Origin of the sequence: Streptomyces sp. NPDC101219, from assembly GCF_044767675.1 — a bacterium.
Taxonomy (GTDB): Bacteria; Actinomycetota; Actinomycetes; order Streptomycetales; family Streptomycetaceae; genus Streptomyces.
On sequence record NZ_JBIWOK010000008.1, the window covers coordinates 1 to 55293 of the forward strand.

The 55293-nt window shown below is 71.4% G+C and carries 55 protein-coding genes, 1 tRNA gene and 2 pseudogenes; 25 read left to right on the forward strand and 33 right to left on the reverse strand.

Annotation, left to right across the window (positions count from 1 at the left end; translation table 11 throughout):
* Window positions 1-368 precede the first annotated feature (368 nt).
* Both ACIRPP_RS17140 and ACIRPP_RS17145 read left to right on the forward strand, forming a co-directional pair.
* Window positions 369-1409 (forward strand): Yip1 family protein, encoded by a 1041-nt coding sequence (locus ACIRPP_RS17140; protein ID WP_164334038.1) that lies wholly within the window; start codon window positions 369-371, stop codon window positions 1407-1409.
* A gap of 242 nt (window positions 1410-1651) precedes the next feature.
* Window positions 1652-3085 (forward strand): recombinase family protein, encoded by a 1434-nt coding sequence (locus ACIRPP_RS17145; RefSeq protein WP_164345844.1) that lies wholly within the window; start codon window positions 1652-1654, stop codon window positions 3083-3085.
* Between the two features lie 139 nt (window positions 3086-3224).
* On the opposite strand, the gene repSA is transcribed toward ACIRPP_RS17145, so the two are convergent.
* The 10 genes from repSA to ACIRPP_RS17195 all read right to left on the reverse strand — a co-directional run bounded on the left by repSA (window position 3225) and on the right by ACIRPP_RS17195 (window position 8391).
* A complete protein-coding gene (gene repSA / locus ACIRPP_RS17150; RefSeq protein ID WP_403643088.1) occupies window positions 3225-4613 on the reverse strand; it encodes a replication initiator protein RepSA in 1389 nt (462 codons plus the stop codon).
* Window positions 4610-4789, reverse strand: a complete 180-nt coding sequence (locus ACIRPP_RS17155; RefSeq protein WP_164345821.1) for a hypothetical protein — start codon at window positions 4787-4789, stop codon at window positions 4610-4612. The genes repSA and ACIRPP_RS17155 overlap by 4 nt, the downstream gene beginning before the upstream one ends.
* Window positions 4786-4965 (reverse strand): hypothetical protein, encoded by a 180-nt coding sequence (locus ACIRPP_RS17160; RefSeq protein WP_403643091.1) that lies wholly within the window; start codon window positions 4963-4965, stop codon window positions 4786-4788. Before ACIRPP_RS17160 ends, ACIRPP_RS17155 begins: the two co-directional genes overlap by 4 nt.
* Window positions 4966-5057: 92 nt before the next feature.
* Window positions 5058-5294 (reverse strand): hypothetical protein, encoded by a 237-nt coding sequence (locus tag ACIRPP_RS17165; RefSeq protein WP_403643094.1) that lies wholly within the window; start codon window positions 5292-5294, stop codon window positions 5058-5060.
* Window position 5295: 1 nt separating this feature from the next.
* The gene (locus tag ACIRPP_RS17170; protein WP_403643097.1) at window positions 5296-5586 is read right to left on the reverse strand and encodes a hypothetical protein; all 291 of its coding nucleotides are present in this window, start codon (window positions 5584-5586) and stop codon (window positions 5296-5298) included.
* A 14-nt stretch (window positions 5587-5600) separates the two neighbouring features.
* The gene (locus ACIRPP_RS17175) at window positions 5601-5783 is read right to left on the reverse strand and encodes a mobile element transfer protein (RefSeq protein ID WP_164345854.1); all 183 of its coding nucleotides are present in this window, start codon (window positions 5781-5783) and stop codon (window positions 5601-5603) included.
* A 16-nt stretch (window positions 5784-5799) separates the two neighbouring features.
* A complete protein-coding gene (locus ACIRPP_RS17180; protein ID WP_403643100.1) occupies window positions 5800-6447 on the reverse strand; it encodes a DUF2637 domain-containing protein in 648 nt (215 codons plus the stop codon).
* Between the two features lie 79 nt (window positions 6448-6526).
* Window positions 6527-6703, reverse strand: a complete 177-nt coding sequence (locus tag ACIRPP_RS17185) for a hypothetical protein (protein WP_403643103.1) — start codon at window positions 6701-6703, stop codon at window positions 6527-6529.
* Between the two features lie 21 nt (window positions 6704-6724).
* Window positions 6725-8059: an FtsK/SpoIIIE domain-containing protein gene (locus ACIRPP_RS17190; protein WP_403643106.1), complete on the reverse strand. Its 1335-nt coding sequence runs from the start codon at window positions 8057-8059 to the stop codon at window positions 6725-6727.
* Between the two features lie 2 nt (window positions 8060-8061).
* Window positions 8062-8391: a hypothetical protein gene (locus ACIRPP_RS17195; RefSeq protein ID WP_164345860.1), complete on the reverse strand. Its 330-nt coding sequence runs from the start codon at window positions 8389-8391 to the stop codon at window positions 8062-8064.
* Between the two features lie 189 nt (window positions 8392-8580).
* Between ACIRPP_RS17195 and ACIRPP_RS17200 the strand changes: the two genes are divergently transcribed.
* The 3 genes from ACIRPP_RS17200 to ACIRPP_RS17210 all read left to right on the forward strand — a co-directional run bounded on the left by ACIRPP_RS17200 (window position 8581) and on the right by ACIRPP_RS17210 (window position 12405).
* Entirely contained in the window at window positions 8581-8901 is a 321-nt protein-coding gene (locus ACIRPP_RS17200) for a putative quinol monooxygenase (RefSeq protein WP_164345862.1), read from the forward strand.
* Entirely contained in the window at window positions 8898-10133 is a 1236-nt protein-coding gene (locus tag ACIRPP_RS17205; RefSeq protein ID WP_403643110.1) for a helix-turn-helix domain-containing protein, read from the forward strand. The genes ACIRPP_RS17200 and ACIRPP_RS17205 overlap by 4 nt, the downstream gene beginning before the upstream one ends.
* Before the next feature lie 1300 nt (window positions 10134-11433).
* On the forward strand, window positions 11434-12405 hold the full coding sequence (locus ACIRPP_RS17210) for a restriction endonuclease (protein ID WP_403643113.1): 972 nt from the start codon (window positions 11434-11436) through the stop codon (window positions 12403-12405).
* Between the two features lie 867 nt (window positions 12406-13272).
* Here the strand turns inward: ACIRPP_RS17210 and ACIRPP_RS17215 are convergent.
* Window positions 13273-13791 (reverse strand): phosphoribosyltransferase, encoded by a 519-nt coding sequence (locus ACIRPP_RS17215; RefSeq protein WP_403643115.1) that lies wholly within the window; start codon window positions 13789-13791, stop codon window positions 13273-13275.
* 23 nt (window positions 13792-13814) lie between these two features.
* On the reverse strand, window positions 13815-14390 hold the full coding sequence (gene dcd, locus ACIRPP_RS17220) for a dCTP deaminase (protein WP_164334039.1): 576 nt from the start codon (window positions 14388-14390) through the stop codon (window positions 13815-13817).
* 533 nt (window positions 14391-14923) lie between these two features.
* On the opposite strand from dcd, the gene ACIRPP_RS17225 reads away from it, so the two are divergent.
* The 3 genes from ACIRPP_RS17225 to ACIRPP_RS17235 all read left to right on the forward strand — a co-directional run bounded on the left by ACIRPP_RS17225 (window position 14924) and on the right by ACIRPP_RS17235 (window position 15882).
* Window positions 14924-14997 (forward strand) — tRNA-Gly (locus ACIRPP_RS17225).
* A 250-nt stretch (window positions 14998-15247) separates the two neighbouring features.
* Entirely contained in the window at window positions 15248-15463 is a 216-nt protein-coding gene (locus ACIRPP_RS17230) for a type II toxin-antitoxin system VapB family antitoxin (protein WP_403643118.1), read from the forward strand.
* Window positions 15460-15882, forward strand: a complete 423-nt coding sequence (locus ACIRPP_RS17235; protein WP_403643120.1) for a PIN domain nuclease — start codon at window positions 15460-15462, stop codon at window positions 15880-15882. The genes ACIRPP_RS17230 and ACIRPP_RS17235 overlap by 4 nt, the downstream gene beginning before the upstream one ends.
* Window positions 15883-16096: 214 nt before the next feature.
* Here ACIRPP_RS17235 and ACIRPP_RS17240 read toward each other — a convergent pair.
* Window positions 16097-16579: pseudogene (locus ACIRPP_RS17240) on the reverse strand (saccharopine dehydrogenase); the annotation flags it as partial.
* Between the two features lie 12 nt (window positions 16580-16591).
* Here ACIRPP_RS17240 and ACIRPP_RS17245 point away from each other — a divergent pair.
* Window positions 16592-17023: pseudogene (locus ACIRPP_RS17245) on the forward strand (helix-turn-helix domain-containing protein); the annotation flags it as partial.
* Window positions 17024-17129: 106 nt separating this feature from the next.
* On the opposite strand, the gene ACIRPP_RS17250 reads toward ACIRPP_RS17245, so the two are convergent.
* A complete protein-coding gene (locus tag ACIRPP_RS17250) occupies window positions 17130-17573 on the reverse strand; it encodes a PIN domain-containing protein (protein WP_403643124.1) in 444 nt (147 codons plus the stop codon).
* A complete protein-coding gene (locus ACIRPP_RS17255; RefSeq protein WP_403643127.1) occupies window positions 17570-17842 on the reverse strand; it encodes a CopG family transcriptional regulator in 273 nt (90 codons plus the stop codon). The genes ACIRPP_RS17250 and ACIRPP_RS17255 overlap by 4 nt, the downstream gene beginning before the upstream one ends.
* Before the next feature lie 266 nt (window positions 17843-18108).
* On the opposite strand from ACIRPP_RS17255, the gene ACIRPP_RS17260 reads away from it, so the two are divergent.
* Window positions 18109-18801, forward strand: coding sequence for a response regulator transcription factor (locus tag ACIRPP_RS17260; protein ID WP_403643129.1), 693 nt, complete (start codon window positions 18109-18111; stop codon window positions 18799-18801).
* Window positions 18798-20249 carry an ATP-binding protein gene (locus tag ACIRPP_RS17265; protein WP_403643131.1) on the forward strand — a complete coding sequence of 484 codons (1452 nt, stop codon included), beginning with the start codon at window positions 18798-18800 and terminating at the stop codon, window positions 20247-20249. Before ACIRPP_RS17260 ends, ACIRPP_RS17265 begins: the two co-directional genes overlap by 4 nt.
* Window positions 20250-20524: 275 nt before the next feature.
* Here the strand turns inward: ACIRPP_RS17265 and ACIRPP_RS17270 are convergent, their stop codons facing one another.
* Complete coding sequence (locus ACIRPP_RS17270) at window positions 20525-22702, reverse strand: MMPL family transporter (RefSeq protein ID WP_403643134.1); 2178 nt, start codon at window positions 22700-22702, stop codon at window positions 20525-20527.
* 1027 nt (window positions 22703-23729) lie between these two features.
* On the opposite strand from ACIRPP_RS17270, the gene ACIRPP_RS17275 reads away from it, so the two are divergent.
* Window positions 23730-24563: a PIG-L family deacetylase gene (locus ACIRPP_RS17275; protein WP_403643137.1), complete on the forward strand. Its 834-nt coding sequence runs from the start codon at window positions 23730-23732 to the stop codon at window positions 24561-24563.
* 167 nt (window positions 24564-24730) lie between these two features.
* Here ACIRPP_RS17275 and ACIRPP_RS17280 read toward each other — a convergent pair whose 3' ends face one another.
* Complete coding sequence (locus ACIRPP_RS17280) at window positions 24731-27421, reverse strand: SCO7613 C-terminal domain-containing membrane protein (RefSeq protein WP_403643140.1); 2691 nt, start codon at window positions 27419-27421, stop codon at window positions 24731-24733.
* A 314-nt stretch (window positions 27422-27735) separates the two neighbouring features.
* Here ACIRPP_RS17280 and ACIRPP_RS17285 point away from each other — a divergent pair, with 314 nt between their 5' ends.
* A complete protein-coding gene (locus ACIRPP_RS17285; RefSeq protein WP_403643937.1) occupies window positions 27736-27930 on the forward strand; it encodes a LuxR C-terminal-related transcriptional regulator in 195 nt (64 codons plus the stop codon).
* A gap of 94 nt (window positions 27931-28024) precedes the next feature.
* Here ACIRPP_RS17285 and ppk2 read toward each other — a convergent pair whose 3' ends face one another.
* Window positions 28025-28981: a polyphosphate kinase 2 gene (gene ppk2 / locus ACIRPP_RS17290; RefSeq protein ID WP_403643143.1), complete on the reverse strand. Its 957-nt coding sequence runs from the start codon at window positions 28979-28981 to the stop codon at window positions 28025-28027.
* Between the two features lie 35 nt (window positions 28982-29016).
* Complete coding sequence (locus ACIRPP_RS17295; RefSeq protein ID WP_403643146.1) at window positions 29017-29259, reverse strand: DUF6411 family protein; 243 nt, start codon at window positions 29257-29259, stop codon at window positions 29017-29019.
* A gap of 358 nt (window positions 29260-29617) precedes the next feature.
* On the opposite strand from ACIRPP_RS17295, the gene ACIRPP_RS17300 reads away from it, so the two are divergent.
* A complete protein-coding gene (locus tag ACIRPP_RS17300; RefSeq protein ID WP_403643148.1) occupies window positions 29618-29905 on the forward strand; it encodes a DUF4190 domain-containing protein in 288 nt (95 codons plus the stop codon).
* Between the two features lie 225 nt (window positions 29906-30130).
* Here the strand turns inward: ACIRPP_RS17300 and ACIRPP_RS17305 are convergent, their stop codons facing one another.
* Window positions 30131-32194 (reverse strand): TerD family protein, encoded by a 2064-nt coding sequence (locus ACIRPP_RS17305; RefSeq protein WP_403643151.1) that lies wholly within the window; start codon window positions 32192-32194, stop codon window positions 30131-30133.
* Between the two features lie 209 nt (window positions 32195-32403).
* Between ACIRPP_RS17305 and ACIRPP_RS17310 the strand changes: the two genes are divergently transcribed.
* Together ACIRPP_RS17310 and ACIRPP_RS17315 are read left to right on the forward strand one after the other, a co-directional pair.
* Complete coding sequence (locus tag ACIRPP_RS17310; protein WP_403643154.1) at window positions 32404-32898, forward strand: hypothetical protein; 495 nt, start codon at window positions 32404-32406, stop codon at window positions 32896-32898.
* A gap of 105 nt (window positions 32899-33003) precedes the next feature.
* Window positions 33004-33414 (forward strand): hypothetical protein, encoded by a 411-nt coding sequence (locus ACIRPP_RS17315; protein ID WP_403643157.1) that lies wholly within the window; start codon window positions 33004-33006, stop codon window positions 33412-33414.
* Window positions 33415-33452: 38 nt separating this feature from the next.
* On the opposite strand, the gene ACIRPP_RS17320 is transcribed toward ACIRPP_RS17315, so the two are convergent.
* Window positions 33453-34784 (reverse strand): DUF5933 domain-containing protein, encoded by a 1332-nt coding sequence (locus ACIRPP_RS17320; RefSeq protein WP_403643939.1) that lies wholly within the window; start codon window positions 34782-34784, stop codon window positions 33453-33455.
* Between the two features lie 913 nt (window positions 34785-35697).
* Here ACIRPP_RS17320 and ACIRPP_RS17325 point away from each other — a divergent pair.
* From ACIRPP_RS17325 to ACIRPP_RS17350, 6 genes are read left to right on the forward strand one after another with little or no spacing between them, the layout of a single operon-like run.
* Window positions 35698-36117, forward strand: coding sequence for a WXG100 family type VII secretion target (locus ACIRPP_RS17325; protein WP_403643160.1), 420 nt, complete (start codon window positions 35698-35700; stop codon window positions 36115-36117).
* Window positions 36118-36160: 43 nt separating this feature from the next.
* Window positions 36161-36475 carry a WXG100 family type VII secretion target gene (locus ACIRPP_RS17330; RefSeq protein ID WP_164332404.1) on the forward strand — a complete coding sequence of 105 codons (315 nt, stop codon included), beginning with the start codon at window positions 36161-36163 and terminating at the stop codon, window positions 36473-36475.
* Window positions 36475-38226: an RNase A-like domain-containing protein gene (locus ACIRPP_RS17335; RefSeq protein WP_403643163.1), complete on the forward strand. Its 1752-nt coding sequence runs from the start codon at window positions 36475-36477 to the stop codon at window positions 38224-38226. Before ACIRPP_RS17330 ends, ACIRPP_RS17335 begins: the two co-directional genes overlap by 1 nt.
* 35 nt (window positions 38227-38261) lie before the next feature.
* Window positions 38262-38831, forward strand: a complete 570-nt coding sequence (locus ACIRPP_RS17340) for a hypothetical protein (RefSeq protein WP_403643165.1) — start codon at window positions 38262-38264, stop codon at window positions 38829-38831.
* A 33-nt stretch (window positions 38832-38864) separates the two neighbouring features.
* Complete coding sequence (locus tag ACIRPP_RS17345) at window positions 38865-39164, forward strand: RNase A-like domain-containing protein (RefSeq protein ID WP_403643168.1); 300 nt, start codon at window positions 38865-38867, stop codon at window positions 39162-39164.
* Window positions 39165-39180: 16 nt separating this feature from the next.
* Entirely contained in the window at window positions 39181-39846 is a 666-nt protein-coding gene (locus tag ACIRPP_RS17350) for a contact-dependent growth inhibition system immunity protein (RefSeq protein WP_403643172.1), read from the forward strand.
* A gap of 26 nt (window positions 39847-39872) precedes the next feature.
* Here ACIRPP_RS17350 and ACIRPP_RS17355 read toward each other — a convergent pair whose 3' ends face one another.
* From ACIRPP_RS17355 to ACIRPP_RS17390, 8 genes are all read right to left on the reverse strand, one after another.
* Window positions 39873-40976, reverse strand: coding sequence for a hypothetical protein (locus ACIRPP_RS17355; RefSeq protein WP_403643174.1), 1104 nt, complete (start codon window positions 40974-40976; stop codon window positions 39873-39875).
* Between the two features lie 213 nt (window positions 40977-41189).
* Entirely contained in the window at window positions 41190-41774 is a 585-nt protein-coding gene (locus ACIRPP_RS17360; RefSeq protein ID WP_403643177.1) for a TerD family protein, read from the reverse strand.
* A 131-nt stretch (window positions 41775-41905) separates the two neighbouring features.
* A complete protein-coding gene (locus ACIRPP_RS17365) occupies window positions 41906-42751 on the reverse strand; it encodes an ABC transporter permease subunit (RefSeq protein ID WP_403643180.1) in 846 nt (281 codons plus the stop codon).
* Window positions 42748-43791 carry an ATP-binding cassette domain-containing protein gene (locus tag ACIRPP_RS17370; protein ID WP_403643183.1) on the reverse strand — a complete coding sequence of 348 codons (1044 nt, stop codon included), beginning with the start codon at window positions 43789-43791 and terminating at the stop codon, window positions 42748-42750. Before ACIRPP_RS17370 ends, ACIRPP_RS17365 begins: the two co-directional genes overlap by 4 nt.
* A 130-nt stretch (window positions 43792-43921) precedes the next feature.
* Window positions 43922-44587, reverse strand: coding sequence for a response regulator (locus tag ACIRPP_RS17375; RefSeq protein WP_403643185.1), 666 nt, complete (start codon window positions 44585-44587; stop codon window positions 43922-43924).
* A complete protein-coding gene (locus tag ACIRPP_RS17380; RefSeq protein ID WP_403643188.1) occupies window positions 44584-45966 on the reverse strand; it encodes a sensor histidine kinase in 1383 nt (460 codons plus the stop codon). The genes ACIRPP_RS17375 and ACIRPP_RS17380 overlap by 4 nt, the downstream gene beginning before the upstream one ends.
* 210 nt (window positions 45967-46176) lie before the next feature.
* A complete protein-coding gene (locus ACIRPP_RS17385) occupies window positions 46177-47394 on the reverse strand; it encodes an NAD(P)/FAD-dependent oxidoreductase (RefSeq protein ID WP_403643191.1) in 1218 nt (405 codons plus the stop codon).
* A gap of 103 nt (window positions 47395-47497) precedes the next feature.
* Window positions 47498-48445 carry an RNA polymerase sigma-70 factor gene (locus tag ACIRPP_RS17390; protein WP_403643194.1) on the reverse strand — a complete coding sequence of 316 codons (948 nt, stop codon included), beginning with the start codon at window positions 48443-48445 and terminating at the stop codon, window positions 47498-47500.
* A 188-nt stretch (window positions 48446-48633) separates the two neighbouring features.
* Between ACIRPP_RS17390 and ACIRPP_RS17395 the strand changes: the two genes are divergently transcribed.
* The gene (locus tag ACIRPP_RS17395; protein ID WP_403643197.1) at window positions 48634-48993 is read left to right on the forward strand and encodes a hypothetical protein; all 360 of its coding nucleotides are present in this window, start codon (window positions 48634-48636) and stop codon (window positions 48991-48993) included.
* Window positions 48994-49092: 99 nt separating this feature from the next.
* Here the strand turns inward: ACIRPP_RS17395 and ACIRPP_RS17400 are convergent, their stop codons facing one another.
* Window positions 49093-50241 (reverse strand): sugar ABC transporter substrate-binding protein, encoded by a 1149-nt coding sequence (locus tag ACIRPP_RS17400; protein ID WP_403643200.1) that lies wholly within the window; start codon window positions 50239-50241, stop codon window positions 49093-49095.
* A 330-nt stretch (window positions 50242-50571) separates the two neighbouring features.
* Between ACIRPP_RS17400 and ACIRPP_RS17405 the strand changes: the two genes are divergently transcribed.
* Both ACIRPP_RS17405 and ACIRPP_RS17410 read left to right on the forward strand, forming a co-directional pair.
* Complete coding sequence (locus ACIRPP_RS17405; protein ID WP_403643203.1) at window positions 50572-51633, forward strand: hypothetical protein; 1062 nt, start codon at window positions 50572-50574, stop codon at window positions 51631-51633.
* Window positions 51634-51755: 122 nt separating this feature from the next.
* On the forward strand, window positions 51756-52085 hold the full coding sequence (locus tag ACIRPP_RS17410; RefSeq protein WP_403643206.1) for an antibiotic biosynthesis monooxygenase family protein: 330 nt from the start codon (window positions 51756-51758) through the stop codon (window positions 52083-52085).
* Window positions 52086-52276: 191 nt separating this feature from the next.
* Here ACIRPP_RS17410 and ACIRPP_RS17415 read toward each other — a convergent pair whose 3' ends face one another.
* The 3 genes from ACIRPP_RS17415 to ACIRPP_RS17425 all read right to left on the reverse strand — a co-directional run bounded on the left by ACIRPP_RS17415 (window position 52277) and on the right by ACIRPP_RS17425 (window position 55185).
* Entirely contained in the window at window positions 52277-52480 is a 204-nt protein-coding gene (locus ACIRPP_RS17415; protein WP_004985680.1) for a cold-shock protein, read from the reverse strand.
* 242 nt (window positions 52481-52722) lie between these two features.
* Entirely contained in the window at window positions 52723-53103 is a 381-nt protein-coding gene (locus tag ACIRPP_RS17420; protein WP_403643210.1) for a MerR family transcriptional regulator, read from the reverse strand.
* A gap of 171 nt (window positions 53104-53274) precedes the next feature.
* Window positions 53275-55185 (reverse strand): hypothetical protein, encoded by a 1911-nt coding sequence (locus ACIRPP_RS17425; protein ID WP_403643213.1) that lies wholly within the window; start codon window positions 55183-55185, stop codon window positions 53275-53277.
* Window positions 55186-55293 lie beyond the last annotated feature (108 nt).

Here is a 55293-nt window from a genome sequence, read left to right on the forward strand (position 1 = left end):
ACGGCAAGAAGAACGACGGCAAGGCCAAGGAGTCCATCCAGGTCGTCGACGTCTCCCAGCTCCTGCTGGAGTCCGTCAAGACCCCGCTGGACCCGGCCGGCGAGGCGGAGACCGAGGACGCACCGGAGCCGGAGCCGGTCAAGTAGACCGAGCGCCGAGCACGCCACGGCACGCAACCACGCCACGGCACGCAGCACCCCGAAGGGCCGCCCTGCACGGGCGGCCCTTCGGCGTAGCTCCCCTCCCCTTCCTCCCCGTCCGGGCGCACGGCTCCCCTCCCGCCCGGCGGGGCCGTCCGTCGCCCGGAGGACCCCGCCGGGCACACCCCCTACGCAGGACGGACACCGGAGCTGACTACCCCTTAGGGGATGTCACAGCTCGGCCGCAAAGGCCCTCCCGAATGCCGGGGCCCGCCACGCCCCGGGCCGGGACCAGGTACGTTCGAAGACGTGGCTGGATTCAGGATCGGACGCGGCCGGGACAACAACGGCGCTCCTCACGCGCGACCGCAACACCCCCCGTACGGGCAGCAGGCACCGCAGGGGCCGTCGTACGGCTACCCGCAGGCGCCTCAGCCCCCGTACCCGCAGCAGCCGTCGTACGGCAGCGCGGGCGGTGGGGGCGGCAGCCCGTGGCCCGACCCCCACGCGGGGCGCCGCGGCCACCCGGGAGCCCCCGGCGGCGGCTACGGCGGACACGGCGAGCCCGAGTACTTCGGCGACGGCCACCCGCAGGGCCACGGCCCCCAGGGCGGCTACGACCCGTACGCCGCCAACAACCCCGGCCACACCCAGGCGTTCGCCATCGGCGACGACCCCTACACCCAGGGCGGCACCTACCAGGCGGGCGCGGCCCCCGGCCCGGTCGGCCCCCGCCTGCACTGGAAGGACCTCCTGAAGGGCATCGTCACCGCCCCGTCCCGCACGTTCTTCCAGATGCGCGACTACGCGATGTGGGGCCCGGCCCTCGTCGTCACCTTCCTCTACGGCCTGCTCGCCGTCTTCGGCTTCGACGGAGCCCGCGAGGAGGCCATCAACGCCACCCTGTCGAGCGCGGTCCCGATCGTGCTGATGACGGGCGTGGCGATGGTCATCAGCTTCTTCATCCTGGGCGTGGTCACCCACACCCTGGCCCGCCAGCTCGGCGGCACCGGCGCCTGGCAGCCGACGGTCGGCCTGTCCATGCTGATCACGTCGATCACGGACGCCCCCCGCCTGCTCCTCGCCATGTTCGCCGGCGGCGACGCGACCTTCGTCCAGATGGTCGGCTGGGCCACCTGGGTCGCCGGCGGAGCGCTGCTCACCGTCATGGTCAGCCGCTCCCACGACCTGCCCTGGCCGAAGGCCCTGGGCGCGTCCGCGATCCAGCTGATCGCCCTGCTGTCCCTGATCAAGCTGGGCACCCTGTGACCCGCTGACCCACGGCACACACGTGGTGACCCACTGGCCCACGCCCTACACGTGTGAGGGGCTGCCCCCGGTCTCGTCCGACCGGGAGCAGCCCCTCACGCGTACCGGCCGCCGCCCGCGCCCTCAGGCGTCGAGCACCTGCCCGTCCCGCTGCACGACGGGCGGCTGAACGCTCCAGGCTGACTTGACTTGATGAGGGTAGTAATCTGGCCCTGCTCAGGAGGCAAGGGGGAGGGCCGACCGTGGCACGCAAGGTGGGGGTCTACACCCGGATCTCGCGGGACGATGAGGGCGATTCGCTGGGAGTTGCCAGACAGCAGCAGGACTGCGAACGCCTCGCGGATCTCCGATCGTGGCAGGTCGTGAAGACCTACGAGGACAACGACGTCTCCGCGTTCAAGCGCAACGTCGTACGCGACGAGTTCGAGCTGATGCTGCGAGACCTTCGCGCCGGCCTCATCGACGGCATCGTGGCTTACGACCTGGACCGCCTCGCCCGACAGCCGCGGGACCTGGAACGCCTCATTGAGATCTACGACGAGCGGCCCCGCCTGGAGTTCGCCACCGTCACAAATGACATCAACCTCGGATCGCCGGACGGCCGCACCATGGCCCGCATCATGGTGGCATTCGCCAACAAGTCCTCGCACGACGCATCCCGCCGGATCAAGCGCAAGCACCTGGAGTTGGCCCAGCAGGGCAAGGACAGCGGCGGGCCGGCACCGTATGGCTGGAGGAAGGACGACCGCACGAAGGTCGATCCTGCGGCAGCCGAAGCCATCCGTGAGGCACAGCGCGAGATTCTCGCTGGCGTCCGCATCGGAACCATCCGCACCCGTTGGCAGCAACAGGGCTTGGGCAACCCGAGGGCAGGCACCAAGCGCATGGCCCATCACCACGTCGAGCAGATCCTGACCAGCCCAAGACTGGTCGGCTACAGGACGTATCACGGTGAAATCCTGCTCGGCGAGGACGGCGAGCCGGTCATGGGCAACTGGGAGCGGATCAACACCTTGGAAGAGTGGGAGGCCGTGTGCGCGGCGGTCGCCGAGCGGAAGCAGAAGCATCCCGGCAAGTCCCTCGCCCGTAAGTACCTGCTCTCAGGCATCGCCCGCTGTGGACTCTGCAAGACCAAGATCCGAGGGCAGATCAACAGCCGCTGGGAACCGGGGTCGAGAGCCACGAGGTACACGTACCAGTGCTCAGTGGTGAATGGCGGTTGCGGCAAGGTCGGCCGCACTGGGGAGCCCGTCGACAGGCTGATAGCTCAACTCGTGCTCGAAGAACAGCGCACACGAGCGGCAGTCACGGGCATACCAGTCGATCAACGATGGTCGCGCGAGGATGAGCTGGAGCAGGTGACCCAGGACATTGCTCAACTCGTAGAGGCTGAACGCTCGAAGCAGATCACGGTGGCCACGCTCTTGCAGCTCCTGCCGGCCAAAGAGCGGCTACGCGATGAACTCAAACTGGAGCGGGCCCGCTTCTACAAGGAGCAGAAGCAGGCCGAGGCCAAGAGCGAAACGGCGAACCTGACCGTCGAAGAGTTCTTCGCGCTACCCATCGAGCGCCAGCAAGAGATCGTGCTGCACAGCCTCTCAGCCGTGATCATCAACCCAGCAGGACGAGGACGCCGGAAGTTCGACCCCAGCCTGATCGAACCCGTCTGGAGATAACGGTCAGGCCCGCCCCTGCAACACGAGGGCGCGGCGTACCCACTCCTCGTCGCGCTCGGGAGCACGGCGAAGGTGCATCCGCAGCCACTCGTCAGTGCTCATCACCTCATGCTTTGCCCTCTCCTTAGGAGACTGCGGACTAGCGGTCTGACTCATCAAGGGCACCCCCTGCCAGTTCCTCGCGGGCGGTTTCGCGGTTGTGTTGGATGTCGCGGCGGATGTTGGCGGCGAGCCAGGATTCGCCGGGGGTGTGGCCGTGGCCGGCGTAGGTCCAGTGGGCGAGGGTGAGCGTGGTTGCTTCCTCGTCGTCGGGGTCGGGCAGGCCGAGGGCGGCGCGTTGCTGGGCGGCGCGGTAGTCGGCGCGCACCTGGCGCAGTTCGCCGAGGGTGGTGGAGTAGCGGCGGGATTTGGTGGAGAAGTGGCCGCGGAAGCCGAGCATGTGGGCCCAGTCGCGGAGCTTGCGGTCCGGGTAGAGCGCGTGCAGGTCTAAGCACGCTTCGATCAGTCGGCGGGGGTGGTCGGCGACGCCGAGGAGGACGAGGGCTTCCTTGTTGCCGATGCGGCGGTCCACGGTGCCGGTTGTCTCGGCTGCTTTGGTGGCGTATTTGGCGACGTAGGAGGCGACCGCCTGCTCGGTGATGTCCTCGCCGTCGCCGAAGGCGCGGATGGGGCGTACGTCGAGCTGGGTGCCCCACCGCAGGGTCCGGGCCGGTTGGTCCCCGGACGGCGGTACGTCGACTGCTGCGCGGGCGGCGGCGGCCTGGATGGCGTCGGTGAGGAGGTCGAGAGTGGCCCACGCCGGGGGTGGGTCGTCGGGGCCCGCCGGGCCGTCGAAGCGGATCACGGCATGGAAGTGCACGGCCCCGCGCTTTTGGTACTCGGCGACCTTGCCGAAGGAGACGCGGGAGTGTTCCTTGGCATCCTTCTGTGTGAGCCCGGCCCGCTTGGCGACCTCCCGGCGCAGGTAGATCGTGAAGTAGCGCCACAGCTCGGAGGCGTGGTTGTTCCACAGCACCGCGCCCGCGTAATCGTAGGCGTCCGGGTCGAGCGGTGTGCCCAGCTCGGGGGCGTCCTCGGCGTGGCGGGTGCCGCAGCGGCAGGGCCGGTTGCCGGGCCGGTTGTGGACCGGGCCGAACGACGGCGCGGTGAGCGTGGCGAACACCCGCGGGTGGTCGCGGATGGTCTTGGGGGTGCCCTTGGCGGGGTCGCCGACGAGGCCGGCGCGGATCAGGTGGTAGGTGTCGCCCGCGTACGTCCAGGCACAGGCCGGGCAGCGGGAGGCACGCCGGTTGCCGCAGGCGACACGCAGGACCCCGCCGGGCTCGGTGTCGGTGGAGTAGGAGTGCAGCACGTGCCCCGTGGCCGCGTCGCGGGTGACGGTCGAGCCCTGAAGGCGGATCGGGTCGGTGCAGCCGCCGGTTCGGCGGATCTGGTCTTGGATGCGGTCGAAGCCGGTGGACCCGGCCAGCCTCAGCACGTCGGCGAGGGTGGTCGGGTCCAGGCCCGCCGCGGTGGCGGCGTTGGTCACGCGTCGTCCTCCTGGCCGGGGTGGCGGTCGATCCAGTCCTCGGCGCAGACCTTGTGGACGGGCTTGCCGCGGTCGGAGCGCAGCGGGGTGGGCTTGGTGCAGATCACGCAGGGCTTGTCGCCGGTGTGGTCGAAGTGCTCGCGCGAGCGCCAGTCGAGGAGTGCCACGGCGGTCACCGCCCCGTCCGGGCAAGGGCGGCGAGAGCGGTACGGCCGGTGCCGTTGCAGGTCGGGCAGGTGACGCGGAGGGTGGCGCGGGAGCCGTCGTGGTGGCGAGTACCGGTGGTGATGGCGGCGGTGGCGAAGCCGTCGCAGTCGCGGCAGACGCGCGTGATCTGGGCGTGCTGGTGCATGATGAGGCTTCCCTTTCGGGTCCGTTGGATCTGGAAGGTGAGGGCCGTCCGGGGCGGCGGATACTTGGCGGTAGAGGCCGCCCCGGAGGGCGTCAGCGGCGGCGGTTGCGGCGCTTGGAGTAGGCGGGCGGGATCGCGTCGTAGGCGTTGCGGCCCTGCTCGAAGGCGGTGCGGTCGCTTTCGCTCAGGCCGGTTTCGCCGATCTGCCGGGTGATGCGGTTGATGGTCTTGCGGTCGCGGTGGCGTCGGGCGATGGCGTACTCGCGGCCGAGTTCGGTCATCTCCGGGTTGGTCGGGGTGTCGTTGCTCTTGCGGCTGAAGAAGCCCATGTCACTTGCCCTTCCTGGGTTTGGACGTGCGATTGATCGCGTAGCTGAGTCCGCCGGTGGCCGACAGGACCGCGACGGCCGCGCCGGCGATGACCTGGACGACGAAGGCGAGCACAAGCAGCACCGCGACCGACCCCGTGACCACGACGAGCGTCAGGACGATCGGACCGGTGTAGGAGCGGGGTGCTTCCTGGACGATCACGACGCGGCGCACGTCGGTGCCGGGCGGGATCTGCCGGTAGAGGTCGGCGGGGATGTGTCCGGCGCGGAGTTGGTCTTGGGGGTGCTGCATGGCGTGGCCTCCTCTCAGGTGCAGCGGTGGGTACGGGCGGCGAGTTCGGCGGCCGAGCGGTCGCGGTGCTCGGTGGAGAAGCCGCACTTCGGGGCGGTGCAGGCGGCGGCGTGCCGGGTCTGGCCACGGCCGTTGTTGAACGTGCCGACCTGCACCGGGCCGATGCGGATCACGTCGTAGAAGCGGTTCGGGCGCACCAGGGGTCACCTCCTTTCAGGCGAGTTGGGCGACGATCGCGCCGGCGAGGTCTTCCGGAACGCCGAGGCGAGCGCGCAGGGTGGCGGTGTCGATGTCGGTCCCGGTGCGGGTGCGGTGCTCGGTGGCGACCTTGCGTGCGTGGTCGACCAGCGCGGGCGGAACGACCGGGGTCGACGGCGGGGCCGGGGCTTCCGGCAGGGCGGGGACCGGCTCAGCCGGGGTGATCTCCGGTGCCTCGTCCGGTACGTCCGGGCGGTCGACGACCGGCACGGGTTCCGGAGCAGCCGCGGGAGCCGGGTCAGGTGTGGGTTGGTGGACGAGGAGGGTTCCGCCGAGGAAGGCGAGCGCGGGCCAACCGGCGACGAGGATGCGCAGCCAGTCCGGGATGTGGTCGAGGTCGAGGAGTCCGGCGGTTGCGACGTTCGCGCCGAGGGAGGCGACCAGGGCGATGACGAACCAGGTCCAGGCCGAGCGGTCCGTGCGGGCGGTACGCAGTCGGCGCCAGGCGGCGACCAGGAGCAGGTCTACGGAGACGGGGTAGGCCCAGGCTTTCCAGCCGGTTTGTCCGGCTGCTTCGGCGAGGTCGTGCAGGTGGGCGAAGGACAGGGCACCGGCGATCACGGCTTGGATGAGTACTGCGTCGATGCGGATCGAACGGAACACGCGTCTTCACCTCCGTTCACGAGGTCGAGACGGGGGCGGGGCGGATCACGGGTGGTCGTGCCGCCCGGCCCCGGCGGATTCAGTCGGTGGTGGGTGCTTCACCGGAGCCGAAGCAGGTCAGGCACATGGCCGCCTGCCGGTGCTCGGTGGCACGGCCTTTGCGGGGGCCAACCCGGACGGCTTCGGTGATCTCGCCATTGCCGGCGCAGTCCGGGCACTTCCGGGTGCGGGGCTTGGCGGGTTTGCGTGGAGCCATGAGCGATCCCCCCTTTCCGGGTCAGGTCTGCGGGGTCACCAGCGGTGGCGTGGTGGGCATCGGTGGCACCGTCCGGGCGTGCGGGCGGAACGGGGCGAGGAACGGCAGCTCGGGGGTGAGGTGGGCGTACTCCTTGCAGATGGCCGCCGCTTGGGCCGGGGTGGTCTCCGGGGTGCGGATGCGGGACCAGCCACCGGAGGTGTCGCCGGCCACCGCGACACCGGGACGGTCCACCCGGATCGAGGTCGCTGCCATGACCGCGTCCGGGGCGATGTCGCCCAGGCCCATCTCTGCCGTCTGCTTGTCGTTGACTCGGTGCACCACACGGCCGGTGAGCTGAGCCCGCAGAGCGGTCGCACCGCGGCCGAGGTCGGAGCCGAAGCGCTGCCCGCACACCTCCAGGTAGATCCCGACCGCGCGGGCCATCTGCCCCAGCCGCACGAGCTGCATCACGGTCCGGTCCCGCGCCGCTTCCTCCTTCTTGGAGGTGACGAAGAACAGCTCCGCCACCTCATCCACGAGGACCACGAGCGGCACCGGCCGCAGCTTCTCGGGCAGGTCCCACAGGTCGGAGACGCCGTAGAGGGCGAGAAGATCGAAGCGTTCGCTCATCTCCAGCACCAGCGCGTCTATCAGACGGCCGGCCATGTCCGCATCGGTGGCCAGCGCCGACAACCGGGGGACGTAACGGCTGTGCTCTACACCACGCTTACAGTCGATCCCGATCAGACCGACCGGGAGCTTCGCCAGGCCCATGACCAGGTTGCGCTGGTACATCGACTTCCCCGACGAGTTCGCCCCCAGGGTCAGAGCGTGCGGCATCTTGCGGTAGTCCCGCTCGAAGACCGTGCCGTCCTCCCTCAGCGCCACCGGCACCACCAGACCACGCGACCGAGCCGTGCGCGGCATGCGCACCCGGCGCAGCACGTCATAGCCCGTCATCCGCAGCTCGACATAACCCGGCTTGGTCTCCACCACGGCCACCGACTGGACACCGAAGGCGTGCCGCAACCGCTCACAGGACGCGGCCACGTCCGCGGGCTCCAGACCGGCCGGCAGGCGCAGCGTGATCCGCAGCCCCGTCGAGGTCGGGCGGACACGGCGGACCTTGGGCGGGACGGGCCGAACCTCACGGCGAGCCAGATTCCGCGTCATGAACGCCCGCAGACCGGACGGCTGCACCGTCAGCCCGCACACGTCCATCGTCGACCCGTAGGAGAGCGTGAACCGAGCCCAGGTCGCCGGCATCCCAACCAGCGACCAGTACACGCGCGGAGCGCGAGCCTTGGCGTAGCCGAGGCCACCGGCACCGGCTAACGCCCCCGTAGCCTCCAGCCACATCGTCAGGTCAGCCATGATCAGGCCACCGCGGTGATCGCGACCGCGCGGAACGAGATCCCGTGCCGCTTCTCACCGTTGAAGGTGTTCTCCCAGTCACGGGCCTTGAGACCGACCACCCGCACCGGCATGCCCGGCGTCAGGCCCTCCGGGTAACCCGTCTCCGGGATGGTCACCTGGTAGAGGTTGCCCTCACCCTCGTCCGAGACCAGCAGGCCCACGGTCGACAGACCCGCACCGGTCTCCCGGTCCAGAGCCCGCTCCCCGGTCTTCTTGTTCGCCATCTTCGGTTCCGGAGCAGTCGCCACGAACACCACGGCGGTCGACAGATCAATCTTGAAGGACGGCATGATGGAGCCTCCCCTTGTGGGATCAGCCCCGGGCTGCGTTGTGATCTTGGCGGATGCACGTAGCTCGGGGCGCCTTGTTGTTCCGACACTCCGAAGCTACTCGCAGAAAAACTGCGAGTCAACAGAAAAGCTGCGACTAGCAGCAAAAGTCTGCTTCTGCGAGACTGGTTGCGACGAGAAGGGGAAGAAATGACCAACTATGGCCTTTTTGTTCGGTTCACGCTCCGCGAGGGTGCCGCCGAGGCGTTCGACGCACTGATCCGGGAGACTGCCGCCGGCATCCAGGCGCACGAGCCCGGCACGCTGGTGTACGCCTGCCACGAGGTCGAGGGCGCCCCCAACGAACGAGTCTTCTTCGAGCTATACGCAGACCGTGAAGCCTTCGAGGAGCATGAGCGCCAGCCGCACACTCGCCACTTCCTGGCAGAGCGCACGAAGTACGTCGAGAAGACTGAGGTTGACCGGCTCCAGCCGTACGCCGGCAAGTACCCCAGCGGAGGCGAGGCATGAAGGACTCCGACACCAGGACTCTCGGCCAGCGCGTCAAGGAGTTGCGTCGCGCCGCAGGCATGTCACAAAGCGACCTCGCCGCCGCGATGGCGCGCTCCGAGAGCTGGGTTTCGCAGGTAGAGCGAGGAGTGCAGCCTGTTGAGCGCCTGTCGATTCTTCAGGCGCTCGCCGATGCGCTGAAGGTATCCGTACGTGAACTACGGCCAGATGCGGCACCGGCCGAGGAGGCAGAGCCGACAGAGCCACACGGGAGCAACGACCTCGATGGGCTGCGCGTCACCCTCACTGGGCACCCGGCCCTGGGCAGCCTTTTTGAAGATTTGCCGGCCGAACAGGTGCCTTCCCTTACCGACTTCCGGCAGCACGTGGACGAGGCGTGGACGCTCGCGCACGCATCGAGCTACGCGGCATTGAGCGATCACCTTGCCAAGTTGCTCCCGAGCATCGAAGCAGCCGTACGCTACGCGCCGGCGAGCGACCGCACCGAACTCCATGCCCTTCGGGCCAAGGCGTATCAGGTGGCAGCGGCGAGCTTCACCCGGCAGGACCAGGCCGATGCGGCATGGGTGGCGGCGGACCGGGCACTACAGGCAGCCGAGCTGGCGGGCCAGCCGCTAGAGGTCGTCGCCAGCCTGTTTCGCATGGCACATGCCTTTATGCGTCAACGACACATGGAGCAGGCCGAGCAGGCGGCGAAGTCCGCAGTTGCCGTGATGGCGCCGAGAGCGGAGGCGCCCGCATGCCCCGCGGAAGAGCTGTCCCTCTTGGGTGCCATGAACCTGGTCCTGGCCGTGATCAATTCGAGGGAGGGGAACCGAGCAGAGACCCATGAGCACATCGACCGAGCACGCGAGATCGCAGCGCGGTTGGGGGAGGACCGCAACGATTTCGACACCGAGTTCGGGCCGACGAACGTCGAGATCCACGCGGTGAGCACGGCGGTCGAGTTGGGAGACGCAGGGGTTGCCCTGGAAGTGGCCCAGCAGGTTGACGCGTCGGTCCTCTCCCCCGAGCGGCAGTCACGTTTCCTCCTTGACGTGGCGCGAGCGCACGCGCAGCGGCGACACGTCGGCGAGGCCACAGCCGCACTCTTGGAAGCCGAGGCTTTGGCGCCCGAACAGATCCACGATCACCACTTGGCCCGCGAGGTCATCCGCAACTTGGTGCAACTCTCAGAACCACGTGTGCCCGAGTCCCTGCGCGGATTGGCCGAGCGGAGTGCAGTCGGCTAGCCGATCTTGTTACAGATTTCTCTACCTCATCAAGCCCCGGCTGCGCTCCGCTCCGCCGGGCGCGCTCCCGGCTCCGCTCCGGGCGCCGCTCCTGCCTTCGGCCCGCTCCGCCCGCGCTACGCCGACGCGCACCCACCGCTGGGTTGGGCCGAGGCCATGAGGCGATCACCGCACAGAGCGGCGCACGGTCACAGACGATGCCTCCGGCGGGGGATCGGCCGGCACCGGGATGGAGGGGGCACCGTCGCCGCCTGCGGGCCCGTAGGTGTCGTGCGTGGGGTGCTCCCATCCCGTCCACCGTCGACCCAGGCAGAGCCGAGCAGACGCGGCCCAGGGCGTCCAGGTCGTTCGTACAGTGGCGCGCTCCACCTGGACGCCCTGAACCACGCCCGCTCCACGGTGTGTGGGTCGACGGCGGACGGGATGGGAGCTGGGGCGAGTGGTGGGATGAGTGGTCAGCACCGGGCCGGTCAGAGCCATGCCTTCACTACACAGCGCAGATACGCACAGGCACGCGTATCCATGGAGCCCGTACGTGGTTGTCGGACTACTGGGTGCTGATAGATGACACTAGATGTAGCTAGAGGTCCCACAAGCTGAGAGAGCTATAGTGGCAATGCATCACGTGATGCATTGGCGGTCTGAGTAGGTTGAAATGAGACCGCTTAGAACGGCGCGCTAGACCTCCAGCACGGGGGCCCGGCCCTGGTGGGCTGACCAAGACCGGGCTCGTGCGTGGAGACGTGAAGCGGGTCCGGCCGAGTTGATGGCGGTCGGGCCCGCTGCGTACTCGGACCGTTCCATCTTCCGGAACCTCTTCACCTCGGTGCGCTAGCGCGCGAGCTGCTCCACACAGCCGGCGACAGCCGCAACAGCTGCCAGAGTCGCGATCAAGATCCTCACCCATCGTGGGTCAGGGGCACGATCACGTTCCTCCTGCTGAGCAGGCCCTCGCTCTTGCATCTTCACTCCTTACCTGTTGTTGCTCCCCCGGGCTTGCCAGGGACCTCGACCGCGGTGCGGCGAGTGCTGCGATTGGTAAGGAGTGAGGCGGTTTCAGCATACCGGGACCCAGGCGCCCAGCGGCAGTTGACGGTACGCCAGCCCCATCGACCGCGAACAAGGTCGCTAATCCTGGGGAAGTAATCACCTACTGGTGCAATATCAGCCTCTCGGTAATAATGATGAAGCCATGTCCGCTTTGGACCCCGATTTTCGCCATCCGATTCGGATGCCTGTTGCCCCACAGGGTACACTACGAGCTGACGTAGTAGCCGCACCGATGAGGAGACCAGACGCGATGGAGGCGACACCCGCCGCACCCGAAGCCGAGTGGGATCTTCGTCCGGGAGACGTCATCGAGCGCAAGCAGCTCCACGCGAAGTACGGCGGACGTACACAAGGTGGCATCGGCCCGTCGGCCAAGACGCCGAATGTCATGATCTTCACGGATCCAGTCGCCGGCGAGAAGCACGGCTACTACGACGGCTGGATGCCCGATGGGCTCTTCCACTACAGCGGTGAGGGCCAGTACGGCGACCAGCGGATGATGTCCGGCAACGCCAGCATCCTGAACCACGAAGCCGAACACCGAGCTCTCCGCGTGTTTCAGGGCGCTCGCGGGAGAGTCACCTACCTTGGCCGGTTCGTCACCGAAGGCTGGTACGAGGCCGATGCTCCCGAAACCGGCGACGGCCCCCTTCGGAAGGTCATCGTGTTCAAACTTCGACCGATAGACACGCCGTCGCAAGCGCCCGCAACGAAGCTGGGGCGACTCTTGGCCGCCCAGACCGCAGCGGTGGCTGAAATCGAGGTCGAGCAACACGAGACCGAAAAGTCGTTCGTACAGCCAAACCGCGAGCCCTACGAGGCGGAGCGCCACGAAAGCAAGCTGGTGCAGCGCTTTAGCGACTACTTGCGAAGCAGGGGGCACCTGGTGAGCCGGCACCGCATCTTGCCCCCTGGCGAGACCCGCCCTCTGATGACCGACCTCTACGTGGAGGACCTCGGACTCCTGATCGAAGCCAAGGGCAGTGTCACGCGCGAGAACGTGCGTATGGCTATCGGCCAGCTCGCCGACTACGGCAGATTCCTGGATGCGAGGCACCGCGCGATCCTGGTCCCGAGCGAACCGCGGGAAGACCTTCAGGAACTTGTCATGAGCGTGAACCAAGCCTTCGTCTGGCCCGAGAGTAAGAGCTATCAATCCACCAACGTAGAGCTGCAATCAGCTCTCACCGAGAGGGCGCAAATCACCAACTTTGGCGCCTAACGCCAATAACACCTCACGCAGTGGGCTCCGGGAGAGAGCGGGGCGGACGACAGGTGTCAGCCGGAGACCCTGCCGTGCCCTGATCAAACTCATGAGAGGTGTCGACAGCTTGGGATCGTAATACCCATTCCCTGCATTTACCTCTTACGGACGATGGGTGGCACATGGCGATCTCTGAATACGTGGAAGCCTTCACTCCGCCCAGGGACCACTCAGGCCAACAGTGAGTGCTCCCTAGTTCCTGCTGCTCAGGGCACGCATACCGGCTAGGACCGGCTTCGCCTCGGTGAGGCTCGGTGAGCCTCGGTGAGGCTCGGTGAGGCTCGGTGAGGACCTGGGAGCTATAGTCAAAGGGGATGCACGGGTAGGGGTGTCACCCCTTACTGCGATGGAAACAACAGACAGAGCGAAACCTAGGGATTTGGCTCCAAGCAGAGGAGCCCGATCCTGGCTGCAACCAGGATCGGGCTCATGCGTGGAGTCGTTGAGCGGGTCCGGCCGACTAAGCAACGGCCGGGCTCGCTTGCTCTGCCCTGCCTTCTTCCGGTGCACCGCTCCCCATCGGCACGCTAGCGCGCCAGCTGCTCCACACAGCCTGCGAGTGCCGCGATCGCGTAGAGCACCGCCACTAGAATCTCGGTCTTGGTAGGACCGCGCTTCCGGTCACGCTCCGGCTCTTCCTGATCATCTGGCTTCCGCAGATCTGCCATGCCCTCTTCCGATCCGGTTGTTGTCACCCCCCAAACGGGCGGGGTCCTCGGCGCTGAGCCGAAGATCGAGATGGACCGGAAGTGGACGGCAGAAGCATATAGGTCGGCACTGACAGTGAAGCGTGCGCTCACGCCACAACGCCGACCACCAAGTCCGTTAGAGGGCCTCCTTGTTCACCTTGGCCACCTCCCCTGACCTATGTACTGGAGGCAAGACACTCCACGGGAAGTTGATCCAGTCGTCGGTCCGCTTCCAGACGTACTCGCACTTCACCAGGGACTGCGTCTTCTCGTAGACGACGGCGCTGCGCACCTCCGCGACCGCGTCGAGGCAGAAGTCGCGCACCAGCTTGAGCGTCTTGCCGGTGTCGGCGACGTCGTCCGCGATCAGCACCTTCTTCTCGGTGAAGTCGATCCGGTTCGGCACCGGAGCCAGCATGACCGGCATCTCCAGGGTCGTGCCGACCCCGGTGTAGAACTCGACGTTCACCAGGTGGATGTTCTTGCAGTCGAGCGCGTAGGCGAGCCCGCCGGCCACGAAGACACCGCCGCGCGCGATGCTCAGCACGACGTCCGGCCGGTACCCGTCGTCGGCGATGGTCTGCGCGAGCTCGCGCACGGCCACCCCGAACTGCTCGTAGCTCAGGTTCTCCCGCACGTCATCGCCGCCGCTCACGCCGCTCTCCTCACTCACGCCGCTCACACCTGCGTCCGGTGGAAGTTGAGGAAGGACCGCGAGGCCGTGGGACCCCGCTGCCCCTGGTACCGGGACCCGTACCGCTCACTGCCGTACGGCGCCTCCGCGGGCGAGGTGAGGCGGAACATGCACAGCTGGCCGATCTTCATCCCGGGCCACAGCTTGATCGGCAGCGTGGCCAGGTTGGACAGCTCCAGGGTGACGTGCCCGGAGAACCCGGGGTCGATGAAGCCGGCGGTGGAGTGCGTGACGAGCCCGAGCCGCCCGAGCGAGCTCTTGCCCTCCAGCCGCGAGGCGAGGTCGTCGGGCAACGAGATGACCTCGAACGTACTGGCCAGCACGAACTCACCGGGGTGCAGGATGAACGGCTCGTCCCCCTCGGGCTCCACGAGCCGGGTCAGGTCCGGCTGCTCGATGGAGGGGTCGATGTGGGGGTACCGGTGATTCTCGAACACCCGGAAGAAGCGGTCGAGACGCACGTCGATGCTGGACGGCTGCACCATGGAATCGTCGAAGGGATCGATGCGCACCCGCCCGGCGTCGATCTCGGCCCGGAGGTCCTTGTCAGAGAGAAGCACGCCCCGAGAATACGCAAGGCGCGCGGACCGGCCACCATCGCCGTCCCACGCGCCTACGCCCCGGCTCCACCTCAGCCGGTATGTGCCGTTTCTACCGCTTCTGCAGCGTCACCGGCACGACACTGCGGAGCCGCGCACAGCGCGGACAGCGCAGAAGCCGACCGGGGCCGAGCCGCTCGGCCTGCTGCATCGGAAACGAGGCGGCGGTGAACACGTGCCCATCGGCACAGCGGACGACGGTGCGCTCCATCAAGTCCCAGAGTCCCTTCCCCAAGAGGCGCGTCCGGCTTGCTGCCCTGGACGCCAAAAGCCACGTTACGGGATCAAAGGGACCACCCTCCAGGCGGCACTCCGCACCCCCGCGACGCCTCCCCGGCCCCTCCACCGTACGCCCCAACGTGTGCCCCCCGCAGCCGCATCCATCCCCTGAAACACCATCAGGCCCCCGGGTCTCGAACACCGGGGGCCTGACATGGGGTACAGTGAGCAAGCGTCCGGACACCGATCACTTCGACGGCGTTCCGGCGCCTTACGCGGGTGTAGTTTAATGGTAGAACATCAGCTTCCCAAGCTGAGAGCGCGAGTTCGATTCTCGTCACCCGCTCCATGTGAAACCCCCTGGTCTGTGACCCGGGGGTTCTTTGCTGTTGTCACCTGGTCCGGCAATCGCACATTGCCGCTGCGCGTCGGGTGCCATGGACCAGCACGGCCCCCCTGCATGCACCAGGCAGGCCCGAACCAGCCCTGCTTCGCGTGAGCCCTCCGGCGTACCGGGCACGGCCAAGGCCACCATCCAGCTGGGTATGACGTGAACGTATATACTTGATGGCACTCGATATACCCCTGGAGGTGCATCCGTGGCTCGCACCGTGATAGACCTCGATGATCAGTTGGTCGCCGACGTGGCCAAGGCTCTCGGCACCAGCACCAAGAAGGAGACGGTCAACACCGCCTTGCGCGAGGTGCTGGAGAACCGGCGGCGGGCTCTGGCGCTGACCCGCCTGCGGGCGGCGGCGGCCGAGGGCGCCTTCGATCTCGATCTCCTTGAGGACAAGGAAAACTACCGTCGGTGAACGCAGCTCAGTTCCTGATCGACACGAGCGCACTGGCCCGGTTGTTGCGCGGTGACGCCGAGCAGTACGGATGGGACCAGGCGGTGGCAGCCGGGCTCATCGCCACGTGTCCCATCACCGAGCTGGAGTTCTTCTACAGCGCGCGTTCCGCCGCCGACCGTGCACAGGGCATCGCGGATCTGCGTCTCCTCTTCGGCTGGGTGCCGGTCGACGACCGGTCCTACGACCGCGCCTGGCAGGTCCAGGAGATCCTCACCCAGCGCGGACAGCACCGCAGTGCCGGAGCCGTCGACCTCGTGGTGGCGGCCACTGCCGAGTTGCAGGGACTGACCCTCCTTCACCGTGACCGTGACTTCGAGTGCATCGCCGCCGCCACAGGCCAGGCGCTCCAGTGGTACGGGCCAAAACCCGGCGCCTGAACCCGGAGGGCCAGGTCTCCGTTGGGCAGTGGAGCCTCGGCCACCGGACCCGTGGTGGCCGGCCGAGGCTGGGAGCGGGAATCCGCGCGTCCGCGAGGGGCTCTCCGACTGGATTGCTTGTCTCCCCAGCAGTTGGGCTCGCTGACCACCCACCCGGTTTCCCCACCGGTGTCGCATGTCGGCTCCGCAGCGCAGCGCGCACTCGCTCCGACGGTCAGTCCTGCGTCTCTCCCCCGAGCCATTCCAGGGAGATGTGCGGGGACAGTGAGCGCAGGAAGTCGGGCGCTTCGAAGGCTGCGCCGGCGGAGGTGACGCCGACCGTGCGGGTCTGGCCGGTGAGGATGCGGTGGACCGCCTCCACCGCGAGGGGTGCGGTGACGGCGTAGATGTCCCGGCCGCTGGCCACGGCGCGCCGTTCGAGGCCGCCGGAGCGTACGACGGCGTCGACGAGGAAGGTCTGGTCGGACCGTCGGTGCTCGTCCGCCGCGGTCGGCGTCGGTGTTTCGGGGGCCGCGAGGTCTCTCGCCGCTTCGGTCGCCATGTGTGTGCGCACCTCGGGGATGGGGAGGTGGCTGGGGACGGTGACGATGTCGGCCATCGAGAACTCTCCCAGGACCTCTCTGGTGCCCGTCAGGTGGGGGAAGGGCCACTTCAGGAGCGTCGGCTCGTCGTCGTGGTACTCCAGCCGCCCAGGTGTTCGGCTCCGGGCGTGGCCAACGCCGTCGCCCGCCGCCTGGTCGTGCCGCCGCACCGGGACGGCGGCCAGGCCCAGTTCGTCCCGTCCCCGGTGCCCGCTCGGGACGACCATCCCCTGACCGCGCTGTTCCCCTGGGTGATCGAACGGCTCGACCAGCCGCTCACCGTGGAGGATCTGGCACGTCAGGCGCGCATGAGCTCGCGCACTCTGGGTCGCCACTTCCGGGCGGTGACCGGCACGACTCCGCTGCAGTGGCTGCTGACGCAGCGGATCCGCCGCGCCCAGGAGTTGCTGGAGACCAGCGACGAAGGTGTCGACGCCATCGCGGCGGCCACCGGCATGGGCACCGCCACGACCCTGCGCCGGCATTTCAACCGCACGGTCGGCGTGCCTCCGGACACCTACCGCCGCACCTTCCGCTCACAGCCCCGCCCCGGCTCGTAGGGCGACGGACCACGGTGCCGGAGTCCCGGACGGACGTGCCCACGGCTTCTCGTCACCGGCTGTCGACGGCAACCCAGGGCCGGGGACCTGGGATTCGGCAGCGGTGTCAGAGCGGCAGGTCGTCGGGGAGGACCCGGAACGACTTGTGACGGCCCAGAGGGCGTACGGCACGGAAGTCGCGTCGGTCGAGGGTGAGGATCGCGTCGGTGTCGTAGTCGGCTGCGAGGGCCACGTTCACTGCGTCGGTGAGGTCGAGGTCGAGGGACCTGTAGCGGACGCGGACGGACTGCGCGGCGCCCAGGTGGTCCTCGGTGATCTCGGGCATGACGACGCGGCCCCGGGTCATCCAGCGTCGCAGGTCGTCGACCGCACTGTGAGCAGCCTCCCGCCCGAGCTCGCGCGTGGCGACGTGATCAAGTTCCGCCAGAAGAAGCGGCGACATGATCAGGAGCCCTGCCGACATGATCGCCTCGTTCGCTGCCGCGTGCTCCGGGTGCGTCGAGTCCAGCGCGGCAAGCAGGCCGGACGTGTCGGCGATGACGATGATCACGCGGCGGTTCCCGGATGCGGGTCGGCGCTCGTCTCGCGACGGACGGCGTCGGCGACCGCGTCGCGGACCTCCGTGGTGGATGGCGTACGGCCCGGTCCCTCGAACGTACGGGAGAACAACGGCTCGTCCCAGACGCGGTTCGCCATGGCCGCGAGATGGATGCCCTGGCGGATGATCTCGGCTTCGCTTATCCCCCGGCGCTTGGCCGCCTCCTTGATGATCGCCAGGTCCTCGGGGTCGGCATAGACGTTCGTGCGCTTCATGGACATGTACCAAGAGTAGCCCATGTACCAGATTGGTGTATGCCTGTGGGGGTCGCGGTCCGGGCCACCCTCTCGTGTCCGTGACCGCCTCATCGGCCGACTTCGACCGGGGGCCGGTGACTGACAGACTCCCGATCCGTCGGACCGGCGCGAGGGGTGCCCGGGGCGGGGAGCCCGGTCACCAGCCACGCTCTGCGACGCTCTAAGCCTGGCCTCAGGTTGGCCGGGGACACTGAGCGGCAAAAACCTCGACTGGAAGGGGGCGGGCCGGCGTGCGGATCATGATCGCGGATGATGACCCGGCCATCCGTGACTCGCTGGAGCGGGTGCTGCAGGTCGAGGGTTACGACACCAGCACCGTCTCCAACGGTCTCGCCGTGCTCGACGAAGTCGGTGGGGCCGGCGGTGACACGCTGGATCTGCTGCTCCTCGACGTGATGATGCCCCGCCTCGGCGGGCTGGAGACGTGCCGGCGGCTGCGGGCCGCGGGCCGGGATCTGCCGGTGCTGATGCTGACCGCCCGTGACCAGGTCTCCGACCGGGTCGCTGGGCTGGACGCGGGCGCCGACGACTACTTGCCCAAGCCGTTCGCCACCGAGGAACTGCTGGCCCGGGTGCGGGCCCTGCTGCGCCGGCGCACGCCGATCGACGAGGGGTCGCAGATCCTGTCGTACGCCGACGTCCGGCTCGATCCCGACCGGTTCGAGGCGTGGCGGGGCGACCGGCCGCTGCACCTGACCCGGACCGAGTTCTCCCTCCTCGAGGTCCTCGTGTGCAATGCGACCCGGGTCCTGACCCGCGACGCGCTGTTCGAGGCGATGTGGGGCTTCGGCATGAGCTCCACCGCCAACAACCTCCAGGTGTACGTGAGTTATTTGCGCCGCAAGATGGAGGCCGGCGGTGAGCCGCGACTGATCTACACGTTGCGCGGCCTCGGATACACGTTGCGGGAGACTCCTCCATGAGCGGGCACGCCGGCCGGGAACCGCGCCGGCTGACCCGATGGTGGCGCCGGCAGTCCCTGCGGACCAGGCTGACGGTGATCGCGGCGACGGCCATCGCGGTCAGCGTGTTCGGGGCCTTCCAGGTGGCCAGCGAGCTCCTGGACTGGGAGCTGCAGGACACCGCCGAGAACCAGCTGCGCGCCGACTCCCGCGTCCTGGCGGCCAACGCCGAGCACGCCGGTCTGGCGCAGGTGCAGCTGCCGCCGTATCCCGGATCCGGTCAGCTGGTGCGGGTCATCCTGCCCGACGGCTCGGTCCGGACGCCGGCCGGCCAGCCCTCGCTGCCCCCGGTCAGCGAAGACGCCGAGCGGGTGGCGGAGGGCGCGTCGGCCGACCTGATGGAGTCGGACGACAGCGACGAGGACGGCTACCGCATCTACACGCTGCGCGCGGGCGACGGCGCGGTCCAGGTGGCCCGCGCCGTCGACGACGGCCCGGTCAACCGGTTCGGGTTCGGCATGCTGCTGATCGGGCTGCTCTGCGTGGCCGGCGGCGCCCTCGTCGGGCGGGCCGTGGCGCGGACCGGGCTGGCACCGATCGACCGGCTGACCGCCGCCGCGGTACGTGTCGCGCACACCCGGGAGCTCGACGCCGACATCCCGGACGAGGGCGGTGGGGAGATCCGGAGGCTGATCCAGTCGATCAACGACATGCTTGCCGCGCTCCGGGAGTCCCGGCGGGCACAGCGGCTGCTCGCCGAGGACGCCGCCCACGAGCTCAAGACCCCGCTCACCAGCCTGCGGCTCAATGTCGAGCTGCTGATGCGGCTCGATCGGCGCGGCACCCTGGACAGCGCCCTGCCGGCAGAGAGCCGGACCCGGGTGCTCAACGATCTCGGCGCCCAAGTGGCGGAGTTGAGCACCCTCGTCGCCGAGCTGACCGACCTGGCGCGTGGTGACGTCAGCGACGAGAGCACCGAACTGCTCGACCTTGCCGACGTGGTGGCCGCGGCCGCGACCCGGGCGCGCTCCCGCGTGCCCGACGTCGAGGTCGCGCTCGACGTGACCTCCGTGTGGGTGAGCGGGCGTCCCGCCGCGCTGGAGCGAGCGGTGCTCAACCTCATCGACAACGCCGGCAAGTGGTCCCCCGCGGACCAGCCGGTCCAGGTCCGGCTCCGTGCCGAGGGTGCGTCGGCGGTGCTCGAGGTCGACGACGCCGGGCCGGGCATCGACGCCGCCGACGTACCGCGGGTGTTCGACCGGTTCTACCGTGCCGACAGCGCCCGGGCGTTGCCGGGATCCGGTCTGGGGCTGTCGATCGTCCAGCGGGTCGTCGACGCCCACGGCGGCCGGGCCACCGTCGCCCGCTCCGCACGCGGTGGCGCGCTGCTCCGGCTCCACCTGCCGGCCACGGATCCGCCGGCCCCGGTCACGCGCCCCGCCTCCGGGGAGGACACCGGTATGCGCTGACCGGTATGCAGTGACCGGTCAGCGCGCTGATCCGCTCCGGCGGTGCAGATCAGGACACGGGGTGGCGGCCCTCCGGCACGGGCCCGCGCGGCTCACCGCCGGTGCCAGGACGCCGCGCTGCGCCGACACCACGCGGCTCAATGCCGGGCAGGCGGGACGTCGACCCCAGCCCCGACGACGCCACGCACGACCGGAGGGCGAAGCCCCTCGGCCCCATGAAAAGGATCCGGGACGGGTCTGTGTCCCCGTCCCGGATCTCGTCCGTGGCGCCGCACTCACCGTTGCAGCGCGGACTCCTCGTCGTCGGCGAGGGGCTGTCGGGGCTGTGGACCGGCCGGCAGCTCCGCCGCCGGGCGGGACAGCCGGCTCGGCCACCACATCCGCTCGCCGATCAGCAGGGTGAGGGCGGGCACGAGGACCGACCGCACCAGCAGGGCGTCGAGCAGCACGCCGAAGGCGACCAGGAACCCGAGCTCGATCATCATCACCAGCGGAAGGGTGACGAGGACCGCGAACGTGGCCGCCAGGACCAGGCCCGCCGAGGTGATGACGCCACCGGTGGCCGAGAGGGCCTTGAGCATGCCCTCTCTGGTGCCGAGCCGCACGGTCTCCTCCCGGGCCCGGCTCGCCAGGAAGATGTTGTAGTCGATGCCGAGCGCCACCAGGAACAGGAAGGCCAGCAGCGGCACCGAGTAGTCGATCCCCTTGAAGCCGAGGAGCGTGTCGAAGACGAACACGCTGCCGCCGAAGGCCGCGGCGAACGAGACGATCACCGTGGCCATCAGGACCAGCGGGGCCAGGACCGCGCGCAGCAGCAGCCCGAGGATGATCAGGACGACGACGAGCACCAGCGGGATGACCAGCTTCTCGTCGTGCTGGGTGGTCGCCTCGGTGTCGAGGTTCTCCGCACTGGGCCCGCCGACGATCGCCTCCGCCCCGCTCACCGCGTGCACGGCGGACCGCACCCGCAGAATCGTGTCGTACTCCGCGGGGGTGTCCGGCGCGTCCTTCGGGAACACGGAGATGGTGGCCCAGTCACCGGTGGTCTGCTCCGGGACGGCCATGGCCACACCGGGAGTGTCCTTGACGACCTCGAGCACCTGCTCCTGGTGCGTCGGCCGCGTGAAGACCGTCATCGGCTGGCCGCCGAGCTCCGGGAAGTGCTCGCGGAGAACGGTGGAGCCGGTGACCGACTCCGGCGCGGACAGGAACTGGTCCTGCTCCCGCAGGGCGCCGGTGTTGCCCGCCAGCCCGAGGGCGAGCACGCCGAGGACTCCGAGTGAGCCGAGTGTCGCCACCCAGCGGCGGCGGCTGATGGCGGTGCCGAGCCGACCCCACAGGCCCCGCTTCTCCTCCACGGTCGTGCTGAACCGCGGGATGGCCGGCCAGAAGATCCGCCTGCCGAGCACCACGAGCACGGCCGGGAACAGCGTCAGCATGGCCACCAGCGCGCACAGGATGCCGGCCGCGCCGATCGGGCCCAGGCCGCTGGTGCTGTTCAGGTCCGCGACGAGCAGGCAGAGCAGGCCGGCGACCACGGTGGCCGCGGACGCGACGATGGCCGGCGCCGCGCCGCGCAGCGCGTGGATCATCGCGACCCGGACGTTCTCGTGGTGGTGCAGCGCCTCCCGGTACCGGGCGATGAGGAGCAGTGCGTAGTCCGTGCCGACGCCGAAGACCAGGATCGTCAGCAGCGCCGAGTTCTGGTCGTTGACCACGATGCCGAAGCCCTTGACGAGCAGGTAGACGGTCCCCATCGAGGTCAGTGCGGCCGCGCCGACGGCCACCAGCGGGATGATCCACAGCACCGGGCTGCGGTAGGTGAGGATGAGCAGGAGCGTGACGACGGCGAGGGTGGCGAGGAGGACCTGCTCGTCGATGCCGTCGAACACGGCATCCATGTCGCCGTCGATCGCGCCCGGGCCGGTCACGTCGAGCTCCAGGCCGGCGGGGCGGTCCTTCGCGGCGTCCCGCAGCGGGCCGACGATCTCCTCCGGTGGGCCGTACTCCGTGCTCACGTCGAGGGTGAACACCATCGCCTTGCCGTCGGTGGACAGTTGCGCCGGTGAGCCCTCGCCGTCCTCGCCGTCCTTGCCGTCCTCGCCGGACGCCGCCGTCGCCTTCGGCGGGTACTGCTCGGCGAGGGTGTCGTAGTGGCGCTCGACCGTCGCACGGTCGGCGTCGGTCAGGCCGTCGTCGCGGTGGTACACGAAGACGAACGTGCTGTCCTCACCGCCGGGGAGACTGTCCTCCAGCGCCGCCACCTTGGTGGACTCCGCACTGGCCGGCAAGGTGTCCACGGCACTGTCGGTGGTGACCGAGCTCAACTTCGCGCTCAGCGGCACCATGCCCGCCGCCAGCACCAGCCACAGACCGATCACCAACCATGGCACCCACCGGCCTGCCAACCGGCCGCCCGGCGTTCTCCCGGACGGCGCCGCGTCGACTGCCATCACTAGCCTCCTGCATACGGGTTGCTCGCTTTTCTGGACGCCAACTTCCTAGCGAGCGAACCTGAGGCGACTGTTAGTGCGGTGCTCAGGCTTGGTGGCCGAACGAGTCTTCGGTGGAAAGCCGACTCGATCCGAGCACAGGGCAGGCACGGTCCTCGTCGTCACGCGAGTGCCGAAGTCCCGTGCGTACGTGCTGAGTCCGTGCCTGCTCCTGCGTCGCATCACCGACGTCGTGGGGGCGCCCGACCCCTTTGATTGCCGTTCACCGCTGCTCCCGCCTGGGTGAGCCGAGCAACAGCTCGACCATGACCCGGGCGTCGCGCCGGCGAGACGGACTCGCGGACCACACGCCGGGCAGGACTACGCAGCACAAGAGAGTGAGGGGGGTGAGGACGGCGATCACGCCGATCCATGGACAGGCCACTGTGACGGGTACCAGGAGACCCCCTGATACCAGGCCGAGCAACGGCCCCGCCCTCACGGGTCGATAGCGCTCGCCATGCGCCGGGTCCCTTCCTGTCGACGGAGCTTCGGGCTCCGACCCGACACCCACGCGTTTTACGGCCCAGGACTGGCCGTCATTCATGGGACACCGGTGATCGCACGCACCAGGATGGCGAGTCCACGGCAGGCGTGCGCGGCGCCCCATCCCCCGTCGATGGGAGCAGTTTCATGGTGCCGCACTGCCCCGGATCGTGGAAGGGGGTCTCCTTGAGATGACAGGCAACTGCCAGCCTCAGAAGTCCCCGCCCAGGATCCCCGGGTCGGCCCTGTCCGACGCGGAACGAGCACGTCGTGTCTGTGTCCCGCTCACCGTGGCAGGGCCGCCCATGGGCCGAACGGCGCAGGCCCGGGAACAGCCGGTCCGGGCAGTGCTGTTGCATCGACCGAGGTGCCGGAGCCGTGCGGGCGTGGACGCGTGGAGATCTCCGGATCGTCCGCCCCGCCCGGATACGGGTCGCAGACGGTGGTACGCCCGCCACGCTGCTCGACCACGACTCATTTGCTTCGCAGGAGGACTGTTCTCATGGCTGACCGGCCCTTGACGCTCATGGCAGTGCACGCCCACCCCGACGACGAGGCCACCGGAACCGGAGGGGTCCTCGCGCGGTACGCGGCGGAAGGCGTCCGCACCGTGCTGGTGACGTGTACCGACGGTGGTTGCGGTGACGGGCCGGGGGGCGTGAAGCCGGGTGATCCCGGGCACGATCCGGCGGCGGTCGCCGCCATGCGCCGCCGGGAGCTGGAGGCGAGCTGCGACGTCCTGGGGGTCGGCGAGCTGGAGATGCTGGGGTACGCCGACTCCGGAATGATGGGCTGGCCGAGCAACGACGCCCCCGGCTCCTTCTGGCGGACCCCGGTGGAGGAGGGCGCCGCCCGGCTCGCGGATCTCATGCGGCACTACCGGCCCGATGTGGTCGTCACCTACGACGAGAACGGCTTCTACGGCCACCCCGACCACATCCAGGCCCACCGCATCACGATGGCGGCGCTGGAGAGGAGCGGGCTGACGCCGAAGGTGTACTGGACCACGATGCCGCACTCGGGGCTGCGGCGGTTCGGCGAGGCCATGCGCGAGTTCCAGGAGGACCTGCCGGAGCCGGATCCCGCCGAGGCCGACGCCATGGCCGACATCGGCCTGCCCGACGACGAGGTCACCACCTGGGTGGACACCACGGCGTTCAGCAGCCGCAAGTTCGACGCGCTGGCCGCGCACGCCAGTCAGGGCGAGAACATCTTCTTCCTCAAGATGGGCCAGGAGCGGTTCACCGATTTGATGGGCGTGGAGACCTTCGTACGGGTCCAGGACCCGACCGGGGCCGCCGTGCCCGAGAACGACCTCTTCGCCGGACTGCGCTGACCGGTCCGACCGTCACCGCCGGGTCGCGGCCGGACGGCTCGTGGGCGGCCCGCCTCCGTCGGTCGTACCGACCTGCGCATTCGCCGCGCCCGCCCGCACCGCCGCGCCCGCCCGCACCGCCGTGGCCGCCCGCGCCGCCGTGGCCGCTCCACCGCCGTGGCCGTTCCTCAGCGCATCCGGCCCAGTGCCTCCCGTGCGCGCCGGGCGTCGCGGATGCGCTGTTCGTAGGTCGCGCCCACGACGAGCAGCAGCAGTCCGGCGAGCGCGGGCGGCAGCCAGCGGGGGAGGACGCCGGCCAGTTGGACCAGGTAGGGGGCGAGCTCGTGCAGGGCGTCCAGCACGAGCACGCCGCCGCCGAGGACGAGCGGGGCCTGGAGGCGGTGGCGGGCGCCGAGCAGGGTGACGGCGAGGGCCGCCGTGCCGAGCAGCAGGGGGCGTTGCCAGTCCGCGTCGGCCCACGCGGCGAGCAGGCTCGGCACGAGCGTGGCCGAGAGGCCGGGGCCGTAGGCCGACCACGACGAGGCCCGCGGGTCCCGGTGGCGCCGGAGGAAGCCCACGAGCAGCGCCGGGACGGTCACCGGCAGGGTGTACGCCTCCGGGGTGCTCACGCCCCACGACCCGAGCCGCACCCAGGTGGCCAGCAGGAACAGCGCGGCGGCCACGTACCCGGCCCGGCGCCGGTCCGCGCGTACGGCGGTGCCCGCGGCGATCACTCCGCACAGGGCCAGGACGAGCGCCAGCACCGGCGGGTCGGTGACGGCCAGCCCGACGGCCAGGACGCTCACACAGGCACCCGTGGCCTCGACCGGGACGGCGGCGCGCGGGACCCGTGCGGCCAGCAGGGCCGCGGCGGCCGGGACGGCCAGGACGAGCAGCGCCGTGTGCGCGGGCGGCCACTCCGCGGCGGCGCCCACCGCGCAGGCCAGGCCGGCCGCACCGGCCAGCGACGCGCTCGCGCAGACAGCGGTCAGACGCCGGTGACCGGCGGCCACCGCGAAGACGGCCGTCAGCGCGGCCAGCACGGTCAGGGTCGCGGGCCGGGAGGCGAGCGAGAGGAGCACCAGACCGCCTGCGGTGACCAGGGAGAGGGGCACGGCGGTGAGGCTCAGGTGCAGGCGACGGGTGTACACGGCGGCGGCCAGGACCGCCGCGGCCGTCATCCCCTGCGCGACGAGGCCGACGGTGTACGGGAGGTGCCACGCGGCCGGGATGATCAGCGCGCTCGCCCAGGCCAGGACCAGGGCAGCGTGCACGGCAACGGCCGGCGCCCGGTCGCGCCAGGCCGTGGTGGCGGCGGTGGGGCTCGTGGACGTGGCCGTGGGGCTCGCGGTGTGCGTGGGGCCGGCGGGGCCGGTCGGGGCGGTGGCCGTCCTGCCGGTGCCGGGCGTGGCGGCGTCGGTGCCGGGCGTGGCGGCGTCGGTGCCGGGCGTGGCGGCGTCGGTGCCGGGCGTGGCGGCGTCGGTGCCGGGCGTGGCGGTGTCGGTGGTGGACGTGTCCGCAGTGCCGGATGCCGACCCACCGACGTCCGCAGTGCCGGAGGCCGGCGTACCGGTGTCCGCAGTGCGGGTACGGGGCGCGGCGGTGTCCGCCGTCGCGGCGCGGGTCACGCCGGCCAGGAGCACCGCGGCGACCGCCACCGCCGCCGGCACCAGCGGCGCGGACGCGGCGTCGGCCGGCCAGGGCGCCCAGACCGTCACCGCGTCGCGCAGGTGCGACGGTGCCCCGGCCCAGACCTGTCCCGTCCAGCCGACCGGCCCGAGCAGTGCCACGAGGACCAGGGGCAGGGTCCACATCACCGCCAGACCCTGGACGGCCGCCGACGCCCCGAGGGCACCGCGCCGCACCGGGCCGGGGAGCGGAGCCCGCAGGGCGGCGAGCAGCACGAGGCCGCAGGCCAGGTAGCCGGGGACCGTCCACACGACGGGCAGGGACGCCCGCAGGACGCCGCCGAGCGCCGCGACCAGCAGCAGCCCGCCGGTCGCCGCGGCGCCGGTGGCGAGGCCCCGCTCCGGGACGCGCCACGCCGCGTACAGCGCGATGGCCGCCGCGAAGGCGAGGAGCGCGGCCGAACGGGCGACGGCACCCGGGCCGACGGCCTCCCACGAGAGCACACAGGCCGCCGGCACGCTCCAGCCGGCCGCCCCGCACACGCCGACGGCGGCGGCGACACGCAGGTGCTTCCTGGACGTCCGGAGGGCGACGACCGTGTCGAACGCGGCCGTCAGCAGCAGTGCGGCCGTCGTCGCGTGCGGACCGGCGTCGGCTGCCACCGCCCCCAGGAGGAGGGGGAACTGGGCGGCGGCCAGTGCGGCGACGAACGGGAGGCGCAACGGAACCGCGTCGCGGCCGTACGCCCACCACATCCCGGCCAGGACGGCCGCCGCGACGGCCGCGTACGCCGTGCCGTCCACGGTGGTCAGCGCGGCCTCGTGCAGCGCGTACGCGTCGAGGACGGTCAGCGCCAGGCCGAGGCCGGCCACCGTCTCCGCCGTCGAGCGCAGCCCGCGCTTCAGCAGGAGCACGGGGGCGGCGAGTGCCGCCACGGTCACCGTCGCGAGCACCAGGGACCGCCCGACGATTCCCATGTCGCCCCAGCTGACCAGGGTGAAGGCGATCGCTGCGACGGTCAGCAGGATGCCGCCGAGGACGAGGAGCACGTTCTGCACCCGGGGCGCGGTGGTCTCGGGCCGCCGGGGCGCCAAGGGCGGAACGGCCGGCGGCGCAGGCGGCACCGCCGACTGAAGGAGACGGATCAGCTGGGCCCGGCGGGCCAGCAACTGGGCTCGGCGGGCGTCGAGTTGCCACAACTCCGCATCGAGGATCCGCAACTCCTCGCCAGGTGGCGGTACATGGGTCATGGCGTGGAGTGTGGCGCGCGTCACGACTGTGCGGCATGAGTGGGTGTACTCAGGTCCGTACTCAGATCGCCCGGCGGCGGAGGGGACGGGCCGACGGCACCGCCGGCCGGACCCTGCCGGGCCGGGCTGGAGGCCGGATTACGGGCGGCTCCGGGCGTCGGGTTCCTATGGCCGGAAGCCCGGCCCCCGGCGGTGCTCCGCCCTGCGGTTTCCCGCAGGGTACGCGGTGCGGGGAACCGCAGCGGGCCGGGTGGTAAGCCACGTACCGCCACCCGTCCCCGGTTCCTAACGCACGGGGGGATCCGCCGGCCCGGCTGACCCCGCGCGAGCGCAGCGTGCTGGAGGCCCTCGCGCAGGGGTTCACGAACACGGCCCTCGCCCGGAAGCTGCACCTCTCGCTGAGCTCCGTGGAGAAGAACCTCAACGCCGTGTTCGACAAGCCGGAGCTGCCGCGGGCCACTGGCTACGACGGGGGCATCCTGGCGGTCCTGCGCTACCTGGAGTCGTAGGAGTCATTGGAGTCGCAGGAGTCCCAGGAGTCGTAGCGGCAGCAGGCCGGTTCGGTCCGCCCGGCTCGCGCAGCGGGTGCGGCTGTGGCGGGGGTCAGTGGGTTCCGGGATGCTTGCCCGGCCCCTCCGCGCCGGGGGACAGCGGTGTGGGCGACAGCTTGGTGTCCTCCTCGCCGGGTTCCAGCAGGGTGTCGGCGGCACCGACGATCAGAGGGTCCGGGGTGCCGACCGCCTCACTGTCCTTGCTGGCGTAGTCGATGCGCGAGAGCAGACTGCGCATGGTCTCCAGCCGGGCGCGCCGCTTGTCGTTGCTCTTGACGACGGTCCAGGGCGCGTGGGGGGTGTCCGTGGCGCGGAACATGTCGACCTTCGCCTCGGTGTAGTCGTCCCACAGGTCCAGCGACGCCAGGTCGGTCGGTGACAGCTTCCACTGGCGCACCGGGTCGACCTGCCGGATCGCGAAGCGGGTGCGCTGCTCGGCGCGGGAGACGGAGAACCAGAACTTCACCAGCAGGACGCCGTCGTCGACCAGCATCCGCTCGAAGGCCGGGCACTGGTCGAGGAACAGTTCGTACTGGTCCTTGGTGCAGTACTCCATCACGCGTTCGACGCCGGCCCGGTTGTACCAGGAGCGGTCGAAGAAGACGATCTCGCCGGCCGTCGGCAGATGGGCGATGTACCGCTGGAAGTACCACTGCCCCTTTTCGCGTTCGGTGGGCTTGTCCAGGGCGACGACGCGGGCGCCCCGCGGGTTGAGCCGCTCGGTGAGCCGCTGGATCGTGCCGCCCTTGCCCGCCGCGTCCCGCCCCTCGCACACCACGACCAGGCGGGCGCCGGTGTCCTTGATCCACCGCTGCAGTTTGAGCAGCTCGATCTGCAGGACGCGTTTGGTCCGCTCGTAGTCCTTGCGGCTCACCTTGTGGTCGTAGGGGTGGTTCTCCCTCCACGTCCGGATGGGTTTGCCGTCGGCGTCGAGGACGATGGGCTGCTCCCGCCGCCGCTTGTCCACCGTCAGCCCGTCCAGCAGCTGGTCCGCGTCTTCTGCGTTCATGGTCCGGCTCGCTCCCTTGCTCGTCCGCCGGCCGGTCAGAAGGGCAGGCGGCCACGGGAGCGCCGGCCCGCCGAACCGCTGCGGCTCACCGCACGTGAGCTGGTGTGGAAGGGCTTGCTGAGGAGCCGGCCCAGGGCTCCGGGTGCCTTGCCGCCGGCCCGTGCTCCGGCGCCGAGGGTGCGCTGGGTACCGCGTTCGGGGTGCCGGGAGAGGCGGGGGACGAGGAAGGCCAGGACGGCCAGGACCGCGCATACGGCGATGACGGCGACAACTACCATGATCGGCTCCCTTCGCTGGTGAACGGACTACAGGTGCCCCGTCCGGCCGCACCCATGTGAGCGTTCGGGACCGGGTCCGGGAGGGCGTGTTCGTCACGCAGCGTGAGCACCCACTGACCTTCGGGTGAGGCAGGGCGCTGTCGCCTTCCGGGCGGTGCGGAGGCGGGGCTTCGGGCCGGCCGGGGGATGCCGGAATCCCGACAAGGGACTGTTTGCCCGGCGAGCCATGGACATGGCAGCGCCGCGTCGGGGCATTCGGGGTTCACGTGACAAGCAGTCCACGTGACAAGCAATCCACGTGACAAGCAGTCAAGGCACGGCCCGTTCGGGCCGCGTCACCGACAACCGGGAGTCCCCTATGACGAGTTACGGCGGTTCTTCTGCTGCGTCCTCCGGATCGCGCACCAACGGCCTTGCGATCGCGAGCCTTTGCTGCGGCATCGTCGGCCTTTTCGTCCTGAACATCATCCTCGGCCCGCTGGCCATCATCTTCGGCGCCATCGCCCACCGTCAGGCCGCCGTGAAGAACGGCGCCGGGATGGCGAAGGCCGGCATCATCCTCGGCATCGTGGCCGTGGTGCTCTGGCTCGTGCTTCTCGCCGTGGCCGCCAGCAGCGGCGGCTTCAGCTGGTACGTGGGCGGTTGATGGCCCGTCAGTACACGGCTGGAGTGCGGTAGCGCAGGGGACCGGGAGAGACGACGGTCCGGGCGCCCCCGGAGCACGCCTGGTGGCGGGCCCGGGGGCGCACGCGCGGGCCGCCGGGCCCGGCCGGTCGGAGCCGGGTCGCGGGCTCATGGCTGTACGGGGCCCGCCGCCGTCCGGCCCCTCCCCGTGTCCGGGTCGGCCCGCGGTGACTCCCCCGCGTCCGGGTCAGCCCGTGGCGGCCCGTTGCGCGGACGACGCCCTTCGCGGGGCCGGGCGGTCCATGTGGGCCACCACCGTGGCGTAGAAGCGGTGCACGGCGTCGTCGACGCTGCGGATGAAGCCCGTCTCGGCGTTGCCGCGGCTGCTGCCCATGCCCTTGAAGAGCGACAGCCGGAAACCGGTGATCGGTGCGCCGTTCCTCGGCAGCAGGTCCGCCGGCTCCGGGCGCAGCCGTTCCAGCGTGCCCCGCGGGCCGCCCGTCTCCCCCTCCACCAGGGTCTCGATGTGCAGGTCGGCGGGGGCTTCCGCGAGGCGCCGGATGAGCCGCTTCGCCCGCGTGAGGGGATAGCCCTCCTCGGGCGCCTCGAACTCGATGGACGTGCGGAGTTTTCCGGTCCGCAGGTCGGCGGTGACCGCGAGCACGCCGGGGGTGTCCTCGATGCGCAGCTCTGCCTGCAGTCTGCCCTCCAGGCAGAGCTGATCGGCGAGATGGCTCCGGCGGGCCTCCGGGTCGGCTCCGCGCTTGGAGCGCTGCACCGGCAGGACCTTCTGTCCCAGTTCGCCGCCGAGCCGGAGACAGACCTGGCGGATGAGCCGTTCCCAGCTCTCCACCACCTCCAGGGCACGCGGGTCTCCCTGGCACAGGGTCTCGTCGTCGATCCCCTTGCGCACCGGCACCCAGGACGCGCCCATGTTCTGGAAGCCGTGGCAGCCGGAGTTCTCGTGCTGGAGGTAGTGCAGCAGCTCCTGGAGCAGCCAGGCGTGCGCGGCGTTGCCCACGCCCTCGTGCCGGATCAGCATGTGGGCCTGGTGAGCCACTTCGGCCCACGACAGGTGCCGCAGCGCGACCTTGTGCTTGCGCCGCCGGTCGATGCGGACGTCGACCAGCGGACTGCCTTCCAGGGCGACGTCGTTCGACAGGGTGATCACCGCCTCGTAGCCCCGGCGGGCGGCGATGTCCATGTACGCCTGCACCTGGTCGGGCTTGAGCGCGTTGCCGTTGGTCTTCGTCTCGACCAGCGCGGTCCACAGCTTGCCGGCCCGCTCGACCCTGATCACCCCGTCGGGGCGCCGGGGGCTGTCGCCGTGCGGCAGCGAGACCTCGGTGAAGGTCTCCATCCGGCCCGCGGGCGCACCGAACCCGGCGGTGAGCCGCCGCCCGAACTCCGGGATCTGCGTCATGACCGACAACAGCACCGACGTGGCGCGCGTTTCGCGGTCCCGGTCGCTCTTGAGCGCGGAGACCGGGAAGAGCCGGGCCTCCCGCCACGACTCGTTGTCCGCCAGGGACTTCCTGGCCACCTTGGGCAGGGTGACCTTCTTCTTGGCGGTACGGGGCCGTGCGGGCGGCTGCGGCGGTGCCGCCGTGCTCCCGTGGGGCTTGCGCGGTGCGGGGACGGCCTCCAGGACCGGGGGCGCCGGCCGGTCGACGGCGGGGGCCGGAGTCGGGGCCGGCTGGTGGTCGGCCGGCACCTGCGTCGCAACGCCTGCCGCGCCATCCAGGTCCTCCTCCTCGGCGGCTGCGTCGTCGTCGACATCGACCCCGAAGTCCGTGGCCAGGCCGGCCAGTCCGGAGTCGTAGCCCTGCCCGACGGCCCGCAGTTTCCAATCGCCGCCGCGCCGGTAGAGCTCGCCGAAGATGAAGGCGCTCACCGAGCCGGTGTCCCCGATCGCGAACCGGAGCAGCTCCTCACCCGAGCTGTCGGCCAGCGTCAGGAGCAGATCGTCCAGGTCCCCGAAGTGGGCGCCGTCGTACCGGCTCGCCGCCACCACGATCCGGGCGATCTCGTCCGGGACCGCCGTCAGGTCGAAGCTGATCCGGTCCTTGTTGCCGTTGCCGGTGGGCGTCTTGCCCAGCAGCTGCACGCTTCCGTCCGCGGCGACCGGATGGTTGTAGAAATAGAAGTCGGCGTCGCTGCGCACCTTGCCGTTCTCGTCGAGCAGCAGCACCGAGACATCCGCATCGCCCTCACCCGTCGGACTGGTCCAGCCCAGACTCACGACGACGGAGTCGACACTGTCGCTGAGGGCGGCCAGCCCCACGTTGGCACCCTTGGTCAGCTCGTACATAACCCCCACCCCGATCGCGCCGGGGACGTGCGGCCGTCCCGCCACCCCCCGGCCACCCCTTGTGACACGCCCCGCACACACAGTGCACAGGGCACCTTAGTACCGAACCGGCACAGTTCGGGCCGGACTTGACGGAATGGGCGGTGGGGTACGGTCGGCCGGCGGAGTGCGGGCGTCGGGCGGGCCCGCCCAAGGAGCCCGGGGGGCGGATGAACGAGCGGGGCACGGTGCGGCGCGGCCTTCGGGTCGGGCTGCTGATGGCGTGCGTGCCCGGACTTCCCTGGGCCGCCCTCGCGCTGGCCGTGGCGGCGGTGGAGTGGCTGCGGGGCGGGGACCTGCAGCTCGCCGCGCGGGACGTGCGGTACGGGCTGACGCTGGCCGGCGGCAGCGTGTCGGCCGGTCTGCTGATGGGCCTGGTGCTCGCGGGCGGCCTGACGGTCGCCTCCCGCGTGAGCAGCCGCGGCTGGGTGCCGGCCCTCGCGGGAGCCCTGCTCGGGGCGTCGGTCTTCCCGGCCGAGGTCCTGGTGGTCGCGCTCGGGACGGACGCGGCGTATCTGCCGGTCGGGGTGACGCTGCTGGCCTGGCCGGTGCTGACGGTCGTGGCGGCGGCCCACAGCGCCGACGTCGTCGGCCGGACGCGGTCCCGTACCTGGCTGTGGACGCCCGGTCCGTTGGGGCGAATGCGGCGGGGCGCGCACCGCTGAGGCGGTCGTGCACGCGACTGCTGTCGGGGACGACCGCCGTGCGGCCGACGAGCGGACCGGGCACGGTGGGCGCACCATGAAGTCAGCAGCACGGAGGAGGGCGGCATGGACGAAGGACACCGCGCTCACGAACCGCAATGGGGTCCCCGCGCCGCCCCGCGCAACTCCGCGGGAGCGGCGGCCGGGCGGCCGGTGCCGCCCCCGGGCCCCGTGCCCGACTCCCGCTACGGTGACGGGAGTCGGCCGCCGCAGGGCAAACGGCGCCGCGTCTTCCTGTGGGTCTTCCTGGCCGTCCAGATCCTGTTCCTCGTATGGGTGATCTGGGGCGCATCGACCGCCAGTGGCACGCCCGAGGCATGCCGGGGCCGGACGGGCGACGACCTGCGCCTGTGCAACGACGCGAGCGACGTCGGCACCACCATCGGCGTGGGCCTCGTCATCGCCCTCTGGGCAGCCGTCGACGTGATCCTCGGCTTCACCTACCTCGTCTACCGGCTCGCGAGCCGACGCGCCTGAGGCGTTCCGCCCCCGCGCGATGCCGGTCGGCGTCCCCCTCAGGCCGGTTCCGGGTGGGCCTCCGGGCGTGGCGCGGGAGCGGGGCCCGGTTGTTCCCAGGCCGTCGTCGTGCGGACGTAGCCGTAGACGACCGACGCCGTCACCAGGACGAGCAGCGGGCCCGCCAGCCACGGGTGCCGGGCCATCTCCAGCGGCAGGAAGCGGTAGGACAGCAGGAGCGCGGCGAGCACCGTGGTGCCGTAGGCGACCAGGTGGACGCCCGAGCGCTGCCAGCCGGTGTCGTGGGCACGCAGGGCCGCCTCGACGGTGAGCACGAAGACCACACCGGCGATGAGGTCGACACCGTAGTGGTAGCCGAAGCCCAGCGTGGCGGTGAGCGTGGCGACCAGCCAGAACGTGCCCGCGTGGCGCAGCAGGCGCGGGCCCCTGCGCGTGTGGAGGAAGATCGCGGTGGCCCACGCGGTGTGCAGGCTGGGCATGCAGTTCCGCGGGGTGATCCCGTCGAACGGCATCGGCTGCGGGATGCCGACCGGTGGCAGGGTCTCCGGCCACAGGTGGGCCACCGCGAGGTGGGCGCTGGACGGGATCTGCTCCGCCCAGAGGCTGACCGAGGCCCAGTACTCGGTGCCGGTGCCGTAGGCGAAGAGCGGTCCGACGACCGGGAAGACCATGTAGAAGGCCGGTCCCAGGAGCCCGATCACCAGGAAGCTGCGCACCAGGTGGTGACGGGGGAAGCGGCGCTCCGTCGCCACACCGCGCAGCTGGTACAGCGCGACGAGGACCGCGGCCACGGCGAGCTGCCCGTAGACGACGTCGAGGACGTTGAAGCCGACCGCTCCGGTGGCCGTGATGATCCGGCCCACCAGCCAAGACGGCTCGCCCAGGGCGTGGTCCGCCGTCGCCACGTACTGGTCCAGGACCGTGGGCCGGCTCTTCGACGTGATGAGCAGCCAGGTGTCGCCGGTCTTCCGGCCCGCCACCAGCAGCAGACCGAGGCCGACGCCCTTGAGCATCAGGACGCGTTCCGCGCCCGTGCGGCGGGTGACGGCGACGACCGCGCAGCCGAGGATCACCCACAGCGCCCCGTTGCCGAAGGGGTGCCCGCCGCCCGCGCCCGCGTCCGCCGCCCAGCGGACCAGGAGGAACACGAGGTCGATGCCGAGCGCCGCGGCGAGTGCGATCAGCCGCTGCCGCCAGGTGAGGACCACCATCGTCAACGCCAGGGCGGCGTACAGCAGACCGCCCGACTTCGGGGGGAGCACGGTCTCGCGCACCTGGTGCGTGAGCGGGCCTGCCACGCCGTAGTGGCGGGCCGTGAACTCCAGGGCGACGAGGAAGCCGAGGGTGACGGCACCGGCGGCGGCCCACAGCGCTGTCCGGCGGGGGCGGTGTCCGGCGGGTGTGGCGGGTGCGGCGGATCTCCCGCTCCCGGGTGGGTGCGACAGGTCCCGCGGGGGTATGTGGGTCACTTCACGGCTGCTTCGGTAGGGGGTGGTCGTGTCGGGGCGCTGGGTTCGCCCGTCGCCGGTCGGACGGCACCGCGTTCCCGCCCTCTCCTCGCGTCACGGGGGTGACGGGCCGCCCGTCGAATCAAGACGGACGCGGGAGGGGCGGGGTTGCCTCGGTCGGCGTCGGCGTCGGCGTCGGCGTCGGGGCCGGGGCCGCGGCCTCAGGGTGAGTAGCCGGGCCCGGTCGCCGGACGATCAGGGGCCACCGACGCATCGCGCCGCCCGCTGCGGGCCGGGAGCGGCGCCGGGCCGCGCCGCCCTAAACGCCGCCCGCGCAGGGCCACTCCGGGACGGGCCACGCCGGGCGCGCACCACTGCCACACGGTCACGGCGCCGCCCGCCGTTCCGGCCCACCCGGCCCGGACCCGGCAGACGCGCCCCTCACCGCTCCGCCCACAACCGTCCCCCCTCGGTCCGCCCCCGCACGCCACGCGTGCCGTGCCTGTCTCCTGTGCGTGCGGACCGCCCCCGTCGGCAGGGGTACCGCCCTCGCACGCTCGCGCTGAGCGAAGCACAGGCATCTGTGCAGGTCAATACCGATTTGAGCACGTGGGGCAGCGGAGGGCCGCGCCACTGCCGCGTGCACCGCCGGGCCGGGAGGGGACCGGTGGCGTCGCCCCACCCGACCGACCCATTCGTCCGCCCTGCTCGATGTCGTGTCATGGCTGCCAACTCGCCCTGAGGGAAAGCAGTTGGTCCTTCCGACACCCGGATTTATAGAATCGTCGGAGCAACAGCGGGCCACTGAGGCCGAAGTACGGGGGACGGAGGCACCATGGGCGTGCCCGGCACAGGCCCGGGGCAGGAGGGCGGCCCCGATCTGCGGGTGTCGGCGAAGAGCCTCACCAAGCTGGCCGACGACCTGGACGACATGCAGGACCACCTCGACAAGCAGGTCCGGCGCATGGACGCGATCGTCGACAAGATCGAGGCCGGCTGGCAGGGGCCGGCGGCCTCCGTGTACCGGAACTTCCATCGCGCCGCCACCGAGGACGCGGTACGCATCCGTGAAGTGATGAAAATGCTGGAGGAAGCCGTACGGCTGAGCCGCGACGGCTTCTCCGAGCAGGACCTCGAAGTACTGGCCCGCATCAGCCGGATCGAGGTCGACATCGGACGCGAGGTGGACCGCCTCTCGACGCCGAACACCGAGGCACCTCCGTCGGCACCCCGCAGCAGCCTCGACGACCTCTGACCCTTCGCACCAGGGCAGCCGCCGCAACGACCACAGGGGGATCATGTCCAGCGGAGTCGAACCCGACGACCACATATCCGTCTCCTTCGCCACCCTCCAGGAACTGGCCGGCGATCTGGAGGACATCCTCAAGAAGCTGAACAGCAAGCTGGACGGCCTCTACGACCGCGTCGTGCCCGTCGTGCTGTCCTGGGAGGGGGAGACCCGCAACGTCTTCGTCGAGAAGCTGGACGAGTGGGACCGCTCGGCCCAGGACCTCGAGGCGGCCCAGAAATGGCTGCACGAGGTGGTGACGACCGGCCACGGCAGCTATGCGGCGGCACACGCGGCAGTGCTCCGTGGATGGGGTGCCGCCTGATGAGCGGGGGACTGCCCACCGACGAGGAGCGCGCCCAGGAGCGGGCCGCCGCCCGGACCCGGTCTCCCAAGTCCAGCGGCGGCTTCGACGTCCAGCCGCAGCACATGTACTACACGGCGCTCGTCGTACGTGACGGACAGTTCGACTACGACAAGGGAGCCAAGGCGCTCGTCGAGGCACTCAACCAGTACAGCCAGTCCGCGGGCACCGGCCGCGGCGCCGACGAGTTCGCGGCCGCCTACGACGCGCTGACCGAGAAGTACGTGGAGCTCTGGGCGAAGAGCGTGATCAGCGTGGGCGGTGTCGCGGTCGGCCTGACGGACACCACCAACAAGTACGTCCAGGCCGACTGGCAGGCCCGCCGGATGTACGGGCCGCCACCGGTGGAGAAGCAGCCGCCCGCCGTCATCCAGAACGTCCCCCGGTACGGCCCGGTCAACGACATCAAGTGGACCGGCACCGGTGAGGACGCGGACTCCTGGGCCATTTCTGGCATCCTCGGCGAAATACCCGACTTCCTCGCCGACGTCATCCGGCCCGCCATCGAGCAGGGGCTGCGACTCGGAAAAATGCACGAGATCACCCCCGGAATCAAGGACGACGACTTCAGATCCATGGCCACGGCCTGGGGAGCGGCCGAGAAGGCCGCCAAGGCCGCGTCGACCAACTTCAACAGCGCCATCAAATTCATCACCGACAACAAGGGCAATGATGAATGGCAGGGCGCCATGAAGGCGTTCTGCCAGACGATCTGGGGAACCACCGAATGGGGCCGCACCTACGATCCCCAGGGGAACCGGGCCTCCATAGGCCGGGTCTGGAAGACCGAGCGCAACGTGCAGCCCGCCAAGCGGCGGCCCATCATCGACATCCTCCACGAGACCGCGACGACGGTGCAGAAGACTCTGGACCACCTGGCGGACGTGGGGAAGAAGACGCGCGACACGAAGGTCCGGCTCGGCACGGAGGCCGCCAAGGCGACGGTGCGGGACCTCACCCTGGACCTCGACCTCTTCGAACTGACCCGGCTCACGGCGACCCTGGCGTTCGGCGAGATCGTCATGACGTTCCGCTCGCACATGGACAAGGCTGCCGCCGACAAGGCGGTCGAGGCCTACCACGAGGCATTCAGTGCCGCGGCGACCGAACTGAAGAAGCTCCAGCCGGCCCTGGACGAGGCGCTCCTCAGCGTGCCGACGTTCCGCGCGGAGGCGGCCCGCGCGGCTGCCTACGGCGCACGCACCCTCAACGACTTCAAGAAGGAACACAGCTGGCAGCGGCCCGGAGAGAGCCAGATCCCCTACAAGTACTCCATCGACCTGGCCACCGAGGAGGAACTGTACGGTGGACACAGCATCGACAAGCACGTCGGGCTGACCGACGAGCAGTTGACGCAGCGGTTGCGGGACGAATCGAATGGAGCAGGCAAGCCGGGTATTCCCGCCGCCTCCACCTTCACCGACCTCGAATCTGCGCAGAAATACACCCAATACAATATTCGGGCCAATACAGCAGAGATCGACGACTGGCTGACGGGCCCTCCCCCTCCCGCTCCCGGCACCAATATGGAGTTCTCCGTGAACTCCGTCGACCCGGCCGCCGTGGGGCCACCGGTGGTGACGGGACGTACGGCGCCGGTGGTGAACGACCATCCGACGCCCCCTCAGGATGCTCATGGCGTCTCGACGGTTCTCAAGTACGAACCGAACCTGGACCCGCCGTTCGTCGTGTTGACGTCCATGCCGCAGTGATCAGCGAGGACTACAGAGAGCGTTGAGGAGGACGGGTGACCTTCCTGAGTGAGCAGACATGGGCGGAGGCGATCGGCATGTACGCGCGCCGGTACAGCATCGCCAAGGTGACGGGAAGAAAACATGAAGACTGGGCACTCGACGTACTCACTCTGATGCGCGGGGACTCACCGGACGTGCGCGGCTGGCAGACGGTCGATTTCCACGAAGCAGACTTCGAGAGGCAGGAAGACCAGTACTATCCCTTCGTCCTGTTGCCGGGGAAGACAACGGAGACGGACGAATGGAAATCCCGCCTCCATGAGATCCCACGACCATCGGCCGAGCGATTCCTCGTGACACTCTCCACTCAGTGGCTCGACGTCGAGAAGGAGCACGAGTTCGAGCTGCGCAAGGCAGGACTGCAAGCGAAGGCCGCTGTTGTCCTCTCCCGGTTCCCTGAAGGTTCCCGCTTCTACGCGAATACCGGCCCCAAGAGCGCGCAGCTCGACTATTACCAGAAGGTCCGCGTCTGCTCGCCCGTGTCCAGACATGACTGGGACATGGGCCTGATCCTTGTCTCCGAGTCCGAGGTCGGCATGGTCTGGTCCTTCGATCCGAAGTGAACCCGGCCGCATTCCCCACCGGAAGGTAACCCCTTGCGCACCCGCACCGCCAGCTACCCCGACCGTGAGACCGCCCAGTGGGCGACCCAGCATGTGGTCACCCGGAACGAACAGGTCATCCACGCCTGGCTGGCGCGGTCCACCCGGCAGCGGCTGACCATCGAGGAGGCGTGGCCGACGCGGGAACAGCCGGTCGGACGCGTGCAGTTGCAGGCCATGGCCCTGGCCGGACGCGGTGCCGTCGACGTCCGCGCCGCCAGGGTCGTGCTGCGTCGCGAGCCGGCGGCCGCTCACGGGTTCGCCGTCCACGCCAGTTTTCCCGTCTACCTGTGAAGGCAGTCTCCGCACCGTGGCACTGACCCCGCTCGAACACGACCGACGCTACGGCGAGTTGGACCAGGTTCTCCGCGCCTATGTCGGACAGCCGGCCGACGACACCGAGGACGCGCCCGGCCCGGCCCTCACTGCCTACCTGCGCCACACCTGGCACACCCGCCCCTGGGCTCTCGCGGTCGCCGAGGCTCAGCTGCGCGACTACGCCCGCAACCCTCCGGGACGGCTGCGGGTCCGTCTCGGAGAGTTCTACGCCCTGCCGGACGTGGGTCTGCCGGACGCGGAGGTCCTCGCTTGGCTGACCGTGGTCGCCGACCACATCCGGCGCAGTGTGGAGGAGGGGCTGGTCCCGCCCCCCTCCGCTCCCGCCACGCACTGGGAGTGGAACGCCCGCTTCCCCGAACTGGGCCAGTTCCTCGGGGGCTGGTTCTCGCAGGACATGCCGGACGAGTTCGACGATCACGATGCCGCCGTGGACGACTACCGCGCGACCACCGACCCGCAGCTCGTGGCCCGCGCCGTGGGAGAGGTACGCGAGCTGCTCGCTCTGGAGCTGGGTGAGTCCGACTACGCGCTGGGGCTGGCGGAGCTGGGCATGGAGGTCGACCCACCGGCGCCGTACGCGCCCAGCGGCTGGCTCGCCCTCGTCGCCGGACGGCTCACGTCTCCGGCCGCACCCTGACTTCCCGCGCCAGGAACGGCAGGGCGTTAGTCGCCCCCTCCGCCTCCGCCCCCGTCGCCGCCTCCCGAGTCGCCGCCGCCGGAGTCTCCACCGCTGCCGCCGTCGCCGCCGTCCGAGCCCCAGCCGTCGCCTCCGCCGGGTTCGTTGTCCTCGGCGCCGCTGCCGAGGTTGGTGAACCACGGGCGGTCCCAGTCCTGGTCGGCGGCGAGGGGTTCGCCCCCGGGGCCGACGGATGCCGGGCGGGGCCGCCGGGAACGGAAGCGGGCCGAGCCGGTGGTGTCGCCGATGCCGAAGGACACGGCGAAGAACTGGGCCATCACGGCGTCCAGCGCGTCCCCGCCGTCGAGGCGCACCGGAGTCAACGGCAGGAGCAGCGAGCCGGGGCCGGGTGCGGGGCGGGAGTACGGCGGGCGGGAGAGCAGGGCGACGGGCCGTTCGTTGCACCGCAACAGCGAGGTCACGGAGTTCTCGCGCGTCAGCACCCAGTGCCGTCCCGGGATCTGCAGCTCCACCCGCCGCTTGCTGCGGCGTTTCCGGTCCTTGAGGACGAGTTGCGCCCGCGTCCCCCCGACGGTCGCCAGCAGGCCCTTCGACGGGGACTGGTCACGGGCGTCGTAGCCGCCCGGTGCCCGCAGGCGTACGGCCGGCGCCTGCGGTCCCCACACGTCGACGCGGACCAGGCCCCGGTCCACGGCGACGGTGACCGGGCCGGCGGGCCCCGGTGCGACCCGCCGTGCGATCCACAGCGGTACGCCCTCCGCGCGGGCCCGCTCACCGAGCGCGGCCACCTGTGCGGGGCCGCCGCAGCGGCCCACCGCGAGCTCCCCGAGCCGGTGAGCGAAGGCGGCCGCCTGACGCGACTTCACCGGCCGGGTGGTACCGGTGACGCGCGTGACCGGCACGATGCCGGGCCCGTCCGGCAGCCGGTGCAGGGGGCGTTCGGCCCCGCCGCCGCCGAGCCATACGCCCCGCTGGAACGCCTCGGCCATGGCCGCGAGGTGCAGTTCCTCGAGAGGGGTCGTCCGGCGGCCCACCCGTAGCCGCTCCTCGGTCAGTTCCACGGTCCGCGCCAGCGGATTCCACGACTGCTCGCCGTACAGCACCCGGCTCATCCACACCCCCGTGTTCATGCGTTGCGTTCCCTCGGGCCGGGCCCACGCCCGCCCCGGCCCCGCCACAGCCCGCCCCGGCCCCGCCACAGCCCGCCCCGGCCCCGCCACAGCCCGCCCCGGGCCCGCCGGTGCCGCCCAGGAGCGGGCCTCACCGGTGGGACCCGTACAGGCTGCTGGGCACCGCCGCCTCGCGCGCCGCCCCGGGCCGGGTCTCCGGCCGGGCGGCGTGCGTCACTTGCTGACGGCGAAGGCCATCAGGGCGTGCTCGTCGCCCTGCCTGACCTTCCCCGTCGTGTTGATCACTTCCAGCTTCCACGACCCGCCGACGCGCACCGCCTTGGCCACCGCGCACGCGTTGTCCTTGGTGAGCAGGCTGGGCCAGATGTCGGCGACCTGCTGGGAGCTGCCGCCGGAGGCGTCGTAGACCTTGAAGCTGATGTTGCGTGCCTTCTGGAAGGAACTGCCCTTCTTGAAGGCGGCGGCGATGAACACGATCGCCGTGATGTTGCCGGGGATCCGCGCGAACTCGACGGTGACGGTCTCGTCGTCGCCGTCGCCGTGACCCGTCTGGTTGTCGCCGCTGTGCTGCAGGGAACCGTTCCCCATGGGGTCCAGCGAGTCCAGGCCGGCCAGGCGGACCGGGTCGCCGCCCTGCATGGCGATGGCGATGAGGTCGAGGTCGGTCCCGGCCTTGCGGCGCAGCTTGCCCATCACCCCGCCGCTGGTGCCGGCGGTGGGGTCCCAGGACACGCCGAGGGACAGGTGGGTCACTCCGTCCAGGTCCGCGGGACCGTCTTCCTTGGTGAGCGTGATCACGTAATCCGTCCTTCCGGCTGTGGGGTCCTACACCACGCAGAGTGTGCCTGGTGCCCCCGCGGTTCCCGACCCCGGGTGCCGTCCCCGTGTCCGTGGACCCCCGAGCCGTGACCGGGACGTGATCGTCCGGGTCAGGCGTCGCGCCGCCGCAGCACCAGCGCCGCCCCCGCCACCGCCACCGCGGTGTAGGCGGTCACCAGCCCCAGGGACGGCCAGGCGCCCAGGCTGCCGACGACCTCAGGACCGGCGTCGGACGTCTGCGTGAGCTTCTCCAGGGCGGCCGTCGGGGTGGCCCCGACGACCCACCGCTGGAGGTCGCCGAGGAGCGGCCCGAACAGCGACGGCAGCAGCAGGAAGCCCACCACGGCGGTCACCGCGCCGGCGGCGTGCCGTACGACCGTGCCGACGGCCAGTCCCAGCACGCCCACCACCGCGAACAGCGTCCCGATGCCGAACAGCGCCGGCAGCGGCTTTCCCTGGGCGTGCGAGCCGTCGAGGACGGCGTCCCCCAGCAGGTACGCGACCGTGCACGAGACCAGCCCGACGACGAACAGCACGCCGGCGAGCAGCACGGCCTTGGCGGCCAGCACCCGTCCCCGGCGGGGCACCGCGGCCAGCGTCGTGGCGATCGACCCGCTGCTGTATTCCCCGCACACGGTCAGCGCGCCCACCACGCCCGCGATCATCAGCCCGACCACGCTGAGCGTGAGGCTGCCGCCGAGCACGGTGTCGTCGGGCTGCAGGCTGTCGGTCAGCCCCACGACCACCGCGCCGACCACGATCACCAGGGCCACGGAGACGGTCGTCCACACCGTGGAGCGCAGTCCGGCGTATTTGGTCCACTCGAAGGCCAGGGCCTCCCGGAAGCCGGGAGGGGAAGCGACCACGCCCGCGGCGGCGCCCGTCGCCGTGCCCGCCTTCCTCCCCGTCGTCATGCTCGTCCCCGTACTCGTCTCCCTGCTCGTGTGCGTGTTCATCGCCGCGGCTCCTTCGCGTCGCTGTCCGTGTCGGTGTCCGCGCCGGTAGCGGTCGGGTGACCCGTGCCGGAGCCGCGGTATTCGACCGCCTCGCCCGTCATCGCCGTGTAGATCTCCTCCAACGTCGAGCGGAACGGGGTGAGTTCGTGCAGGGCCACACCGTGGTCGCGGGCCAGTTCGCCGACCGCCGCCGTGCTCATCCCCGTCACCCGCCAGCCGCCGTGCCCATCCCCGTCACCCGCCGGCCGCCGTGCGCCTCCCCCGGGGGCGCCTCCTGCCGGATACGGCGGGGAGTGGGGGACGACCGTGGCGCCCCGGGACTCCAGCAGGCCGCGCAGCCGGCCTGCCTCCGCGTCCGGCGTGCGCACCAGGGACCAGTCGGGCGAGTGCGCCGCGATGAAGTCCCGCATGTCCGTGTCGGCGAGCAGCCGGCCCCGGCCGATCACGACGAGCCGGTCGGCGGTCCGTTCCAGTTCGCTCATCAGGTGGCTGGACAGGAACACCGTGCGGCCCTCGGCGGCCAGTGAGGTCAGCAGGCCGCGGATCCAGCGGATGCCCTCCGTGTCCAGGCCGTTGACCGGTTCGTCGAGGATCAGCACCCCGGGGTCGCCGAGCAGGGCGCCCGCGATGCCGAGCCGCTGGGACATGCCGAGCGACAGCCCCTTGGCCCGCCGGTCCGCCGCCGCCTCCAGACCGACGATGCCCAGCACCTCGTCGACCCGGCGCGCGGGCAGGCCGTGCGAACGGGCGAGACCGAGCAGGTGACCCCGTACCGTGCGGCCGCCGTGCACCGCGCGGGCGTCGAGCAGGGCCCCGACCTCGCGCAGCGGCGCGGCGAGACGGTCGTAGCGGCGGCCCGCGACGGTGGCCGAGCCCGCGGTCGGGGCGTCGAGGCCGAGGATCAGGCGCATGGTGGTCGACTTGCCGGCGCCGTTGGGGCCGAGGAAGCCGGTCACCCGGCCGGGGCGGACGGTGAACGACAGCCGGTCCACGGCGGTCCGCTCGCCATGGCGTTTCGTGAGTTCTCGCGCTTCGATCATGTATCCGACGCTACGGACGACGGACGAACCGGACATCTGCCGCTGGGAGTCGGCCCGTACTCCGCCGGGAGCAGGGATTCCGGCCGGCCCGCGCATCCCCGCTCTCCGGACATCCCCGCCCCCGTGAGGCTCAGCCCTCGCCCGCGCGCACCAGTCCCGTTTCGTACGCCGTCACCACCAGCTGGGCCCTGTCCCGGGCCCCCAGCTTGGCCATCACCCTGCTGACGTGCGTCTTCGCCGTCAGCGGGGACATCAGCAGCCGCCTGCCGATCTCGTCGTTCGACAGGCCGCGTCCGACCAGGGCGAGGACTTCGCGCTCGCGGTCGGTCAGCGGGTCGAGCCGCCTGCGGGCCTGCACCTCGGGTGCCTTCAGCCGGGCGAACTCCTCGATCACCCGGCGGGTGACGGCGGGCGCGAGCAGGCTCCGCCCGGCGGACACGGTGCGGATGGCGGCGCGCAGGTCGTCGGGGTCGATGTCCTTCAGCAGGAAGCCGGCCGCCCCGGCGCGCAGCGCCTCGAAGACGTACTCGTCGGCCTCGTACGTCGTCAGCACCAGCACCCGCACGGCGTCCAGCGCGCGGTCGGCGCCGATGCGGCGGGTGGCCTCCAGGCCGTCGGTGCGCGGCATGCGGATGTCCATGAGCACCACGTCGGGGCGCGTCGTGCGGGCCAGCTCCACCGCCTGCACGCCGTCCGCGGCCTCGGCGACGACGACCAGGTCGTCGGTCAGGTCGAGCAGGGCGCGGAACCCGGCCCGCACCACCGTCTGGTCGTCCGCCAGCAGGACCCGGATCACGGGGCACCCCCGGTGTCCGGGCCTGCCACGACACCGCCGTCAGCCCCGGGGCCGCCCTCGACCCGCGGTCCGGCGGGCGCCCCGACGGGCAGCTCGGCCGTCACGCGCCAGCCCCCGCCCGGGAGCGGGCCCGCCACCAGCCGGCCGCCGACCGAGGCGGCCCGCTCCCGCATCCCGATCAGACCGAAGCCGTCACCACCGGTTCCCTCACCCGGCGTGCCGTCACCCGGTGTGCCGTCCCAGGCTGCCCGGGCGCCCCCGGCCCCGGTGCCGGACACGCCCCCACCGTCCGGCGCGGTACGGCCGTGGTCCACCCCGCCATGGCGTCCGTCGTCGGTGACCTCCACCCTCAGCCGGTGCCCCTCCGTACTCACCGACACCCTCGCGTGCCGCGCGTCCGCGTGTCTGATCACGTTGGTCAGTGCCTCCTGCACGATCCGGTAGGCGGCCAGCTCGACCACCTGCGGCAGCGGTCCGGCCGCCACGCGCAGTGTCACGTCGAGACCCGTCCCGCGCACCCGCTCCGCCAAGTCCGCCAGTTCCGCGAGCCGGGGTGCCGGGCCGGTCAGGTCTCCGCCCTCCGACCGCAACACGCCGACCGTGGCGCGCAGTTCGTGCACCGCCTCCTTCCCCGACGCCCGCACCTGCCGCATCGCCGCCCGCGCCACCTCCGGGCGGGCGTCGAAGGCGTCCAGGGCCAGCCCGGCCTGCACGGTCATCGCCGACACGGTGTGGGCGACCACGTCGTGCAGCTCGCGCGCGATCCGCACCCGCTCCTGCTCCACCCGGCGGCGCGCCTCGCGCTCCCGTTCCGCCTCCGCCCGCTCGGCCCGGTCCTCGTACTCGCGCATCAGCTCCCGTCGCCCGCGCACGGCCTCACCCAGGAGCAGCGGCACCAGCGGCCACAGCATCTCCAGCAGGGGTGCCCCCTGCGGCTGCACCACGTCGATGCCCGCGACCAGCGACACCGCGCCGGAGACCACGGCGGCGATCACGGCGGTCCGCACGGTGCGCCTCCGGTCCCCCTGCACGGCGACGGCGTACAGGGCCACCATGACGGGCAGGTTGAGCAGTTCCCCGATGTGCCCGTACAGCGCCCACCCGGCGCAGGCCGCTCCGGTGACCACCGTGACCGCGACCGGATACCGGCTGCGCACCAGCAGCGCCCCGATGGACACCGCGAACAGCAGCCAGGTCACCGCGTCGGCCTGCCGGTAGCCGGGATCGTTGACCGCGGCGTCCGAGCCGGTGAGCACGGCGACGACCGCCGCGATCAGGAGGTCCACGACCGGCGGCGGCAGCGGCCGGCCCGTGCGGAGGAGGTGCCGGTACCGGGAGATCCGGGAGATCGCGGGGATCCGGGAGGCAAAACGGCTCACCGCGCCACCGTAGGAGGCCGGGGCGGCGGACGCGTACGACCTGGGGAGTACACGCCGCCTTCCTGCCCCGCCCCGCCGGCGGGCCGCCGGGGACGGCCCTCGGGCCGCGCCACGGAGCGGCGGTCGTCAGGCCGCCTCACGGAGCGCGGGGTCCTCAGGCCGCCTCACGGAGCGCGGGGTCCTCAGGCCGCCTCGCGGAGGGCGGGGCCCTCAGGCCGCCTCGCGGAGGGCGGGGTCCTCCGGGCGCGCCGGGTCCCGCACCACGCGGCGGCGCCGGACCGGCATGCCGAGCAGCGGGTTGGCGACGCCCCAGGCGGCACCCTTGTTGACCAGTTCCTTGTAGACGGCGGCGAGCCGCCCGGTCAGGGCCGCCCGGACGGCCCGGTCGTCGGCGGTGACGTACTGGATGAGGCCCTCCTTGCGGCCCAGCGAGATGCACTGGTTGAAGTAGCGCATCGGCACGTGGGGCAGCTTGCCGCCGGTCAGTCGGGCGGTGATCGCGTCGGCGGCCTGCCAGGCGGTGGGGACGCCGGAGGCGCACGACATGCGCAGCGGCTTGTCGCCCGGTCCCATCACCATGGCGGTGTCCCCGATCGCGTACACGTCCGGGTGGGAGACCGAGCGCAGGGTGCCGTCGACGACGACCTGGCCGGTGTCCGTGACCTCCAGGGCGGTGGCGCGGGCGATCGGGTGGACGGCGAAGCCGGTGGTCCACACGGTGACCGCGGCCGGGAGGTCTGTCCCGTCGGCGGTGGTGAGGTGGCCGGGGCCCACGGCGGTGACGGAGGCGTTCTCGTGCACGGTGATGCCGAGCCCGCCGAACACCTTCCGCAGGTGCGCCCGGCCCTTGTCGGACAGCCAGTCGCCTAGCGTGCCGCGGGTGGCGAGGGCGACGTCGAGGTCCGGGCGGGCCTCGGCGATCTCGGTGGCCGCCTCCACCCCGGTCAGGCCGCCCCCGACGACGACCACGGAGTCCCCGGCCCCCAGCCGGGCCAGGCGCTCGCGCAGCCGGAGCGCTCCGGGGCGGCTCGCGATCTCGTGGGCGTGCTCGGCCACACCGGGCACCCCCTGGTCGTTCCAGCCGCTGCCGAGGGCGTACACAAGGGTGTCGTACGCCAGCTCCTCCGCGGTACCGCCGCCTCCCTGCGACGCGGTGCCGACGACGGTGACGGTCCTGCGGTCGACGTCGATGCCGGTGACCCGGGCCTGCTTCAGGACGACGCCGGTGCCCGCGAGCATGTCCCGCAGCGGACGGGGGCGGAGGTCCTGGCCGGCCGCGAGCTGGTGCAGGCGCACCCGCTCGACGAAGTCGGGTTCGGCGTTGACGAGGGTGATGGTGACGTCGTCACGGTGCAGTCGCCTGGCGAGGCGCCCGGCGGCGCTGGCTCCGGTGTATCCGGCTCCGAGTACGACGATGCGGTGCTGCATGTCCCTGCTCCTGTCTTGAGCGGATTCGCCCCTTGAACCGGACAGGGCGCCGTTTCCTGACAGGAAATGAATGTGACCTGCATCACATGCATGGGGGGTGCGGTCAGAAGGTGTGGGGGAGCACCGGTTCGCCGCGGTCGATGGCCGCCCACTGCCGGGACAGGCGTTCCAGCTTGTCGGGGTTGACCTGGCTGCGGACGGCCGCGATGCCCTCGTCGGTGACCTCCAGGCACATGACGCCGACCACCCGGCCGTCGACGACCGCCACGAGGGCGGGCTCGCCGTTGGCGGTCGTGGCGTACAGCGCGGGCGAGCCGCCGACCAGGGAACGCTTGGCCTTGGACGGGACGAACAGGCCCCGCATGAACTTCGCGACCGCGACCGCGCCCTCGAACGCCTTGGCCCGGGCGGGCGCCTTCCCGCCGCCGTCGCCGACCGCGACCGCGTCCTCGGTGAGCAGCCTCACCAGCGGCTCCGTCCGGCCGCTGGTGGCGGCCGCGAGGAACTCGTCGATGACCCGCCGGGCCGCCGCCTCGTCGATCGCGGTACGCCGCCGGCCCGCGGCGACGCGCTCCTTGGCCCGGTGCAGGATCTGCTGGCTGGCCGCCTCGCTGATGTCGAGGATCGCGGCGATCTCGCGGTGCGGGTAGTCGAAGGCCTCCCGCAGCACGTACACGGCGCGCTCGTTGGGGGACAGCCGCTCCAGCAGCACGAGCACCGCGTACGACACCGACTCGCGCTGTTCGGCGGTGTCGGCGGGGCCGAGCATCGGGTCCCCCTCGATCAGCGGCTCGGGGAGCCACTGGCCCACGTAGGTCTCGCGCCGGGCGCGGGCCGAGGAGAGCTGGTTGAGGCAGAGGTGGGTGAGGACCTTCGTCAGCCATGCCTCGGGCACCCTGATCCGGTCGACGTCGGCCGCCTGCCAGCGCAGGAAGGTCTCCTGCACGGCGTCCTCGGCCTCGCTCGCCGAGCCGAGGAGGCGGTAGGCGATGGCTTCCAGGCGGGGCCTGGCGGCCATGAACCGGTCTACGTCGTGCGCGGTCGGGCCCATGAACCGGATCCTAACGCCCGGGCCGCAGCCCCCACCGGACCCCGCGCCCCCCGGGGCACCGGGCCCGGGTCCCCCCGGCCGGGCCCACCGGTCCGCTCCGTGGCACCCGGCCCGCCGCACCGCCGGCCCGCGGTCGAGGGGGCCGTGGTGTACCCGGCCCGGCCCGGCCTCGGCTACGCTCCATCAGCATGTCGCACCCTGACGATCTGCTGGCCGGCATCGCGGCGATGGTCGAAGCGGATCAGGACAGTCAGATGTCCCTCACCGTGGTCGTCTCCGGGGCCGTGATCACCGGACGGCTCGCGCCGGAAGCCCTGTGGCGGGCGCGGGTGGCGGAGGTGCTGCGGGACTCCGCACGCCTGCGCCACTTCGCCGTTCCCTTCACCCGGGCCCGCGACGCGGACGCCCCGCCCACGCACCTGCACTTCCACCTCGCGCGCATCCTCCAGGGCAGCTACGGCATCCCGGACACCGGCGGCATGTACCGCGTCGCCCTCGCCGATGTCAGCGCCTGGACGATCGGGGACATCGGTTACTCCGACGAGTGAGCCCTGCCGGACGCGGGGACCGTCCGGCCGCCCGTGGGACGCCCGCGGGAGGGCGGTGGCGGGCGCGCGCCGTGACGGCGTCCCCGTGTCCCGGCGTGCTCAAGGGGTGAGGTCGACCGATTCGCAGGCCTGCGCGTACTGCGCCGTGCAGATCTCCTCGGCGGAGTAGACCTTGTCGAGGATCACCGTGTCCTTGATGTTGTCCTTGGTCACGGCGACGACCGGCACGAGCATCGCCGGGATGTCCTTGCGGGTGGGGCTGTCGACCCGGTCGCGGGCCAGCGCGTCGAACTGGATGGAACGGTCCTGCACGCGTGCCACCGCGATCTCCGCGGCGCCGCTCGCCTCCAGCAGGAACGACTTGTACACCGTCATGTACTGCTCGCCCGACACGATGCGCCGCACCGCCGCCAGGTCCGCGTCCTGCCCGGTGACCGGCGGCAGTTCGGCGACCCCGGCCTCCTTGAGCGCCTCGATGACGGCGCCCGCCATTCCGTCGTTCGCGGAGTAGACGGCGGCGATATTGGCCGCCCCCACCTTCTCGATCGCCTCGCGCATGTTCTCCTTGGCGACCTTCGGGAGCCACTTGCGGGTGTCGTACCGGGCGACGATGTCCACCTTGCCGTCCAGCTCCGCGAGCGCGCCCTTCTTGAACAGCGCCGTGTTCGGGTCGGCGGGGGCACCGTTCATCATGACGACCTTCTCCGCCTCGGCGTCCTCGCCGAGCGCGTCGACGACGGCGCGGCCCTGCACCTCGCCGACCAGCTCGTTGTCGTGCGAGACGAACGCGTCGACCGGCCCCTCGGCGAGCCGGTCGTAGGCGATGACGGGAATGTCCGCGTCCTTGGCCTTCCGCACGTCGGCGGCGACCGCCTCGGCGTCCACCGCGTTCACCACGATGACGTCGACGCCGTCGGCGATCAGCTTGCCGAACTGCTCGCTCTGCTTCTCGCTGCTGCCCTCCGCGTTGGCGTAGACGACCTTGCCCTTGCCGTCGGTGAGAGCGGCCACCCGCTCCTTGATCAGGGGGTGGTCGAACTTCTCGAAACGCGCCGTGTCCTTGTCGGGCAGGAGCAGACCCACGGTCATCTCGCCGCCGTGGGACGGCGAGGCGTCATCGTCCGGGCCGGCCGCGCCGAGGACGCCGCACGCGCTGAGGGACAGCGTGCAGGCGGTGGCCGTCAGGACCCGCGCGGTACGGCGCGCGACGGCCGAGGTACGGGCAGTACGGGTGGTACGGGGGTTCACAGCAGGTGCCTTCCGGGGCGGGGGTGCAGCGTGGCGACCGGGTGATGGGCAAGCCAACGCGGCATGACCGGGCAGCGTCAAGAAAGCACTGTAACGGGCTCGCAACAGCAATCCCGCACCCGCCGGAATGTGCCCGCACAGCATCGGTTTTCGGCCGTCAGTACCGTTTTTCGGACCTCAACTCCCGTTGCTGCGCCGAAGGTTGTTCAATACCTTGAAGCTACTTACGAGTCACCTGCGCCTCCCTCACGCGTTTTCCCCACGGCGTGCGGAGTATGTGCGCAGGAAAGGCACAGGGGCTGCACACCGCCACCCCGGCCTCTCGTTAGCGTGACGGTCCCTGCTCCGATCAGGAAGAAGCAGATGGACTACTGCTCCACGTGCCGCCGTCATCTGAACGGCGCTCTGGTGTGCCCGGGTTGCGGCGCCTACGCGCCCGACATCGCGCCGGGCGTCCTCGGCGGCCACCACGTACCGGGAGCGGCGACCGCGCGCCGGGCCGGACCGGCGACGGCCGGGGACCCGACGAGCCGGGCGGACCGCGTGGTCCCGCCGGACGTCCCCCGCCCGGCGAACCCCCTCACCCCCGCCGGAGCGGGCCACCAGGCACTCGGCGCGGGACCGGCGGCACACACCGCGCACGCCGGTGAGGACATACCCGCCGACGACCTGCCGCCGATGTCCGCCCGGCCCACCGGACGCGCGGCGCGGCGGCGGCAGCAGGACCGCCGGCGGAAGACCCAGCGCCGCGCGCTGATCGCGACGGCCGTGGCGCTGGTCGGCGGCGGACTGACCGTCGCCTCGATGGAGCGGGGCACCGGCGACCGCGCCCAGACGGCCACGGCACCCGACCCCGGCGGCATGGGCGGCGCCCACGAGCTGACGGGCCCGGACACCGGCCCGGCCTCCCCCGCCCCGGCCGACACCCACCGGCCGGGCGCCGACCGCCCCGCACAGCAGCCCTCGGACACGGACACGGACGGTCCCCGGCGTCAGGGCGCCGCCGACCGGCCGTCCACGGCCACGTCGAACACCGCGCCCGACGGTGCCGCCTCCGCCCCCGCGAGCACCGGCACCCGCGCCGACCGCTCCGCGACGGCAGGCCGCACGGCCCCGCAGCCGTCGGCCCCGGACACCGGGTCCGCCCCGGCGGACTCGTCCCGCACGGGGACGGGAGCCGGAGCGGGCAGCGGCTCCGGGGCCACGGGCTCGGGCTCGGGCGGCGCTGCGGCCGGCACCGGGGACGGGGCCACCGACACCGGCCCGGGCGGCAGCGGCACCGCGGACCGGGACGGGGCGCAGGCCACCTCCCCCGGCCCCTCGGCGGGGTCGCCGTCCGACACGTCGGACTCCTCCGCCCGGCTCTGCCTTCTGGTGATCTGCCTCGGCTGACCGGGTGAGCGCACCCGCCCGCCCCCGGTCGCGTCGGGTGGTTCCGCCACTCCGGGCACGAGCCGCCGCTCCGGGCGCCACCCGTCCGTGAAGCAGAACCGGCGTTGCGGAAGAATCGGACCATGAGCATCGTCAAGATCAACGTACTCACCGTCCCGGAGGACCAGCGGGAGACGCTGGAGAAGCGGTTCGCCGCCCGGGCGGGCGCGGTCGAGAGCTCGGACGGCTTCGAGTGGTTCGAGCTGCTGCGCCCGGTCGAGGGCACCGACACCTACCTCGTCTACACCCGCTGGCGGACGGAGGAGGACTTCCAGCGCTGGATGGCCGGGCGCGGCCAGGCCGCCCACGGCGGCGACGGGCAGCAGGCTTCCGAGAAGCCGCGGCCGGCGGCCACCGACGCGACGCTGTGGTCCTTCGAGGTGGTCCAGCAGGCGGCCCCCAAGCAGGGCTGACCCACCACTGGGGAAGCCGGGGAAAGGAATACGACGGCAGTACGAGCCGGACTTGCATGAGCCGGACTTGCATGAGCCGGACCGGCGAGAGCCGGACATGCGAGAGCCGGACATGCGAGAGGGGCCCGCACCGAAGTGCGGGCCCCTCTCGAAAACCCTGCGTACGTGCGTACGGAAGTACGCGGTACGGGTCAGGCAGGAACGATGTTCTCCGCCTGCGGGCCCTTCTGGCCCTGGGTGACGTCGAAGGTCACCTTCTGGCCTTCCTGGAGCTCGCGGAAGCCCGAGGTGGCGATGTTCGAGTAGTGGGCGAAGACGTCAGCGCCGCCGCCGTCCTGCTCGATGAAGCCGAAGCCCTTTTCCGAGTTGAACCACTTCACCGTACCGGTGGCCATATCAAATCTCCTGAGACAGTGCCGGGAAAACGCACTTTACGAATTCCCTCATCGTCGCGATGATCACCTGCCCGGAGAACCGGTGGCAAACTGGCAACCACAACTGCAACTGACGTCAGCCTAGCACGCGGGATATCTGCGGCAAGCGATAAAAATCACCGGGAAAAATCGCGCCGCGCGTGTTTGGGGAGAATAGATGTCGGCCGGGAGGGGCGTATTTCTGTTCCGGCGGAAGCAGATTTTCAACGGCGTCCGTGAACGGTCCGGTCGTCCGTCCGCCGCAGTCGCTCGTTGTCCCGTTCCGCGGCGTCGAGCTGCTCCTCGAGGCTGATGATGCGGCACGCGGCGTCGACCGGTGTCCCCCGGTCCACCAGCTCACGGGCGCGCGCGGCCAGCTTCAGCTGGTGCCGTGAGAAGCGGCGGTGACCGCCCTCCGACCGGGTCGGGGTGATCAGTCCCGCCTCGCCCAGCGTGCGCAGGAACGCCGGTGTGGCGCCGACCAGTTCCGCGGCCCTGCCCATGGTGTAGGCCGGGAAGTGATCGTCGTCGAGCCGGTCGGCGACGGGAAGACGATCCGCGTCCGACGGGTCCACGTCGGAGTACGGCTGACTGTCCGAGGGCATACCCACCTTCCTGCGGACCGCTGACAGACCACGGCCCGCTGCGGGGACGGGTTCCCCGCACCGGAATTCTAGTCGCCCGGCCGGAAAATCTGTCCCGTCGACGACAGGTGTCACAGCGGAAGGCCCGGATCCGCGGAGGATCCGGGCCTTCCGGCCGGTCGGGGGAATCCGTCAGCCGCGCGGGCGGCGCGGCGTCAGGCGACCGGCGTAGCGGACGGCGGCCCAGCCGCCGGCCGCCAGCAGGGCGGCGAGTGCGATCAGCGTGGTCGTGCCCGTTGCTCCGGTCAGGGCAAGGCTGCCCCCGCCGGTGCCCGTGGTGGTGCCGGAGGTGCCGTCAAAGGCGCCGGGGCCGGTGTCCTTGCCGTCGTCGGCGTCCCGGCCTCCGTCCGGGGTGGTGCCCCCGGGGGCCGTGCCGCCGTCCGTGCCGGTGTCCTTGCCGTCGTCCGGGCCCGTGCCCTGCCCGTCGTCGCCGCCCTTGCCGGGGACGACCTCCACGGCGAACTGGGCGGAGACGCCCTCGACGCTCGCCGCGACCGTGTAGGTGCCGGTGCCGCGGCCGGCCACCAGCGGCGGCGCGGTCGCCCGGCCGGTGGCGTCCGTCCGGACGGTGACCACCCGGTCCTGGCCACGGAAGCGCGGGGAGTCCTTGCCGGTGTCCTCGACCCGGAACTCCACCTCGGTGCCCGCCGGCGCCGGTGCACCCGACCGGACGACCGCCGCCTGCAGGGCCGTGCCGAAGGCCCGGTTCTGCCCGGCCCGCTGGTCGTCGCCCGCGGCGGCCGTCACGGTGTACGGGGAGTTCTTCACCGTGGCGCGGAAGACCGTGGACACTCCGCGGGCGGTCACCCGGACGGAGAAGTCGCCCTCCCGCCACGCGGTGACCGGCGGCGACTGGGCGCGGCCGCGCGCGTCGGTCGACGCCACGAACGTCTTCTCGTCGCCGCCGCTCGGGTGGAAGAGGGCGTCGGTGCCGTTCGGGTCCTCGATCGCGAAGGTGACGGAGACGTCCCGGACCGGCCGCCCGTCGTCGTCCAGGGCGAGGACCGCCATCGGCGCGAAGTCCGAGCGGTGCACCTGGTCGAGGCCCGACACCTGCCGCAGCTCCGCGAGGTCCCGCGCCGTCCACTGCAGGACGACGCGGCCGTCGCCGCCGTTGCCGCTCACGTGGCCGCCCTCGGCCGTGCCGAGGGTGACCGGGTCGGTCGAGGCCCGCCAGAAGGGGTCGTTCTGCCCGGGGGCGCGCCGGCCCTCGCCGGCCAGGAAGCGGGCGTCGGTCACCCGGGCCGCGTCGACGTGGCTGGAGCCGCCCCCGCCGCTTCCGGTGAGTCCCTGGGGGGCGTCCGTGCCGGCCCCGCCGCCACCGCCCGCCCAGCCCGCGCCGCCTCCGCCGCCACCGCCGTCCGTGCCCGGGCCGCCGGGGCCGCCCCGGCCGCCCGCAGAGGCGTTGTCGCCCGCCGTGCCGTTGCCGGCCCCGGCTCCGCCGGTCGCGCCCACCGCGCCCTTGCCGCCGGCCTCCCGCTCCGAGGCGTCCTCGCCCCGCTCGGCGCCGGCCGCGCCGCCCTGGCCGCGCCAGGCGCCGCCGGTCCCGCCCCCGCCGCCACCGCCCGCGACCAGCAGGGCCGTCCCGTCGGCGGAGCGCACGGCGGTGCTGCCCCCGCCGTCACCGGCCGAGCGGGCCCCGCCCTCGCCGCCGGGCGCGTCGGCGAAGCCCTGGCCGGCGACCGTGATCCTGAGCCGCTCGCCGGGGGTGACCGCGAGCGTCCCCGCGACATGGGCGCCCGCCCCGCCGTAGGCCAAGGAGGAGCCCTCGCCGCCCTGGCCCCAGGCCCGTACGTCGAGGGCCCGCACGCCGGCCGGCACGCGGAACTGGTCCACGGTGCGCGTGGCGTCGAACAGGCGGCAGCCGGAGAAGCCCTCGGACGGCGTGCACACCGTCCCCGGGCCGCCCGTGCCCTCCGCCGCCACGGTCGCGGGGGCGCCGGTGAGCGCACCGCCCGCGGTCAGGGCGACGACGCCGAGGACGGCGGCACCGCGCCGCAGTGCGTGGTGAAGAGGTCCGGCCGGATGGTGACGATGCGTCAACGCGACTCCCCGCGACATGGGTCGAGCTCCCCCCCGGGAGCCAGGAACCGCGCAAGCCTACCCACAGATTCGATCAAGAAGAGAGTCGTTTTGCCATCGATTCGATCA

Bases quoted from the DNA above. Each gene is read 5' to 3' on its own strand.
- ACIRPP_RS17415 (WP_004985680.1), bottom strand. From the start codon at position 52,480: ATGGCCACCGGTACGGTGAAGTGGTTCAACTCGGAAAAGGGCTTCGGC.
- ACIRPP_RS17190 (WP_403643106.1), bottom strand. From the start codon at position 8,059: ATGGCTGACCTGACGATGTGGCTGGAGGCTACGGGGGCGTTAGCCGGT.
- ACIRPP_RS17270 (WP_403643134.1), bottom strand. From the start codon at position 22,702: ATGGCAGTCGACGCGGCGCCGTCCGGGAGAACGCCGGGCGGCCGGTTG.
- ACIRPP_RS17310 (WP_403643154.1), top strand. From the start codon at position 32,404: ATGAACGAGCGGGGCACGGTGCGGCGCGGCCTTCGGGTCGGGCTGCTG.
- ACIRPP_RS17280 (WP_403643140.1), bottom strand. From the start codon at position 27,421: ATGACCCATGTACCGCCACCTGGCGAGGAGTTGCGGATCCTCGATGCG.
- ACIRPP_RS17420 (WP_403643210.1), bottom strand. From the start codon at position 53,103: ATGCCCTCGGACAGTCAGCCGTACTCCGACGTGGACCCGTCGGACGCG.
- ACIRPP_RS17355 (WP_403643174.1), bottom strand. From the start codon at position 40,976: ATGAACACGGGGGTGTGGATGAGCCGGGTGCTGTACGGCGAGCAGTCG.
- ACIRPP_RS17385 (WP_403643191.1), bottom strand. From the start codon at position 47,394: ATGCAGCACCGCATCGTCGTACTCGGAGCCGGATACACCGGAGCCAGC.
- ACIRPP_RS17200 (WP_164345862.1), top strand. From the start codon at position 8,581: ATGACCAACTATGGCCTTTTTGTTCGGTTCACGCTCCGCGAGGGTGCC.
- ACIRPP_RS17295 (WP_403643146.1), bottom strand. From the start codon at position 29,259: ATGGTAGTTGTCGCCGTCATCGCCGTATGCGCGGTCCTGGCCGTCCTG.
- ACIRPP_RS17255 (WP_403643127.1), bottom strand. From the start codon at position 17,842: ATGTCCATGAAGCGCACGAACGTCTATGCCGACCCCGAGGACCTGGCG.
- ACIRPP_RS17390 (WP_403643194.1), bottom strand. From the start codon at position 48,445: ATGGGCCCGACCGCGCACGACGTAGACCGGTTCATGGCCGCCAGGCCC.
- ppk2 (WP_403643143.1), bottom strand. From the start codon at position 28,981: ATGAACGCAGAAGACGCGGACCAGCTGCTGGACGGGCTGACGGTGGAC.
- ACIRPP_RS17300 (WP_403643148.1), top strand. From the start codon at position 29,618: ATGACGAGTTACGGCGGTTCTTCTGCTGCGTCCTCCGGATCGCGCACC.
- ACIRPP_RS17210 (WP_403643113.1), top strand. From the start codon at position 11,434: ATGGAGGCGACACCCGCCGCACCCGAAGCCGAGTGGGATCTTCGTCCG.
- ACIRPP_RS17370 (WP_403643183.1), bottom strand. From the start codon at position 43,791: ATGATCGAAGCGCGAGAACTCACGAAACGCCATGGCGAGCGGACCGCC.
- ACIRPP_RS17160 (WP_403643091.1), bottom strand. From the start codon at position 4,965: ATGCACCAGCACGCCCAGATCACGCGCGTCTGCCGCGACTGCGACGGC.
- ACIRPP_RS17365 (WP_403643180.1), bottom strand. From the start codon at position 42,751: ATGAACACGCACACGAGCAGGGAGACGAGTACGGGGACGAGCATGACG.
- ACIRPP_RS17395 (WP_403643197.1), top strand. From the start codon at position 48,634: ATGTCGCACCCTGACGATCTGCTGGCCGGCATCGCGGCGATGGTCGAA.
- ACIRPP_RS17140 (WP_164334038.1), top strand. From the start codon at position 369: ATGTCACAGCTCGGCCGCAAAGGCCCTCCCGAATGCCGGGGCCCGCCA.
- ACIRPP_RS17185 (WP_403643103.1), bottom strand. From the start codon at position 6,703: ATGGCTCCACGCAAACCCGCCAAGCCCCGCACCCGGAAGTGCCCGGAC.
- ACIRPP_RS17275 (WP_403643137.1), top strand. From the start codon at position 23,730: ATGGCTGACCGGCCCTTGACGCTCATGGCAGTGCACGCCCACCCCGAC.
- ACIRPP_RS17410 (WP_403643206.1), top strand. From the start codon at position 51,756: ATGAGCATCGTCAAGATCAACGTACTCACCGTCCCGGAGGACCAGCGG.
- ACIRPP_RS17265 (WP_403643131.1), top strand. From the start codon at position 18,798: ATGAGCGGGCACGCCGGCCGGGAACCGCGCCGGCTGACCCGATGGTGG.
- ACIRPP_RS17315 (WP_403643157.1), top strand. From the start codon at position 33,004: ATGGACGAAGGACACCGCGCTCACGAACCGCAATGGGGTCCCCGCGCC.
- ACIRPP_RS17330 (WP_164332404.1), top strand. From the start codon at position 36,161: ATGTCCAGCGGAGTCGAACCCGACGACCACATATCCGTCTCCTTCGCC.
- ACIRPP_RS17165 (WP_403643094.1), bottom strand. From the start codon at position 5,294: ATGGGCTTCTTCAGCCGCAAGAGCAACGACACCCCGACCAACCCGGAG.
- ACIRPP_RS17325 (WP_403643160.1), top strand. From the start codon at position 35,698: ATGGGCGTGCCCGGCACAGGCCCGGGGCAGGAGGGCGGCCCCGATCTG.
- ACIRPP_RS17335 (WP_403643163.1), top strand. From the start codon at position 36,475: ATGAGCGGGGGACTGCCCACCGACGAGGAGCGCGCCCAGGAGCGGGCC.
- ACIRPP_RS17170 (WP_403643097.1), bottom strand. From the start codon at position 5,586: ATGCAGCACCCCCAAGACCAACTCCGCGCCGGACACATCCCCGCCGAC.
- ACIRPP_RS17305 (WP_403643151.1), bottom strand. From the start codon at position 32,194: ATGTACGAGCTGACCAAGGGTGCCAACGTGGGGCTGGCCGCCCTCAGC.
- ACIRPP_RS17205 (WP_403643110.1), top strand. From the start codon at position 8,898: ATGAAGGACTCCGACACCAGGACTCTCGGCCAGCGCGTCAAGGAGTTG.
- ACIRPP_RS17195 (WP_164345860.1), bottom strand. From the start codon at position 8,391: ATGCCGTCCTTCAAGATTGATCTGTCGACCGCCGTGGTGTTCGTGGCG.